Source organism: Pseudomonas solani (assembly GCF_026072635.1).
Lineage (GTDB): Bacteria > Pseudomonadota > Gammaproteobacteria > Pseudomonadales > Pseudomonadaceae > Metapseudomonas > Metapseudomonas solani.
Genome location: NZ_AP023081.1, coordinates 4,947,552 through 5,005,222, shown reverse-complemented (window position 1 = coordinate 5,005,222; position 57,671 = coordinate 4,947,552). Strand labels below are relative to the sequence as shown.

Below are 57,671 nucleotides of genomic sequence, written 5' to 3'. Positions count from 1 at the left end.
CGGGCGCGGTAGTAGTCCAGGCCCACCTGCACCACGCTGATGGCCAGGCCGAGCAGGCAGGCGCACAGCAGGTTGATGCGCACCAGGCTGGAAGACAGGCTGCGGCCGATCCGCGACGGCGCGGATCGCTGGAAGGCCGGGTTCATGAATGGGGCTCGTCCGGGTAGCGCTCGCGGATGGCCAGGAACTCCTCATGATTGGCCAGCAGCAGGTCCACCAGGTGTGGGTCGAAGTGGGCGCCGCGCTCGACGCGGATCAGCTCCAGCACCTGCTCGGGGGTCCAGGGTTCCTTGTAGCTGCGCCGCGACCCCAGGGCATCGAACACATCGGCCAGGGCGACGATGCGCCCGCTCAGGGGAATATCCTCCCCCTCCAGCCCGCGCGGGTAGCCGCGGCCGTCCCAGCGCTCGTGGTGGCTGCCGGCGATCACCGCCCCCACGCGCATCAGCTCGCGGCGCGAACGCTGGAGGATGTCGACGCCGAAGTCGACGTGCTTCTTCATCAGCGCCCATTCGGCCTCGTCGAGCTTGCCGGGCTTGTGCAGGATGGCGTCGGGGATCGCCACCTTGCCGATGTCGTGCAGGGGAGACGCGTGCTGGATCAGCTGCACCTCGCGCTCGGGCAGGCCATGCAGGCGCGCCAGCAGCTCGCTGAACAGCGCCACCCGCTGCACGTGGGCGCCGGTCTCCTTGCTGCGCACCTCCACCGCGTTGGCCAGGGTGTAGACCAGCTCCTTGGAGGTGGCTTGCAGGTCCTCCATCAGGTGGATGTTCTCGAAGGTGATCGCCACGCTGCGCACGTAGATTTCCAGCAGTTGCCGGTCCAGGTCGCTGAGCGGCTCCACATGGGTGACGTAGAGCAGGCTCGCCCCGCCCCGGTCGTTGCGGCGGAACAGCACGTAGGCATCGTCGAAGTGCTGCGAAGCGCCCAGTTGCAGCACCTGGTCGAAACGCTGGACCACCATGGGCGGCAGCGTCTCCAGCGCAGAGTCCGGCTCGTAGTGGACGAACTCTCCGGTGGCCGCCAGGGTGCGGGTCTGCGGCTCGTGGTCGTCGGTGCGGATCAGGCAATAGAGCGCCGAGTCGCCCAGGCACAGCAGCGAGGTGAGCTGCTCCAGCACCGTGGACGAGAACAGCTTGAGGGTGGCGGCGTTCTGCACCTGGGCGCAGGCCTCCAGCACATTGCTCAGGCCCTTGCGCTGGGCGTCGATCACCCCCAGGTCGCGGTAGGCGCGGAGCATGGAATAGAGCAGGGTGCGCAGCTTCTGGGTGGTGAGCTCGGTCTTCTCCTTGTAGTCGTCCACCTCGTATTCGCGGATGACCTGGTCCTCCGGCGCCTGGCCGGCCTGGCCGGTGCGCAGCACCAGGCGCGTCATGCGGTTGTCGCACTCCTCGCGCAGGTAGCGCACCAGGTCCAGCCCGGCGTGCTCGGTCTCCATCACCACGTCCACCAGGGCCAGGGCGATGTCGCCGCGCTGGCGGAAGGTCTCCCGCGCCTCCGCCGCCGAGTAGGCCGACAGCAGCTCCAGCGGCCGCTGTTGGAACTCGAAGCCGCGCAGGGCCAGCCGGGTTACCGCGTGGACCTCCGGGTCGTCGTCGATCACCAGCACGCACCAGGGGGCCAATGACCTGCTAGCGGGTGAAGGGGACGGTGGCGAAGCGGGGGTGGCGAAAAAATCCATTGCTCTTACTCCTCGAACGAGCCCAAAAAGAGCATAGCTGCCGCCGAAAAGTACCAAGGCCCTATCAAGCGGTAACGTCTGAAAATGTTCGATGAAAAGGCTGAATAAGCCGAAATGGAATCATCCGGCTCCGCCGCGCGCCCATCGCTACGGGCCACGCCCGTAGGAGCGAGCTCTGCTCGAGAAGCGCCCATCGGGGCCTGTAGGCGCGAATTTATTGGCGATGGAATGCCCGACAACCCGTAGCCAGGTGCCGACGGTGGGTCTTTCGCGGCTGAAGCCGCTCGCACAGGGAGCAAGCCGAGGCCCACCCAAACCCTGAAGCCGACCGCTGCGTAGGGTGGATGGCGCTCTTTTCATCCACCGGCGGTGCGTCATGGGAGCGCGGAGCCAGGGCACCCCTGCGGGCTGCAGGGCGACTGAAGTCGCCCCTACAGGCATCAGGGATGCCGTGCCGTTGCGGGTCGGGTGCAGACCGTTTTACGGCCGCAGCGTCATGCGCCTGGCGCCATGGCCCTGGAGGGCGCTGGCGGTGGGTTGGCGGATGAGCGCGGCCTGCCACTCGGCGGCGCTGAAGCCGTCGGCCGCCTGCAGCAGGTTGACCTTGCCGGCCACCAGGGTCGCCACCGGCACGCCGTCGCGCAGCAGCAGGCGGTTGCCCACCACGGCGGGCACCTTGGCGCCCGGCAGCAGCGTGCCCAGCAGGTTGAGCGGGTCGCAGGCGGAGAACCCCACCAGCTCGCCCGTCAACGGCCGCTTGCGCACCTCGCGCAGCAGGCCGACCGCATCGGGCAGGGCGAACTGCTCGCCCGCCACGCCGGCGACGAATCGCCCGCCGCGCACCTCTCCCCGCGCCTCCAGGCGGTGATAGACGCGCAGCAGCTCGCGCCAGCTGGGCAGCCAGTCCGCCTCCCGCTCCAGCAGGCGCCAGCAGACCACGCCGTAGCGGCGCAGCAAGGTGCGGGCGACATGCTCCAGGGCCTCGGCGGGCGGTGCGCCACCCTCCTCGCCCCGGCCGCGCAGCAGTGACCAGCGCCCGGCGTCCTGCATGTTCGCCAGCGCCAGGCGCGCACGGCGATCGTTGCGGCTGCGCCGTGCGGCAGGCAGCAGCAGCGAGCGCAGGCCGGCGAAGCTGTCGGCACTGGCCAGCCCCAGGGCCACCAGCTCACCGAGGCAGTCCTCCAGCTCGCTGCGCAGCAGGCGGGTTTCGTCCAGCAATTCATCGAAGAACAACGCGCCCTGCCCGGCCAGCACCTCCCGCACACGGGCCGCGCGGGGCGACGGCTCGGCCACCGGCCCGGCGCCGGCGCAGACCCGCCAGGTGCCCTGGCTCTTGCGTGGCAGCAGCAGGATGGGCGTGCTGCGCAAGGGCCCACTGGAGGCACGCGCCGGCGCGGCCAGGCGGCTCCAGGCGATGCGCCCGGAGCGGCACAGGTCGTCCAGCCAGTTGATGCCGTAGTCGGCCACCCGCGTCGGCAACAGCTCCGCCTCCCAGGCCGCCGCAGCGGCCTGGTAGCCCTCCAGCAAACCCAGCACCCCGCCCAGGGCTTCGGCCCCGCGCAGACGGGTGCCCGCCGAGAGGTGCTGCCAATCGCAAAGAAAGCGCATGAAATCGGCCGGCTCCACCGGTTCGATCTCCCGCCGCAGGCGCTTGACCGTGTAGCGGTGGATGCGCGCCAGCAGGTGGCGCTCGCACCACTCGTCCGCCGCCACACCCGGGCTGAAGCGGCCGCGCAGCACATGCCCCTCGCGCTCCAGGGCGGCCAGGGCGAAGGCGATATCCCCCGGTGCCTGGCACAAGTCGGCGGCCAGGCGTGCCAGGGTCAGCGGGCCGAACCCGCCCAGACGCGAGCGCACCAACTCCACCAGTGCGGCTTCGGCCTGCCAGGGCCGGTCATGGCCCGCCGGGGCGACGATGGCGGGTTTCAACGATCCCAACGGGTGCAGGGCCAATAGCTGTGGCAGGCGCTCGGCGGCGAGCCAGAACGCCGGGCGATCCTCCAGGTGCAGGCAGGCGGCGCGACGGGCCTTGGCCAGTTGCGCCAGCCAGCCCGCCCAGCCGTCGTTGGCCGCAATTTCCTCGGGGGTGATGCAGCCCAACGCCAGCAGCGCCTCGTGCATCTCGTCGGCATCACGCACCCGGGGCCAGGCTTCCTCGGCGACGGCAACGATGGCCTCGGCATCTAGGGCGCCGAGGTCGTCGGCGGATTCCGGGTCGCTCCAGCGGCGGTTCTGTACCGCCTGGGTACGACGCTCTTCCAGTGGCGCGTCGTCGAGAAAGGCGTAGGGCCGCGCACCGAGGATTTCCGCCGCCAGCGCCGAGGGCGCCGGCAGGTCGCGGGCCACCAGTTCGACGGCGCCACTCTCCATGCGCCGCAGCAGGGCCAGCCAGGCTTCGGCGTCCATGGCCTCGTGCAGGCAGTCGTCGAGGGTCTGCGCCACCAGCGGGTGATCGGGCACCTCGCGCTCGCCCACCAGGTTCTCCTGGCAGGCCACCTGGTCGGGGAAGACGCTGGCCAACAGGTCTTCGCTGCGCATGCGCTGCAGCTGCGGCGCCACCTTGCGGCCCCCGGAGGCACGGGGCAGGCCCAGGGCGCAGGTGGCGTTCCAGCGCCAGCGCACGCCGAACAGCGGCGCGTCCAGCAGCGCCTGGATCAGCAGGTGCTCGGCGCTGTTGGAATGCAGGTAGCGCCACACCTCGTCCAGCGGGAAGCTGTGGCTGGTGGACAGCGACAGCACCAGGGCGTCTTCGGTGGCGGCGGCCTGCAGCTCGAAGTTGAAGTTGCGGCAGAAGCGCTTGCGCAGGGCCAGCCCCCAGGCGCGGTTGACCCGGCTGCCGAGGGGCGAATGGATGATCAGCTGCATGCCGCCGGATTCGTCGAAGAAGCGCTCCATCACCAGGCAATCGCGGGTCGGCAAACGGCCCAGGGCGGCACGGGCGCGGGCCAGGTATTCCACCATCTGCCGGGCCGCCGCCGGGCTCAGGCCACGCTCGGCCACCAGCCAGTCGATGACCGGCTGCAGCTCGCCGTCACTCGCCACCAGCTTCTGCTCGATCTCGCCGCGCAGCCGCGCGACCCCGGCGGACAGCTCGTCGCTGCGCCCCGGCGCCTCGCCCAGCCAGAACGGGATGCTCGGCGGCTGCCCGGCGGCGTCCTCCACCCGCACCCGCCCGGCCTCGATGCGCAGGATGCGGTAGGACTGGTTGCCCAGCTGGAACACATCGCCGGCGATGCTCTCCACGGCGAAGTCCTCGTGCACCGTGCCCACCTGCATGCCCTGGGGCTCCAGCAGCACGTTGTAGTCGCCGGCATCGGGGATGGTGCCGCCGGAGGTCAGCGCCACCAGCCGCGCCGAGCGCCGCCCGCGCAGGCGGCGGTTGACCGCATCACGGTGCAGGTAGGCGGCGCGCACGCCGGCGCGGCCGTTGTAGCCCTCGGCGAGCATGGCCAGCACCGCCTCGTAGCTGGCCCGGCTCAGTTGCGCATAGGGCGCGGCGCGGGTCACCAAGGCGAACAGCGCATCCTCGTCCCACTCCTGGCTGGCCACCTCGGCGACGATCTGCTGGGCCAGCACATCCAGCGGCTGCCGGGGGATCACCAGGCTATCCAGCTCGCCGCGGCGCACGCAGTCGAGCAGTGCCGCGCATTCGATCAGGTCGTCCCGCGACTGCGGGAACAGGCGCCCCTTGGGCGTGCCGCCGACGCTGTGGCCGGAACGCCCGACACGCTGCAGGAAGGCGGCGATGCTGCGCGGCGAACCCAGCTGGCAGACCAGCTCGACATCGCCGATATCGATGCCCAGTTCCAGGGAGGCGGTGGCCACTAGCACCCGCAGCTCGCCGCGCTTCAGGCGCTGCTCGGCGTCCAGGCGCAGCTCGCGGGCCAGGCTGCCGTGGTGGGCGGCGACGGCGGCGTTGCCCAGGCGTTCGGAGAGGTGCCGCGCGGCACGCTCGGCCAGGCGCCGCGTGTTGACGAACACCAGCGTGGTGCGGTGCTCGGCCACCAGCAGCGCCAGGCGGTCGTAGACCGTTTCCCAGGCGTCGTTGCTCATCACCGCTTCCAGCGGCAGCGGCGGCACCTCGATGGCCAGGTCGCGCTCGCGGCTGTAGCCGACATCGACGATCAGGCAATCACGGGACGGCGCCGGGGCCTCGCCGCTGGCGGGGTTGCCGCCGAGAAAACGCGCCACCGCCTCGATGGGCTTTTGCGTGGCCGACAGGCCGATGCGCTGCAACGGTCGGCCGCAGAGGCTTTCCAGGCGCTCCAGGCTCAGTGCCAGGTGGCTGCCGCGCTTGCTCCCGGCGATGGCGTGGATCTCGTCGACGATCAGGCTGCGGCAGCTGGCGAGCATGGCCCGCCCGGAGGCGGAACCGAGCAGTACATAGAGGGACTCGGGCGTGGTCACCAGGATGTGCGGCGCGCGCTTGCGCATGGCCTGGCGCTCGCCCTGGGGCGTGTCGCCGGTGCGCACCGCCGTGCGGATCTCCACGTCGCCCAGGCCCTGGCGCTGCAGTTCCTCGCGGATGCCGGCCAGGGGCTCGTCGAGGTTGATGCGGATGTCGTTGGACAGCGCCTTGAGCGGCGACACATAGACCACGAAGCAGGCGTCCGGCAGCCCGCCCTCGGCCAGGCCCTGCTCCACCAGCTCGTCGATGGCGGCGAGAAAGGCCGTGAGGGTCTTGCCGGAACCGGTGGGCGCGGCCACCAGGGTCGAGCGCCCGGCGCGGATGGCCGGCCAGGCTTGGGCCTGGGCCGGGGTGGGCGCGGCGAAACGCCCGGCGAACCAGGCCCGCACGACCGGGTGGAAGTCGGCCAGGGCGCTGGCGGCGGTGGGGGAAGTCGGCTTCATGCCGGCCAATATGCGGCCGGCCGGGCAGCCCCTCAAGGGCCGCCCATCGCAGGCGCGGGCTCAGCCCTGGCCGAAGCGCGCCAGCTGCATCTCGCGCAGGCGGCTGAGGGTGCGGCGGAAGGGGAACTCCAGCCAGCCTTCGGTATAGAGCTGCTCCAGCGGCACCTCGGCCTCGATATAGAGGGGCACGCGGCGGTCGTAGCACTCATCCACCAGGGCGATGAAGCGGCGCACGCCATCGTCCAGGGGCGACAGCTGCGGCAACTGGCGGTCACCGGCCGCCACGCGCTCGGCGCCATCCTCGGTGCCCCGGGCGATGCGCCCCTCACGGCGTGCCGCCCCCAGGCGCGGCACCGCGCCGAGGAGGATGGTGCTGAAGCGGTCGCACAGGGCGATGAAATCCAGCGCGGCCAGGGGCGACTCGCACAGGGCGGCGTAGTCGCACCAGAGCACCTGCGGGCCCTGGCGGTGCACGGGGATGTCGCGGTGGCCCAGGTGCAGCGGCGCGGCATGGCTCGCAGCGCCATCCTCGAGTTCGGCGAACAGCCTGGCCAGCACGCTCGGCTGGCCCGGCTCGCTCACCCAGTAGCGCTGCTGCGCCTTGCCGGGGTGCAGGCGGTGGTCCTGGCCGCCATCCACCCCGACCACCTGCATGTGCCGTTCGATGGCCTCGATGGCCGGGACGAAGCGCTGGCGGTTGAAGCCGTCGGCGTAGAGCTGGGTCGGCGGCTGGTTGGAGGTGGCCACCAGCACCACGCCTTCCTCGAACATCACCTGCAGCAGGCCGCCGAGGATGATGGCGTCGCCGATATCGCTGACGAACAGCTCGTCGAAGCACAGCACCCGCACCTCCCCCGCCAGCTCGCGGGCCAGGGCGCGCAGCGGGTCGGCGGTGCCGGTCAGGGCGAACAGGCGCTGGTGCACCCAGCGCATGAAGTGGTGGAAGTGCAGGCGCCGGGCGGGCACCTGCAGGCCCTGGTGGAAGCGGTCCAGCAGCCAGGTCTTGCCGCGCCCCACCGGGCCCCATAGATAGACGCCGGCGATGCCTTCCTCGCCCTGGTGCAGGGCCCGCTGGCAGGCCTCCAGCAAGGTGGCCGCGTGCAGCTGCGCGGCATCGGGCGCGAACCCCAGGTCATCCACCGCGTGCCGATAGGCCGCCAGTGGCGATAAGCCTTCCATTCCCTCTCCCGCTCCGGTTGCGAATCGGGCGGCAGTCTACAAGGTTGCGGCAAGGGGGCGGCAAAGGGAGGGGCGCGAGCGGCAACTCCTTGCCGCCCGGCCACCGCCATGCCGACGGCAGAAGGCCCTGGAACGGGCGTTCCAGCCCTTGGCACAGGCCTTGCTGCACAGCCGCCCACAAGGACTTCCTATGGATGGATTCAGCATGAGCCTCTTCGGTACCGGCCTCTCCGGCCTCGATCGCTCCAAACTGCAGGACATGACGCACACGCTCAAACTCGTGCGTTATGGCGACGGTCGTCCGGTCCCCCCGCAAACCACACAACCGACCGTCACCCCGCAGCCGACCCAGGCCAAGCCCACGCCCAAGGTCGACCAGGCCGCCGCCCAGCGCGACGCCGCCTACGACGAAGCCTTCGCCCGCATGCGCGTGGGCATGCAGAGCGGCAGCGTGGATGGCAGCACCTCGGCCAGCGGCGCCGACACGCTCACCAACGACGTCTATGCCGATGCCGAAAGCGCCGCCGCCAGCGTGGGCACGCCCGCCCAAAGCGCCGCCGCCCAGGAATTCCATGACTACATGAACAAGTCCGCCGGCGAGAAGATGCGCGACAAGATCCTCAAGGAGCTGGGCCTGACCGAAGAAGAGATCGACGCCATGCCGCCGGAGCAGCAGGAGCAGATCGAGAAGCAGATCGCCCAGCGCATGGCCGAGCTGGCCGCCATCCAGCAGGAAGAAGAGCTGCGCAAACGCGGCGTCGACCTGGTCTCCCTCAACACCGAAGACCCGCGCCTGCGGGCCATGCTCAACCCCTCCACCCGCGCGGGCATGCTCGGCGCCTGACGCCGAGCAATCCGCCCCATCCCAATCCCGTAGGGTGGCGTAGAGCGCAGCGAAACCCACCATCGCGCCCCCGCCAGGCACCGCCGTGCCCCCCCGGTGGGAGCGAGCCCCCGCCCACTCACCGCCCAGTGCCGGCGGCAGGTCTTTCGCGGCTGAAGCCGCTCCCACAAGGGCACGCGCGCCGTAGGGTGGGCCGGGCGGCGTTCCGCTTCAGCCCACCAACTGGCCCACCCATGCGCAAATCCCCCACCCCGCCTCACCAGCCTGACGTACGGCACCCTCAATTCCGCTCTGCAGCTTGGATCGGGCGCCGCACTCTGGAATGCTATGCAGCCTCCGACCCGTCTCCCGCAATGGTTTCAAGGCTCCGAACGTTCCCATGAAGATGCGTTTTACCCTGCTTCTGCTCGCCGCCGTGTTCGCCGCCGGCTGCAGCTCCGACTTCCAGCCGCTCAAATCCAAGCCCGCCGTCATGTCGGGTAATCACCCCCTGCCGCCGGAAGACCCTGTCTATGGCGTGCCCAGCTACGAAGCGCCGCTGGTGTGGGTCGCCGAAGACCCGGACGAGGTGCAAGGCAGCACGCGCAATATCGAGCCGCGCCCGGAGCCGGCCCAGGAAGCGCTGGCCCAGGCCATGGTCGCCGAGCAGATCGGCGACACCGAAACCATGCTGGCGCACCTGCAGGAAGCCGCCGACGCCGGCAACGCCCGCGCCCACTACGAGCTGGCCCGCCACTACCTCAGCGGTGAAGGCGTGCCCACCGACCAGGCCGCGGCCCTCGACCACCTCAGCCAGGCCGATGCCCTGGGCAGCGCCGAGGCCAGCCGCGTGCTGGCCTGGAACTACCTGCGCGGCACCGGCGTGCAGCAGGACGTGGAATACGGCACGCGCCTGATGGAGAAGGCCGCCCGCAGCAGCGACCGTGCCCTGCGTGAAGTCAGCCTGCTCTACCTCAACACCTGCGAGCCCTTCCTCAACAACCCCGAACGCGGCCTGGCCCTGCTCAAGGTGGCCAGCGACGCCGGTGACAGCATCTCCGGCCCGCTCTACCAACTCGCCCTGCGCCAGCAGGAAGGCCAGCCCATCGAAGCCTCGGTGGCCCAGGCCCACGAGCCGCTGCCGTGCCTGGCGTCGAGCATCGCCGCACCGGCCGAGCGCGACGCCACCGCCATCGCCCTGAACGCCGAGCCGGCCGAAAACGAAGCCGCCGCCGAAGCCACCAAGCTCGCCGCCCTCTCCGGCGATCTCGACGCCATGGTCCTCTACGCCGAGAAGCTGCTCAGTGGCGAATACCCCTCGACCCAGCCGGAGCTGGAGTCCTACACCTGGTTCGCCGTGGCCGCCAACCGCGGCAGCGGCCCCGCCGCCGAGCGCATCGCCGGCCTGGCGCCCATCCTGCAGAACGCCGAACAGCAGCAGCCGGGCCTGGTGGGCTCGATGATCGCGGCGCTGGACAATGCCATCCAGCCGCCCCAGCAGCAGGTCCAGTAAGCGCTGCCCTCCCTGAAGGGCGTCGTCCCATTCCCGATGCCCATCACTTTTCCGTAAGACTTCAGCCCCTCGGTGGGAAGCGCCCGACGACAAATGTCGGATTGCTCCGATTCCTACCCAACTGCAGCCGGGGTCCGTTTTCTGCGTCCCTGCCATCCCTACCATGTGCGCCGCCCCCACCCAGCGAGCCCCGGTAGCAGATGCACAGACGTACCCTGATAGTCGACGACCACCCCATCACCCTGATCGGCCTGCGCGCCCTGCTGAGCCGCGAAAGCTCGTTGCAGATCGTCGGCGAAGCCCATAGCGCCGACGGCCTGCTGGACCAGCTCGCCAGCCACCCCTGCGAGCTGCTGGTCACCGACCTGATGATGCCGGACAGCCACCAGGCGGACGGCCTGCGCCTGATCGAGCAACTGCGCCGGCGCTACCCGCAGCTGGCGATCATCGTCGTCACCATGCTCGACAACCCGGCCCTGGCCGCCTCCCTGCTCAAGCTCGGCATCCAGGGCCTGGTGAGCAAGCGCGGGCTGCTCGCCGACCTGCCCCGCGCCCTGGCCGCCAGCGCCACGCGCCCCTTCGTTTCCGCCTCCCTGCGCCGCCTGTTGCAGATAGGCGAAGCCGCCCACGGCAAGCCCCTGGCGCGCTTCGACGAACTCTCCCCCCGCGAGGCGGAAGTGCTGCGCCTGTACGGCAGCGGCCTGGCCATCGGCGAAATCGCCCAGCGCCTGTGCCGCAGCAAGCAGACCATCAGCGCGCAGAAGACCAGCGCCATGCGCAAGCTCGGCCTGGACACCAACGCCGCGCTGTTCCTCTACATCCAGGAAAACGGCCTGGCCTGAGGACCACGACATGCCCACGCTCACCCTGCGCGCCCTGGCCCTGCTCGGCCTGTGCTTCACCGCCCTGTCCAACGCCTGGGCCTACTCGGTCACCTGGCCCCTGGACACCCCCGAGCCCTCACCGCCCCTGCGCCACGAGATGCCGGAGAACCTTGGCCACCTGCTGGTGCTGGTACTGGTGGTGATCATCCTCTCGCTGCTGTGGAACTGGCGCCTGCAACGCCAGGTGCGCCAGCGCCAGGCGGCCCAGGCCCAGCTCAGCGACCAGCTGGCCTTCCAGTTCTCCCTGCTCAACGGCCAGCCCACGCCGCTCTACGTGCGTGACCTGCAAGGCCGCCTGAGCAGCTGCAACCGCGCCTACGAGCAGTTCTTCGCCAGCTCCCAGGAGGAAATGCACGGCACCACGCCGCGCCAGCAGGGCATGTGCCGCGCCCTGGCGGATGCCCTAGAAGGCGGCATGCTGGAGGTGCTGGAAAGCCGCCAGCCACGCTTCTTCGACAGCTGCACCGAGGAGGCCGGCGAGCCGCGCCACCTGTACCAGTGGCAGGTGCCCTTCTACAGCGCCCGGGGCAAGTTGCTCGGCGTGCTCGGCGGCTGGATCGACATCAGCGACCGCAAGGAGCTGGAAACCCGCCTGCGCGACGCCCAGCGCCAGGCCCTGGACGCCAGCGCGGCCAAGGGCCGCTTCCTCGCCACCATGAGCCACGAGCTGCGCACCCCGCTCAACGCCCTGGTGGGCCTGCTGGAGCTGGAAAGCCGCGCCCGCCCAGAGTCGAGCAACCTGCGCATCGCCCGCCAGTCCGCCGACGCGATGATCGACCTGGTGGGCGACATCCTCGACCTCGACCGCATCGAGAACGGCCGCATGCAACTGGCGCCGCGCCCGGTGGAACTGGCCGCGCTGCTGCGGGAGTGCCTGGAACTGTTCGCCGCCCGCGCCCGGGAAAAGGGCCTGGCGCTGCAACTGGACTGCCCCTTGCCGGCCCACCGCCTGTACCGCGTCGACCCCCTGCGCCTGCGCCAGGTGCTGCATAATCTCCTGGCCAACGCCATCAAGTTCACCGGCGCCGGCAGCGTGCGTCTGCAAGGGCACCTGCGGGACACCACCCCGGGCAGCAGCCTGCTCACCCTTTATGTGGTGGACGACGGCATCGGCATTCCCCACAGCGTGCAGGCGCGGATCTTCGAGCCCTACCGCCAGGGCTGCGCCGAAGTCACCCAGCTGCATGGCGGCTCGGGGCTCGGCCTGCACATCTGCCGCCAACTGGTGCAACTGATGGGCGGCCGCATCGGCCTCGACAGCGAACCGGGCCAGGGCTGCCGCATCACCCTCGAACTGCCTCTGGACTGGCGCCCCGCCCCCTCCGGGCAGCATCGCCCGGCGTCCCGACCAGCCGGTGAGCACAGCTCACGGCTGCGGGTGCTGGTGGTGGACGACCTCTCCATCAATGCCCTGGTGCTGCAACAGCAATTGCACAGCCTCGGCCACAGCGCCCAGGTGCTGACCGACGCGCGCGAGGCCCTGGCCACCTGGGCCGCAGACGACTTCGACCTGCTGATCACCGACTGCAACATGCCCGACATGGACGGCTACCAACTGACCCGCGCCGTGCGCGAGCGTGAACGTGAGATCGGCCGCGCGCGCCAGCGGATCATCGGCTACAGCGCCAGCGCCCTGGCCGGCGAGGCCGAACGCTGCCGCGAGGCCGGCATGGACGAACTGCTGGTCAAGCCCGTGACCCTGGCGCGCCTGGAAGCCGCCCTCGCCGGGGCGGCCCAGCTGCCATCAAGGCACAGCCCCCTGCCCCGGCCTTCGACCTCGGCCACCTGGAAGGCCTCGACCCCACGCTCGCCAAACGCCTGCTCGGCGAGCTGGCACGCAACCTCGAAGACGAGCTGCAGCGCCTGGCCACGCCCCTGTCTCCAGAGCGCCAGGACCTTATCGGCCAATGCGTGCACCGCCTCTCCGGGCTCGCCTGCACCGTCGATGCAACGGGGCTCCTGCGTGCCTGCAACGCGCTGCGCCAGGCCGGCGACGACGCCCCGCGCCTGCTGCGCTGCCAGGCGCTGCTGGTGGCCGAACTGCAGCGCATGCTCGGCGAGGTGCGTGAACGCAACGCCGCCTGAACCGCGTCGACTGCGTCGTGCTCCTGACGCGCCGCGATTGCCGCGAGCCGGTGGTTGCGGTAAGAGGTGCTCTTTTCGCAGTCGCCGTCACACACGATGAAAAACTGGATCGCCACCTTCTTCCGCATCGTCAGGGACGACAAGGGCCAGACGCAGGGCTACCCCATTCCCTGGGCCATCGAGCGCCCCAGCCTGTACGCCTTCCTCGCCGCCTATGCCGACAGCCCCGAGGGCCTGCCGGACAGCGAGCTCACCCTGCCCGACGAGGCGCCGCCCGGTGAAGGCAGCGAACTGCGCTGGGCACCCGGTGCCCTCGACGGCGTGCTCGGCCACCATGCCTCGGCCGATGACATGGACACCGCCAACGAGGTGATGGCCGCCCTGCTCGCCACCCTCGACGACCCCACCCGGCACATGGCCCGCCTCTACCAGCTGGTGGCCGACGGCAGCGTGCTCGGCTTCATCGACCAGCTCGTCGAGCGCCTGCAGCAGCGCCCCGGCCTGCCCCGCGCGCGGCTCCACGCCCTGGCCCTGTGGCTGGCGCGCAGCAGCCCGGACCGTGGCGCGGTGAAGTTCGCCCTGGCCCTGCTCGGCGTGCTCGACAGCGGCAGCCAGCGCGAGCTGTTCCTCACCTTCGGCCAGCACGAGGAATTCACCCTCTTCGCCACCATCGCCCTGGGGCACACCCTGGCGCCGCCGGAGCGCGAACGCGCCTGGTGGGCGCTGGCGCGCAAGGTGCGGGGCTGGGGGCGCATCCACCTGGTGGAGCGCCTCGCCGAGAACCCCTCGCCCGCCGTGCAGGACTGGCTGCTGCGCGAGGGCTACCAGAACTCGGTGATGGTGGAATACCTCGCCTACCCCTGCGCCGTGGGCGGCAACCTGCTGGCGGCCCTGAGTGGCCAGGACGTGGACGACTCCCTGCTCGACGGCGCCGTGGAAATGATCGAGGCGCTGATCAACGGCGGCCCCGCGCGGGACATCAACGACTACGCCGACGGCACCGAAGCGGTGCTGCACCTGCTCGACCACCTGGCCCGGCGGCCGCCGCGCCACCTGGGGCACTTCCTCGCGGTGGAAGGCATCCTCGATTTCGTCCGCGACCCCAACCAGGACTGGGACGGCCTCGCCGGCCACGGCTGGGCCCAGGCCAGCCGCGACGACATCGCCCGCCGCGCCGAGGCCATCCGCAACGACCCGCACTGGTCGGCGCTGGTGCACGCCGGCCTGGAGCAGGAAGAGGAACGCGCCTTCTGGCTCGCCGCCCACGCCGGCAAGCGCCTGGACATCGACCCCTGGGACGCCTGGTACGAACGCCAGCGCAGCCAGCGCTCCTCGGCCTGGTACCAACTGATGCAGACCAGCGACCCGCAGCGCATCGCCCGGGTCATCGACCTGGCGCGCCAGCAGCTGGACCTCGGACACATCGCCAGCGGCCCGAGCAACGCCCTCGGCCTGGGCCCCGAGTACCGCCAGCACAGCGCCCTGGACTTCATCCTCCAGGACCTCGGCCGCTTCCCCGTGCAGGGCTGGGACCTGGTCGCCACCGGCCTCGCCAGTCCGGTGGTGCGCAACCGCCACATGGCGCTCAAGACCCTCGCCGCCTGGGGCCGCAACCAATGGCCGGCGGACGCCCTGCAACTGCTGCGGCGCACCCTCGACCGTGAGCCCGAACAAAGCGTGCGTGACCGCATCGCCGAGCTGCTGCAGCCGCAGCTGGTGGAAGCCCCGCCCCGCGACGCCGACTGACGCCCTCCCCGCACCTTGCAAATTGCCAAGGCCCGAAGGGGCCGCTCATGCACTTTGCACGGGTGCCGGCGCTGCGCTTATAGCCAATGGCCTGACGCTACAGGGCTGGCGGCCCGTGCCCGGTTGGCACGGCCGCTGCAACAGGCTGCTCCGCTGACTAAAACAATGGAGGCACAGCCCATGTTCACTGCCATCAAGGAAATCTACGAAGCCTTTCCCGACCACGCCGTCGCCATCACCCCGCGCAGCGACGGCAAGTGGCTGCTGACCCTGAGCAAGGGCGGCGTGCAGGAGCTGAGCCGCGAGTTCGATGGCGAGGCGGCCTTCAGCCAGCGGCGCATCCGCTGCCTGATCCGCGAGGTGGCCGAGGAGATGCTCCTGGTGGCCTGCGTGGATGCCATGTGCAAGCAGCGCAAGCTGGGCGAGCTGCCCGGCTTCATCGGCTCGCCGCTGCAACTGGGCAACGCCGCACGCGGCATGGAACGGCGCGGGCTGTCGCGCTGACCGCCAGCACCAGCGGCGGCACCCAGGCGGGGCCCGCAAGGGCCCGACGCCAGGGTATGGGGTAGCGAACCCGGAGATCAGGGCAACGACGAAGACGGATTGCGGGGCGTAAAGCCGATCCGTATAGTTGCCACTAATTCTCATTCGCGAACGAGCGCATCCCGCGCCGGACACCCCGCTCTCGATGCCGTCGACCAACGCCCCCTTCCACGATTTCTACCTCAGCCATTCCGCCTGGCTGCTGGGTTTTCTGCGCCGTCGCCTGGGCAGCGGCTTCGATGCCGCCGACCTGATGCAGGACACCTTCTTGCGCGTGCTGCTGCGGCCCCGTACCTTCGACGGCGCCACGGGCGAGCGCTCCTACCTGGCCACCATCGCCCGCGGCCTGTGCATCGACCACTGGCGGCGCCGGCAGCTGGAGCAGGACTGGCTCGAGGCCATGGCCGCCCGCCCGGAACCGCTGCAAGCGTCCCCCGAGCAGCAGGCGCTGATCATCGAGACCCTGAATGAAGTCGACGCCATGCTCCTGCGCCTGCCGCACAAGGTGCGCCGCGCCTTCCTCATGGCCCAGCTGGACGACATGCCCTACCGCGAGATCGCCCTGGCGATCGGCGTCTCCGAACGCATGGTGAAGAAGTACCTGGCCCAGGCCTTCCTCCACTGCGCGGTGCTGGAGGCAGAGCTCGACGGCCTGCTGGTGGAGTGAGCGGCATGGCCAGCCCGGAACGCACCCTCAGCCACGCCAGCCTGCAACAGGCCGCCAACTGGTACGTGCTGCTGCACGACGACGCCCCCAGCGCCCAGCTGCGGGCGCAGTGGCAGGCCTGGCTCGACCAGCAACCCGAACACCGCGATGCCTGGCGCTACGTCGAGCGGGTCGGCCAGCGCTTCGCCCCGCTGCAAACCGGCGGCGAACGCGAACTGGCCAGCCGCATGCTCCGTGACGACCCGCGCCGCATCAGCCGCCGCCAGGGCCTCAAGACCCTGCTGGTGGTGGGTGCCGGTTCGCTGCTCGGCTGGGGCACCTGGCGCACCACGCCGCTGCCGCGCCTGGTGGCCGGCTGGTCGGCGGACTTCGTCACCGGCACCGGCGAAACCCGCGAAACCCTGCTGGCCGACGGTAGCCACCTGTGGCTGCGCGCGCAGAGCGCCGTGGACGCCGCCTTCGACACCGAGCAGCGCCTGCTGCGGCTGCGCTTCGGCGAAGTGCTGATCGACACCGCCAAGGATGCGACGCGGCCCTTCCTGCTGGAAAACCAGCACGGCCGCCTGCGCGCCCTCGGCACCCGCTTCGGCGTGCGCCAGGACGACGGCATCACCCGCCTCAGCGTCTACCAGGGCGCGGTGGAAGTGCGCACCGCCGACAGCGGCCAGCTCAGCGTCATCGAGGCCGGCCAGCGGGTCGACTTCGACGGCCTGTCCCTCGGCACCCCGGCCCCGGTGCAACTCGCCGGCGAATCCTGGACCCGCCAGGTGCTGGTGGCCGACGACATGCCCCTGGGCGAGCTGATCACCGCCCTCTCCCGCTACCGCCACGGCCACCTCGGCTGCCACCCGGCGGTCGCCCAACTGCCGGTGATGGGCGCCTTCCCCCTGGGCGACACCGAGCAGGCGCTGGAACTGCTCAGCGCCGCCCTGCCCATCCGCGTGCACCGCCTCACCGACTGGTGGCTCAGCGTCGAGCCCGCCTGAACACCCCGCTGAACCCGTCACGCCGACGCCCCGGAAAATAATTTTCAGCGAGCGGTTCCCTTTTCCATTTCTCGTTCGGTTCAACCAGACAACAACGCCATCCGCCACCGAACATTTCCAGGGGACACCATGCACTTGCTCGCCAACCCGACCCTCCGTTTCGCCCTGCGGCCGCTCGCGCTCGCCATCCCGGTCACCCTGCTCGGCACCGCGCAACTGGCCCTGCCCACCTCGCTGGCCCAGGCCGAAACCACGCAACAGGGCGTCGCCGAGCGTCAGTACGACATCGCCCCGGGCCCCCTGGTCGCCTCGCTCAACGAATTCAGCAGCCAGGCCGGCATCTACCTCGCCGGCCACAACAGCCTGGCCGCCGGCAAGACCAGCGCCGGCCTGCACGGCCGCTACAGCGTCGCCCAGGGCCTCGCCCTGCTACTGCAGGACAGCGGCCTGCGCGCCATCGACCAGGGCAACGGCGGCTACGTCCTGCAGCCGGCCCCCCAGGACGGCGTGATGCAACTGGACCCGACCTCCATCGTCGGCGCCGGCCTCGCCAACGGCCTGGGCCAGGCCGACCGTGGCTACCGCGCCGAAGTCAGCAGCACCGCCGGCAAGACCGCCACCGCCCTGGCCGACACGCCGCGCTCGGTGTCCGTGGTCACCCGCCAGCGCATGGAAGACCAGAAGTCGCAGACCCTCACCGAGGTGCTCGGCTATGTGCCCGGCATCTTCGCGCCGCCCTTCGCCGCCGGTGACGGCCAGGCCGGCGACCTGTTCTTCGTCCGTGGCTTCAACGCCACCGACTGGGGCTACGGCCTGCTCCGCGACGGCCTGCGCGTGCAGGGCAACCGCTACGACACCAGCAGCGAGCCCTACGGCCTGGAGCGGGTCGAGGTGTTCCGCGGCCCGACCTCGATCCTCTACGGCGAGAACGCCCCGGGTGGCGTGGTCAACATGGTCAGCAAGCGCCCCACCGCCAACCCGCGCGGCGAGGTCGAGCTCACCTACGGCAGCAACAACCGCCGCCAACTGGGCATCGACGTCTCCGGCCCGCTGAGCGAAGGCGACAACGTCCTCGGCCGCCTGGTGATGCTCGGCCGCAACGCCGACAGCCAGGTCGACGGCCAGCCGGATGATCGCCTCTACATCGCCCCGTCCATGACCCTCAACCTCAGCGACGCCACCTCGCTGACGCTGCTGTCGACCTACCAGCGCGACCGCACCCTGATGGAGCTGGGCTACCCCGCCGCCGGCACCCTGCTGCACAACCCCAACGGCAAGATCGACAAGGACACCCTGCTCGGCCACCCCGACTGGGACAAGTTCGAGCGTGAAACCTGGACCCTGGGCTACGAGTTCTCCCACCAGCTCAACGACACCTGGCAGTTCCGCCAGAACTCGCGCTACATGCAGTCGCGCATCGACCGCCACGAGATGTGGCCCGGCAGCCTCAACGCCGGCGGCTTCGGCACCACCCTCGCCTACACCGCCTACGACCGCACCAACAAGTCCATCGCCTACTCCCTGGACAACCAGTTCGAAGGCCACTTCGCCAGCGGCGACTTCGACCACACGGTGCTGCTCGGCGCCAGCCTCGACCGCACCTCGTTCAACCAGAACTGGGATGCCGGCGCCGGTGGCCTGATCAACGTCTTCAACCCGGTCTGGACCAGCACCCCGACCACCCCGGTGCACATCCAGAACGCCCAGCTCGACCAGTCGATGTACGCCGCCTACAGCCAGCTGCAGACCCGCTACGACAACTGGGTGCTGCTGCTCGGTGGCCGCCTCGACCGGGTCAACAGCCAGTACCGCAACAAGCCCGGCACAACCAACGCCGCCGCCGACCTCGACTACTGGGACACCGACTTCACCTGGCAGGCCGGCCTGATGTACCAGTTCGACAACGGCCTCTCGCCCTACGTCAGCTACTCCACGGCCTTCGCCCCGACCCAGCAGACCTCCAGCCGCTCCGGCCCCCTGGACCCGACCACCGCCGAGCAGTACGAAGCCGGCATCAAGTACGAGCCCAAGGGCTGGAACACCTCCTTCACCGCCTCCGTCTACGACCTGCGCAAGACCGATGACGTGATCTTCGACAGCGCCGCCAACGACTACCGCCAGGTGGGCGAGAGCCGCGCCAAGGGCGTGGAGCTGGAACTCAACAGCGACGTCACCGAGAACATCAACCTCACCGCCGCCTACACCTACACCGACTCGCGCATCACCAAGGACGCACAGGGCTCGCTGCTCGAAGACCACCAGATGACCGGCGTACCGCGCAACCAGGCCTCGGCCTGGGCCAGCTACCGCTTCCTCGACGGCGCCCTCAAGGGCCTGCGCATCGGCGGTGGCGTGCGCCACTTCGACAGCACCTTCGCCTACACCGCGCCCTCGCTCTACGGCCGCCTGGACACCGGCGACGTGACCCTGCTGGACGCCGCCGTCGGCTACACCATCAACGACAACTGGTCCGCCGAGGTGAACGCCAAGAACCTCCTCGACAAGGAATACGTCGCCGGCTGCAACAACGCCGGGCGCTGCTACTGGGGCGAAGAACGCAGCCTGCTGGGCTCGGTCTCCTTCCACTGGTAAACGGCCGCCCAAACCGCAGTGCCGACCGATACGGGTGGACCACGCTCTTTTCGTCCACCAATCGGTGCCACCAGGGAGCACGAATGCCCGTAGGTTGGGCTGAGGCACGAAGCCCAACGCAACACGGCCGAACCCCGCCCCGTTGGGCCTCGCTGCGCTCGGCGCCAACCTACGGCGCCGCGCCCACCCAAACCACGAAACCGACCGATGCGTAGGGTGGACGACGCTCTTCTCGTCCACCAATCGGTGCCGCCAGGGAGCACGAATGCCCGTAGGTTGGGCTGAGGCACGAAGCCCAACGCAACAAGGCCGAACCACGCCCCGTTGGGCCTCGCTGCGCTCGGCACCAACCTACGGCACCGTGCCCAACCCAAGCCACGGTGCCGACCGATGCGTAGGGTGGACGACGCTCTTTTCGTCCACCAATCGGTGCCACCAGGCAGCACGGGCCTGGCAAGGGCCTCAGCGCCCCAGCGCCTGTTGCCGGGCGGCGGCCGTCACACCCCGCGCGGCACCGCCCAGGCTCAGCGCCAGGATCGCCAGCAGCTGCACGGCGCCAGCACCGATGAACAACGCGCTGGACGCTGCAGCCGCATCGCCCATCGCCAGCAACACGCCGAAGATGGCTGGGGCAAAGGCGTAGCAGCCCTGGGCCATGGCCACGATCAACGCCACCACGCGGGGCACGTCGCCACGCTCGAACTCGCTCTGGGCGATCAGCGGCGGCAAGGACGTGGCATTGCCGATCCCCACCCCGAACAGCGCCACGCCCAGCCACACCAGCGCCACATGGGCATCGGCCATCAGCAACGCCAGGCAACCCAGCAACTGCACCCCATAGCTCATGCAAGCCACCGTGCGCCGGTTGGTGCCGGGGCGGATGCAGGCACCCACCAGGGTGCGCCCGACTATGGCGCACAGGGTCGCCAGGCCCATGGCCAGCCCGGCCTGCTGCTCGCCCAGCCGGGGCACCAGCAGCAGGAACAGGTGGGCGATCAGGCCGATCTGCGCGAACAACCCCAGGGCCATGCCCGCCGCCAGGCTGAGGAAGCGCCGGTCAGTCCAGAGCGCGCGCCCTGCCAGCGTGCGCGCCGGGGCGACCTGGGCGACAGCAGCGCTCGGCGCATCCAGGCCATCGGGTTGCTGGCCGAGGCGTTCCGGCGTGAAGCGGAACACCCGCCAGGCGCAGAAGCCGATCACCAGCAACGCCAGCGCCCCCACCAGCAGCGATGCCGGCGCGAACCCCAGGCGCGCGATCAGGAAGACCCAGGCCGAGGAAAACACCACACCGCCCAGGCTCGCGCCGTTATAGGCCATGGCCAACGCCGCCGGGCGCTTCGCCACGAACCAGGGCGAGATGATCGCGTTCACCGCCGCCGCCCCCAGCGTCACCCAGCCCAAGCCGCTCAGGGTCGCCGCCAGGAACAGCTGCCAGGGCTGCGCCGCCACCGCCCAGCCGAACACCCCCAGCACCAGCGACAGGGTGCCCGTGACGGTGACCCGGGGAACCCCGAAGCGCCCGTAGAGCCGTGGCAGGTTGGCGATCACCAGGGTGCCGGCAAGAAAATGCAGGGTCACCGCCGCCGAGCACAGCTCCACCGACCAGCCGGTGCGCTGGATCACCGCATAGAGGTAGATGGGCGGCCCGTAGAAGCCGATGCCCCAGCCGAACATGGCCAGTACGAAGGTCGCCAGTACCACCCTGGCGCCGAAAAATTCCGAGGTTTTCATGTGCACACTCCATTCCCGTCCAGTGAGTGAATGGCAGTATGCTCAGGCGCAAAAGGGACACTTCGAGGGCCATCGAAACATGGATGCACAGACCGCCGACCACCAGCTCTCCGGCGTCGCCGGGGCCATCGCCGACCCTGCTCGCGCGCGGATGCTCTGCAGCCTTCTCGACGGCCACGCGCGCACCGCCACCGAGCTGGCCGCCGTCGCCGACATCAGCGCCTCCACCGCCAGCAGCCATTTCACCCGCCTGCGTGACAGCGGCCTGGTGGAGATGCTGGTCCAGGGCCGCCACCGCTACTACCGGCTGGCCAACGCCCGGGTGGCCACCGCGCTGGAAGCGCTGCTGATCGTCTCCGACCTGCCCCGCCCCACCTTCAAGCCCTCCACCCCATCCGCCCTGCGCTATGCGCGCACCTGCTACGACCACTGCGCGGGCGAGCTGGCGGTGAAACTGCACGACGTGCTGCTGGGCTCCGGCTGGATCGAAGCCGATGGCCGCGACTACCGCCTCACCGCCAGCGGCGCCGACGCCCTGGCCGAACTGGGCCTGGACCTCGACGCCCTGCACCAGCAACGCCGCCGCCTCGCCTACCCCTGCATGGACTGGAGCCAACGCGCCCCGCACCTGGGCGGCGCCCTCGGCGCGCTGCTGCTGGAACTGATGCTCAAGCGCGGCTGGCTCACCCGCCACCTCGACTCCCGCGCCCTGCGCATCACCCCCAAGGGCAGCGCCCAGCTCCAGCACCGCTTCGGCATCAAGGCCAAGACAATCGACGACGGCCTGCACAGCCAGGCGAGCTGACCTCGCCCCACCCCTGAAGGGAAACGCGGACTCCCGTAGGTTGGGCTGAGGCACGAAGCCCAACGCGACACGGCCGAACCCCGCCCCGTTGGGCCTCGCTGCGCTCGGCGCCAACCTACGGCGCCGTGCCCACCACAACCACAAACCCGACCGATACGTAGATACCGTCTTGATCCCTAGTGAGCAAGGGCCAGTTTTACGTCGTACGGCTGGCCCGATTTCAAGACGCCATAAGCGATGTTCAGCAGCTTACGCATCGCTGCGCAGATGATCTGCATGCCGGTCTTGCCCTTGGCTCTGAGGCGTTCTCTCATCGCTTTGATCGCCCCGTTGTGCTGCAGGGCGCAAACGGCAGGCATGTACAGCCCAGCACGCAGCCGCGATGAGCCCATCTTGGAAATGCGGGTCTGCCCCCGGTACTTACCAGACTCCTGCAAACGCGGATTGAGCCCGGCAAAGGCGGTAATCGCGCGGCTGCTGGTGAAGCGATGAGGGTCGCCCAGCTCCGCCAGGATCAGGGCGGCTGTCTTGTCCGCGATGCCATCGATGCTGGTCAACAGATCACGTTTGCCGCGCAGATCCGGGTCATTGTCGATGTGGTTGTTGATGGCCTTGAGGGTTTCCTCGATCTGTTGCTCGATGTGCCGCAACACTGAGCGGATCGACTCCTGCACGCTGGTATCGGCCACCTCCAGGCGATTGCTCTCCATCTGCTGGATTTCCTGCAGATCCGCCAGGCGCCGCATCAGTGCTTTCAGGCGCCGTATGGCGCGAGGTTCAGGCTGCCAGGGCCGTAGCTCATCTTGGTGGCGCTCGCCGTATTCGGCGATCAGCTTGGCGTCGACCTTGTCAGTTTTCACGCGCTGCAGCTGACTGCGGGCGTAGTGAGCGATTTGCGCTGGGTTGAGGACGCAGACCCGATAGTTCTGCTCCAGCAGCCATTCGGCCAGGGCTTCATGGTGGATGCCGGTGGCTTCCATCACGACCCAGGCACCCGCCTCGCTGTGCTTGTTCAGCCACTCCTGCAGCGTGCGAAAGCCCGCCTCGCTGTTGGCCAACTTGGCCTTGGTGCGGTACTTGCCGTTCGCCTGCAGGGTGGCGATATCAAACGTGTGCTTCGCAATGTCGACACCAATGACACTGGGCATGTGTGCTCCTCCTGATCGTTCCAAATGCGATCATCACTGCACCCGGCCCAACCTTGTGAATGCGAGCTCTGGGCTCAAGATACCGTTCGGGCTGTTCGAGTGAGTGTGGAGGGGCGGAGCACTATCTACGTCGCAGGCTCAGGGCCTAAGGGTGGACACGACTTCCAGCCCCTCCCCCGATGATCAGTCGGGAACTATTACCCCTGAAGGGGTAGTTAGTCGAGATACAAGGGTGGACCACGCTCCACCGGTCCACCAAGCGAGGCCAGGCGTGGCACCCAAGCCCGGCCCCAGCCCCCGATCGTAGGAGCGAATTCATTCGCGAAAAGCAGGCCGACGCCGGGCATCGGTCCGGGGGTCAAGATCAGCGCCGCCCCTGCCCGTCCCCCTTGGCGCAGCCCGCCCGCGAATGCGATTCTGTCGCCCGTCCTGCAGCAGTCATCGGGGGAGAGGCAATGGACGCGGCACGCATCGAAGGTTTCCTGCTGGATCTGGACGGCACCCTGGTGGATACCGAGAGCATCAACCTGGCGAGCACCGTGGCCGCCATCGAGGCCCTGGGCCTGGTGGGTGCCGCCGAGCTGTGCGAGGCGCTGGTGGGCATCGACTGGCCGGCCTACCGCCAGCGCCTGTTCGACCACTACGGCGATGACTTCCCGCTCAAGGACTTCGGCGCCGCCTACTTCGCCCACAAGGCGAAGATCATGGAGAACGGCCTGCCGCTCAAGGCTGGCGTGGTGCCGCTGCTGGAGGCCATGCGCGCCAGCGGCCGGCCCATGGCCATCGCCACCTCCTCCGGCCGCGAGACCGCCGAGGAGCACCTGGAGCTGGGTGGCATCGCCCACTACTTCGATGCCGTCGCCACCCGTGACGACGTGCCCCTGGGCAAGCCCGACCCGGCCCTGTACCTGCTCGCCGCCCGGCATATCGAGCGCCGCCCCGGCCATTGCCTGGCCATCGAGGACTCCATCCCCGGCGTCGCCGCTGCCCACGCCGCCGGCGTGCCGACGCTGATGGTGCCGGACCTGCGCCAGCCGCCCGAGGCGACCCGCGCCCTGTGCCTGGACGTACTGCCGAGCCTGGTGCAGGTGCTGGAATTGCTCAGGCGCCAGGGCGTGGTCTGAGATCACCTGAACAAAGCCCGCGCTACGCCGCTCTCAACAAGGGAAGTGCCGCCGGCCGGTTCCCGGTGGCCACCCACCCGGGAGCGAGCGATGCCTACCCACGACAGCGACCAGGTCACCTGGCTGGTCGAACATTCCATGCTCGAAACCGCGCGCCAGCGCGCGCGCCTCTACGCCGGCCAGCCGCGCCTGTGGCAGCACCCCTATGCGCAGACGCGCCCGCGCAGCGTCACCGCCGTGGCCTCGGTCTGGGTGACCGTCTACCCCGCCTCGATCATCACCGCCGAGGGCGGCTCGGTGCTCCAGGCCCTGGGGGACGAACGCCTTTGGGCGGCCTTCTCCGACCTGGGCATCCAGGGCATCCACACCGGGCCGCTGAAGCGCTCCGGCGGGCTGCGCGGGCGTGACTACACCCCCACCGTGGACGGCAACTTCGACCGCATCGGCCTGGATATCGACCCCAGCTTCGGCACCGACGAACAGCAGGTGCATCTCAGCCGCGTGGCCGCCGCCCACAACGCGGTGACCATCGACGACACCATCCCCGCCCACACCGGCAAGGGCGCCGACTTCCGCCTGGCGGAGATGGCCTACGGCGACTACCCCGGCATCTACCACATGGTGGAGATCCAGGAAGCCGACTGGCCGTTGCTACCGGAGGTGCCCGAGGGGCGCGACGCGGTGAACCTGTCGCCGGAGACGGTGGACGCCCTGCGCGACCGCAACTACCTGGTGGGCCAGTTGCAGCGGGTGATCTTCTTCGAGCCCGGGGTCAAGGAGACCGACTGGAGCGCCACGCTGCCGGTGCAGGGCGTGGACGGCAAGCGGCGGCGCTGGGTGTACCTGCACTACTTCAAGGAGGGTCAGCCGTCGCTGAACTGGCTGGACCCGACCTTCGCCGCGCAGCAGCTGATCATCGGCGATGCCCTGCACTCCATCGACGTGCTCGGCGCCCGTGTGCTGCGCCTGGATGCCAACGGCTTCCTCGGCGTCGAGCGGCGCGCCCAGGGCAACGCCTGGTCGGAGAGCCACCCGCTGTCGGTCACCGGCAACCAGTTGCTCGGCGGCATGATCCGCAAGGCCGGCGGCTTCAGCTTCCAGGAGCTGAACCTGACCCTGGACGACATCGCCGCCATGTCCCAGGGCGGCGCCGACCTCTCCTACGATTTCATCACCCGGCCCGCCTACCAGCACGCGCTGCTCACCGGCGACACCGAGTTCCTGCGCTTGATGCTCAACCAGATGCACGCCTTCGGCATCGACCCGGCCTCGCTGATCCACGCCCTGCAGAACCACGACGAGCTGACCCTGGAGCTGGTGCACTTCTGGACCCTGCACGCCAACGACACCTATGTGTTCAAGGGCCAGAGCCTGCCGGGGTCCATCCTCCGCGAGCACATCCGCAGCGAGATGTACGAGCGCCTGGCCGGCAAGGATGCGCCCTACAACCTGAAGTTCGTCACCAACGGCGTGGCCTGCACCACGGTGAGCATCATCACCGCCGCCCTGGGTATCACCGACCTCGACGCCATCGGCCCGGCGGACATCGCGCGCATCCGCCAGGTGCACCTGTTGCTGCTGATGTTCAACGCCATGCAGCCGGGCATCGTAGCCCTCTCCGGCTGGGACCTGGTGGGCGCCCTGCCCCTGGCGCCCGAGCAGGTGGAGGCATTGCTGGCCGACGGCGACACCCGCTGGATCCACCGCGGCGCCTACGACCTGGCCGACCTCGACCCCAGCGCCGAACGCTCCAGCGAAGGCCTGCCCAAGGCCCGCAGCCTCTACGGCAGCCTGGTGGAGCAGCTGCAGGACCCGGACTCCTTCGCCGCCCAGGCCCGGCGCATGCTGGCGGTGCGCCGCGCCTACGGGGTGGCGTCGAGCCGGCAGATCCTCATCCCCGAGACGCAGCACCCGGCGTTGCTGGTGATGGTCCACGAGCTGCCGGCCGGTCGCGGCATCCAGGTCACCGCGCTGAACTTCGGCGCCGAGCCGCTGAGCGAGGTCATCGTCCTGCCCAACGTCCCACCGGGCCCGGTGGTGGACATGATCAACGAGCGCCTGGAAGGCGACCTCACCGAACAGGGCGAGCTGCGCCTGGAGCTGGATGGCTACGAAGGGCTGGCCCTGCGCGTGGTGACTCATGGGCCATTGGGCATGTAAGGCAGGGCACCGCGCCCGCCCGAGGCTCTGACGTAGGAGCGAGCTCTGCTCGCGAAGCCCTCATCCACCGCCGCTCCCGGGCTGAAGCCCGGGCTACGGGCATACGCGGCTCAATCGTAGGGCGGATATTGCTTGCCGGGCGCGCGGGGCTTGGCGGGCCGGGCGCTGTCGGTGGGGATGCGCGGCGGCGTGGGCGGGTCGATCTGCGGGTCGGCCAGGTCCGGGGAGTCCGGGTCGAAGCCCAGCTCGTCGCCGGCCGAGGGTTGCCCCTGGGCCTTGTCGGTGGCTTTCGGGTAGCCGGGCAGGCCGCGCATGTTTCCCTGCGAGTCATGCCGGGGCCAGTTTCGCGGTTCGGTTTTCGCCTGTTGGGTCATGACGTCTCTCCTCTTGGGCTGTAGAGGGTTCGAGGGGCGATGCCGGGCCGGGTTCGACCTGGCTGACGTGCGGGGCGCGTTTTTTTCGCCGCCATCCATGGCCGCGCACCCGGCGCTGGCATACCCTAGCGGCATTCCGGCCTCGCGCCCTTCCCCTGTTGGAGATCCCCCATGTACCAGGACACCGTCACCCTGACCGTCAGCGCCGAACACCACGGCCGCGAGAACGAGGCGGTGGACAACGCCGCCGTGGATGTCGGCCTGGAGACCGTCACCGCCGGCGTGATGAAGGTGCACTTCAACGGCCAGCTGGCCGCCCCGGACGAGCCCACCCATGTGTGCATCACCCTGAACAACGGCCTGTCCTACTACGGCCCGATCACCGGTGGCGACGCCAATGCCGAAGGCGGCTGGCTGAGCTTCGAATGCGACATGCTCGACCCCGAACTGCTGAAGTGACCACCCCGGCGCGCTGCTCCAAAAAAGGGACGAGCGCGCCGACCCGCCCCGTTATGGTTCAGCCAGGCGCCACTGCAGCGGGCTGAATCCACGCCACCGCCGGCGCCCCTCGCAACGCTGCATTCCTTGCCCCGCAAGGGCTGCATCCCCCTCGCGCACTCGCCGCCCCGGCACCTGGCATGCAACCTGCTTTTGCTACCTCGGCACTGAGGGGGATCCCCCTACAGGAGCCTCCCGGGCGGTCGCCGATGACCCACCCACCGGGACGGAGGGCCAGGGCAACGACGCCCGCGCGGCCCTTCCGCACACCACACGAACACCAGGCAAAGGCGCCTGGAGCCGCTAGACGGTTCCAGGCGTTTTTTTTGCGTTTTTTTCCGCACGCCCCGGCAGCGGCTTCGACAGAGGAAGGCACATGAACGCCATCGTCACCCCGATCAAAAGCGAGATCCTGGTCGTCATCGGCAACGGCATGGTCGGTCACCACTGCGTGGAGCAGTTGATCGAACGCGGTGCCCTGGCGCGCTACCAGGTGCACGTCTACGGCGAGGAGCGCCAGCGCGCCTACGACCGCGTGCACCTCTCCGAATACTTCGCCGGCAAGGATGCCGAAGCCCTGGCCCTGGGCGACGCCGGCCTCTATGCCCGCCACGGCGTGCACCTGCACCTGGGCGAGGCGGTGCTGGAGATCGACCGCGAGCGCCGCGAGGTGGTCACCGCGACGGGCCGCCAGCCCTACGACCGCCTGGTGCTGGCCACCGGCTCCTACCCCTTCGTGCCGCCGATCCCCGGGGCCGAGGGCCGCTCGCGCCTGGTCTACCGCACCCTGGACGACCTGGACGGCATCCGCGAGGCCGCCGCCAGCGCCCGCCGGGGCGTGGTGGTGGGCGGTGGCCTGCTGGGCCTGGAGGCCGCCAACGCGCTGAAGTCCCTGGGCCTGGAGGCCCACGTGGTGGAGTTCGCCCCCCGGCTGATGCCCGTGCAGCTGGATGCCGACGGCGGCGCCGCCCTGCGCGCCCGCATCGAAGCCCTGGGCGTGGGCGTGCACCTGTCGCGCGCCACCCAGGAGATCGTCGTCGGCGAGGAATACGCCTACCGCATGCAGTTCAATGACGGCGAATTCCTCGAAACCGACCTGATCGTCTTCTCTGCCGGCATCCGCCCCCAGGACGCCCTCGGCCGCGCCGCCGGCCTGGAGGTGGCGCCGCGCGGCGGCGTGGTGATCGACAACGACTGCCGCACCAGCGACCCGGCGATCTTCGCCATCGGCGAGTGCGCCTCCTGGAACGGCAGCGTCTTCGGCCTGGTCGCCCCCGGCTACAGCATGGCGCGCAATCTCGCCGCGCTGCTGGCCGGCCAGCCCCACGAGCCCTTCACCGGCGCCGACATGTCCACCAAGCTCAAGCTGCTGGGGGTGGACGTGGGCTCCATCGGCGATGCCCACGCCGCCACCCCGGCGCACGCAGCTACCGCTTCATCGACGAAGCCAGCGCCAGCTACCGGCGCCTGGTGGTCTCCGCCGATGGCCAGCACGTGCTGGGCGCGGTGCTGGTGGGGGACAACAGCTACTACGACACCCTGCTGCAATACGCCCAGAACGGCATCAAGCTGCCGGCGGAGCCCTCGGGCCTGATCCTGCCCCTCGGCGACGCCGCGCCGACCCTGGGCGCCGACGCCCTGCCCGCCAGCGCGACCATCTGCTCGTGCCACAACGTCAGCAAGGGCGCGGTGTGCTGCGCGGTGGACGCCGGCTGCACCGACCTCGGCGAACTCAAGGCGCAGACCAAGGCGGCCACTGGCTGCGGCGGTTGCAGCGCCCTGCTCAAGCAGGTGTTCGAGCACGAGCTGAGCGCCCGGGGCGTGGCCGTGGACAAGAGCCTGTGCGAACACTTCGCCCACACCCGCCAGGAGCTCTACGCACTGGTGCGGGTGGAGGGCATCCAAACCTTCGAGGAGCTGCTGGCCCGCCACGGCCGTGGCCACACCGGCTGCGACACCTGCAAGCCGGCGGTGGGCTCGATCCTCGCGTCCTGCTGGAACCAGTCCATCACCGACCCGGCGCTGGTGCCGCTGCAGGACACCAACGACACCTTCATGGCGAACATGCAGAAGAACGGCACCTACTCCATCGTGCCGCGCATCGCCGGGGGCGAGATCACCCCGGACAAGCTCATCGTCCTCGGCCAGGTGGCGAAGAAGTACGACCTCTACACCAAGATCACCGGCGGCCAGCGCATCGACCTGTTCGGCGCCCAGCTGCACGAGCTGCCGGCTATCTGGGGCGAGCTGATCGCCGCCGGCTTCGAGACCGGCCACGCCTACGGCAAGTCCCTGCGCACGGTGAAGTCCTGCGTCGGCAGCACCTGGTGCCGCTACGGCGTGCAGGACAGCGTAGCCATGGCCCTGCACCTGGAGAACCGCTACAAGGGCCTGCGCTCGCCGCACAAGATCAAGTTCGCCGTCTCCGGCTGCACCCGCGAATGCGCCGAGGCACAGAGCAAGGACATCGGCGTGATCGCCACCGAGAAGGGCTGGAACCTCTACATCTGCGGCAACGGCGGCATGCGCCCGCGCCACGCCGAGCTGTTCGCTACCGACCTCGATGACGAGGGCCTGGTGCGCGCCATCGACCGCGTGCTGATGTTCTACGTGCGCACCGCCGACAAGCTGCAGCGCACCTCGGTGTGGCGCGAGAGCCTGGAAGGCGGGCTGGACTACCTCAAGGCGGTGATCCTCGACGACAGCCTGGGCCTGGGCGCCGAGCTGGAAGCGCAGATGCAGCTGGTGGTGGACCGCTACGAATGCGAATGGGCCAACGCCCTGAAGGACCCGGAGAAGCTCAAGCGCTTCCGCACCTTCGTCAACGACCGGCGCGGCGACCCGGACATCCACTTCGTGCAGGAACGCGGCCAGCGCCGGCCGATCAGCGCACGCGAACTCCACCTGATCCCCTTCACCGAGGAGGCACTCTGATGAGCCCATCCAACGCCCTGCAACTCGACACCTCCACCGCCACCCAGTGGCGCCCGCTGTGCAGCCGCCACGACCTGGTGGCCAACTCCGGCGTGGTCGCCTGGCTCGATGGCGAGCAGGTCGCCCTCTTCCACCTGCCCCAGGCGGACGGCGAGCGCGTCTTCGCCCTCGACAACCGCGACCCGAAATCCGGCGCCAACGTCATCGGCCGCGGCATCGTCGGCCAGCTCAAGGGCGACCTGGTGATCGCCTCGCCGCTGTACAAGCAGCACTTCCGCCTGGAAGACGGCAGCTGCCTGGAATACCCCGAACAACGCCTGCGCACCTGGCCGGTACGGGTCAACGGCGACGCGGTGGAAGTGGCGATAGACACGTTGTAGGGGCGAATTCATTCGCCCAGGGCGTAGGTCGGGTGAAACCCGGCAACCACGGCGCGTTGCCATCCACCTTCGTGGGAGCGAATTCATTCGCGAAAAAGGTGAAGGCCGCTGCGTTGGGCCTCGCTGCGCTCGGCGCCAACCTACGGGCGGGGGCGCATTCGCCCAGATGTAGCCCGGGCTTCAGCCCGGGAGTGGAACGGAGCACGTAGGTCGGGTAAAACCCGGCAATCACGGCACCGCGCCACACGCGGGTTGCACCCGCCCTACGGGGCCACTCCTTGCCTCGACGTGGGAGCGAATTCATTCGCGAAATAGGCGAGCGCCGATGCGTTGGGCCTCGCTGCGCTCGGCGCCAACCTACGGGCGGGAGCGCAGCCGTTCAGGCTGTTCCGCCCTGCTCCTGCCGGGCGTCGGCGTCCAGCCATTGGCCGGCTTCGAAGCGGTTGCGGCCGCCCTGCTTGGCGCGGTAGAGCAGGCGGTCGACGGCTTCGACGAAGGTCAGGGCGCGGTCGTGGTGGGTGGGGATGATGGTGCCGACGCCAAGGCTGATGGTGAGCAGCGAGGCGACGCCGGACTTCTCGTGGGGGATGCAGCGCTCGCGCAGCAGGCGGCGGCAGCGTTCGGCCACCTGGCGGGCGGCGTCGGCGTCGGTTTCCGGGAGGATGAGCACGAATTCCTCACCACCGAAGCGCCCCACCAGGTCCCGTGGGCGGTTGGCGGCGGCGGTGAGCGCCTGGCCGACGCTCTTCAGGCAGTCGTCGCCCTGGATATGGCCGTAGTGGTCGTTGTACTGCTTGAAGTAGTCGATATCGAGGAGGATCAGCGAGAGCGGCTGCTGGGTGCGCTGGGCGTTGGCCCATTCCACGTCGAGGGTCGAGTCGACCATGCGCCGGTTGGCGACGCCGGTGAGGCCGTCCTTGTAGGAGTACTCCTCCAGTTGCTTCTGCAACTCCACCAGCTTCTGCTCGGCGTGCTTGCGCTCGCTGATGTCGAACATGAAGCCGATCAGCGCTTCCACCTCGCCCGCCTCGTCGCGCATCACGTGCACCACGTCGCGTATCCACACGTAGTCGCCGGCGGCGGTCAGGGCGCGGTAGTCGGCTTCATGGTCGGTACCGGCCTGGGATTGGGAGACGCAGAAGGCGACCACCGCGTCGCGGTCCTCGGGGTGCATGCGCTCGGCCCAGTCGTTGACCCCGACCCAGCTCGCCGGGCTCCAGCCCAGCAGGGTTTCGATCTGCGGGCCGATGTAGGCGAAGGTCATGGTCTTCCAATCGATTTTCCAGGGGATCGCCTTGGTGGATTCCAGCAACGTCTTGTAGACCGCGTTGGTGGTTTCGACTTCTTCTCTCATGACGGTTGATCTCGGCGACTGCGTGATGGCCTATCGCCTCTTATACAGGCGTGCAAAGCCCGCCAACAGGGCGTTTGGTCGGTTTTGATCGGCCTATTTGCCGGCGGCGAGGCGGTAGCGCGCCAGGTCGGACGCCGAGAGCACGCGCATCTGCCGGGGGTCGATGCGTTGCATGTCTTCCAGCAGGCTGGGCGGGATGTTCATTTCCTTGAAGTAGGCGGCGGAGTTGTAGCGCACGCCCTTGTACAGCGCCTGGTCGCGGGAGGAGTCGCCGTGGGCGTAGTACGGGCGGTGCAGGCCCACCGAGCCGCGCACCATCTTGCCGCGCCCGGCGGCCAGCAGGTAGACGCAGGTGCCCTGGCACAGGCCGGTGGACGGCACCAGCGCGTCGAAGCCGGTTTCGCGCAGCAGGCGGCCCATGCGGATGGCCTCCGGCACGCTGCCGCCGATGCTGTCGAGGATGACGATCTTGCGCGCGAACTTGCCGGGGTGGCCGAGCACCCCCTTCATCAGTGCGTCGTAGTCGCCGGGGGCGATGTCTTCGGAAACCTTGGCCACCAGCATGGGGCCGCTCTTGTGCTGCACGGCCTCCACCTCGACCCGGGCGAAGGCGGCGGCCGAGCAGAGGGTGGCAATGCCGAGGACGGCGAGCCGAAACGACGAGCTGATCATGGAGCGAAAACCCTGACGAACACCTGGGGAAGGTGCGCACGATACCTGCTGCGAAGAGCGCAGGACAGCTCCCCCGCCACTCAGCCCTGGCCGCCGCCCTGCTGCAGACGCCAGCCGCATTCGCGGGCGCCGTCGAAGTCCAGCTCCTCCACTAGGCGGACGAAGTTGAGGCAGGCATCGCGCAGGGGCGGCGGCGCCTTGTGCAACAGCGGCTCGGTGTGGTCCAGGGCTGCCAGGCTGCCGGTTTCCAGCAGCTCCAGCACCTTGTCCAGAATGGTCTGCCAGTCCGCCATGGCCAGGGCGCCGGCCTGCTCGGCGGGCACCCCGCGCGGCGCGGGCGCGGCACCGATTTCCGGGAAGTGCACGAGCAGCGCGGCGCTGCTGCGGTCGAGCAGGCCCTGCAGTTCGTCGAGCCAGGGCGGCTCGTGGAGGAACGCGGCGGCGCCTTCCGGGGCGACATGTATGCCCTGCTGCTCCAGCTCCCCGGTGCGCGCGCACAGTGCGCTGGCGCCCATGGTGCCGGAGCTGCCCTTGAGGCCGTGCAAGGCGCCGACCACGCTGCGCAGGTCACCGGCGGCGACGGATTCGCGCAGGCGCACCAGTTGCTTCTGCATCTCGGTGTCGAAGCTGGCGAGCACCGAGAGCAACAGCTTCAGGTTGCCGCCGAAGCGCGCCAGGATCGAATCCCGGGACTCCACCACCGCGGCATCGCCCGTGCGCTCGACAGGTGCCGGCTCAGGCCGTGCTACCGCGCCGGGCTCGGTCCAGCGCAGCAAGGTGGCCACCAGCTGGTGGATGTCGATGGGTTTGCCGACGTGGTCGTCCATGCCGGCGTCGAGGCAGTTCTGGCGGTCCTGGGCGGCGGCGTTGGCGGTCATGGCGATGATCGGCAGGGTCGGGTGGCGCCCGTCGGCACGGATGCGCCGGGTGGCTTCCAGGCCGTCGATATCGGGCATCTGGATGTCCATCAGCACCGCGTCGAAACCCTGGGCGTCATCAAGTACGGCCTGCACGCCTTCCAGGCCGCCTTCGGCCAGGCACACGCGGGCACCCTCGCCCGCCAGCAGCTCGGAGGCCACCTGGCGGTTGAGCGGGTTGTCTTCCACCACCAGCAGGCGCAGCCCCTGCAGGCGTTTCTTCGGCCCCTCCAGCGCCACCGGTCGCGGCGCTTCCAGTTGGCCGAGGGCGCGCTGCACGGCACTGGCCAGCTGCATGGGGGTGACCGGCTTGGTGAGGAAGCCGGCGAATGGCGCACCGCCCTGTTGCTGCCGATCGGCCAGGACCTCGCTGCCGTGGGCGGTGATCATGAGGATGCGCGGCACCTCCAGCTCGCCGGCCAGGGCCTGGATCGCCTGGCTGGTGGCGAGGCCGTCGAGGCCGGGCATGCGCCAGTCCATCAGCACCAGGTCGAAGGGCTCCAGGCGCCCCGCCGCTTCGCGCACATGGCCGACGGCAGCTTCGCCCGTGGAGGCGTACTCGGCCTGCCAGCCAAGGGACAGCAAGGTGCGCAGCAGCACTTCACCGGCCGCCGGGTTGTCGTCCACCACCAGCAGGCGCAACGGTGCGTCCACGCCGGGGCAGGCGGCGCGCAACGCGCCGGGCTCGGCCAGCTCCATGGACACGTCGAACCAGAAGCGGCTGCCCTTGCCCGGCTGGCTTTCCACTTGCAGGTGGCCGCCCATCAGCTCGATCAGGCGTTTGCAGATCACCAGCCCCAGCCCGGTGCCGCCGAAGCGCCGCGAGGTGGAGGCTTCGGCCTGGGTGAAGCCGTCGAAGATGCGCTCCAGCTGCTCGGGGCTGATGCCGATGCCGGTGTCGCTGACCGAGACCCGCAGCAGGGTCGAACCCTCGAACAGGCCCAGCAGGCGGAAGCCCACCACCACCTGGCCGACGCTGGTGAACTTGAGGGCGTTGCCGGCGAGGTTGATGAGCACCTGCTGCAGGCGGAAGCTGTCGCCCACCAGGCGCCGTGGCAGGCGTGCGTCGAGGTCGAACATCACTTCCACGTCCTTGTCGCCCTGGTTGCCGGCGAGCACCACGGCGAGGTCGCGCATCAGCGCTTCCAGTTCGAACTCGTGGGGGTCGAGCTGCAACTTGCCGGCTTCGATCTTGGAGTAGTCGAGGATGTCGTTGAGCAGCCCCAGCAGCGAGCGCGCGGCGGTCTGCGCCTTGACCACGTAGTCCAGCTGGCGGCCGTTGAGGTCGGTGCCCTGGACCAGCTGCAGCATGCCCAGCACGGCGTTCATTGGCGTGCGGATCTCGTGGCTCATGTTGGCCAGGAAGAAGCTCTTCGCGGCGCTGGCGGCATCGGCCTTGTCGCGGGCCTCCAGCAGACGTGCTTCCAGTTCGCGCTGGGCGGTGATGTCACGATTGATGCCGGTGACCTTGGTCGGCGCACCCTGGGCATCGCGCTCGATCTGCGCCGCCGCCTGGATGAACAGCACCTGGCCGTTGGGGCGGACGATGCGGAAGATCGGCTCGTAGCGCGCGCTGCCGTCGATGGCGGCGAGCAGTTGCTTGGCCACCCGGTCGATGTCTTCCGGGTGAACACGCGCTTGCCAGTGCTGGAGCAGCAGGCCCTGCTCGTTCTGCTCGGGCGGCATGCCGTAGATCTCGTACATGCGCTCGTTCCACTGCAACGAGTCGTCCGCCAGGTTCCACGACCAGATGCCCAGCTCGGCCACCTCGGCGGCCAGCAGCAACTGGTCACGGGCGGCCAGCAGGCTCTTGCGCTGCTGGTGCTGCTGGGTGAGGTCGGTGATGACGCACACCAGCCGCCGCTCGCCATTGCTGCCCATGGCGGCCAGGGTCAGTTGCATGGGGAAGCTGCTGCCGTCGCCGCGCAGGCCCCAGAGTTCCTGGCCGCTGGGCCCGCCGGCGGTGGCCTGGTCGGTGTAGCTGGCCAGCAGTTTGGCGAAGGCCCCGCGCGAGGCTGGGTCCACCAGCTCTTCCAGGCGACGCCCGGGCATGGTCTCGGGGTCGCAGTCGAAGACCACGCCGCCGGAGGGGTTGAAGGTGTGGATGCAGCCGTCGGTGCCGAAGGTGATGACCGGGTTGACCGCCGTGTCGAGCACGGCGCGGGTGGTGGCGAGGCTTTCCTCCAACTGGTGCTCGGCGGCCTTGCGCTCGGTGATGTCCAGGGCGATGCCCAGGTAGCCGGTGACCTTGCCGCCGGCGTCGCGGATGGCGGTGATCACCAGGGTCACGGGGAAGCGCGTGCCGTCCTTGCGCACGTAGGTCCACTCGCGGGCCTCGACGCCCTCGTGCTCGGGCACATGGACGAAGACGCGGAAGCCGCGGATCGGCTGGTGGTAGCGCTCGCTCAGCTCTTCGCTGCGGGACACCACTTCGGCGGTGTCGTGGAACAGCGCCGGCGACTGGCGCCCCACCAGCTCCGCCGCCGAGTAGCCCAGCAGGCGCTCGGCGCCCCGGTTGAACACGCGGATCAGGCCGTCGGTGTCGGTGGCGATGATGGACACCTCCGACGCCGAGCTGAGCACGCTGTCGAGCAGCACGTTGGTGGCCAGCAGCTCCTTGGTGCGCGCCGCCACCTGCTCTTCCAGCCCGGCATTGAGCTCGAGGATGCGCGCCTCGGCGTACTTCTGCGCGGAGATGTCGCGCACCGTCTTGGAGATGCCCACCACTTGGTGCAGGCGGTCATGGATGGGCGCGATGGACAGGGAGACGTTCACCAGGCTGCCGTCCTTGCGGCGGCGCTGGGTGTCGAACAGGGCGATGCGCTCGCCCTGGCCAACCCGGCGGAGGATGTCGCGCTCCTCGTCGAAGCGCTGCTCGGGAACGATCAGTTCCTTGAGCAACCGGCCGATGGCTTCCTCGGCGCCATAGCCGAAAATCGCCTCGGCGCCCGGGTTCCAGGCCGTCACCGTGCCATCCAGGGCCTGGCCGACGATGCCGTCGGGCGAGCTTTCGACGATGGCCGCCAGGCGCGAGCGCTGCTCGAACACCTGCTGCTTGCGCCAGCCGCTGACGCCGTTGGCCCCCACCAGCGCGGCCAGCAGGCAGGTCAGCGCCAGGCCGCCGCCCCAGGCCAGGCGGGGCGAGAGCAGGTTGAGCTGGGCGGTGAAGGCCGGGTAAGCGGCCAACTCCACCTCCCAATGGCGCCCGTAGAGGCTGCGTTCGACCCGCAGGCTCATCACCTCGGCACTGCCGTCGGGGGTGGCGGCACTTTCGTAGAACGCCTCTGCGAAACCCGGCGCGGTGATGTCACGCAGGCGCAGCTGCAGGGAGTGGACATCCACCTGCAGGCCGTCTAGCACCTCCTCGGTGAGCAGCGGCGCGTAGCTCCAGCCAACGAGCAACCGTTCACGCGCCTCGACGCTCTCGGGGACGGTCACGCCCTGGTAGATGGGCATCAGCATGAGGAAGGACTGCAGCGGCTTGCCGACCGCCTGCACCAGGGTGATGGGCGCGGTGAGGCGCACCTCGCCGCTGCGCATGGAGGCCAGCGCGGCCTCGCGCCGATTGCTTTCCGAGGCGATGTCCAGGCCGATGGCCGCCGAATTGTTGGTCACCGGCTCCAGGTACTGGATGACGAAGCGATCGCCCTCGTGCTGGCTGATCTGGCGGATGGTGAAATCCGGCTTGCCATCGGCGCGGGCGCGGCGAAGGAAGTCGGCTTCATCGGCCTGGGCGACCTTACGGATCAGGCCGAACCCCCGCGCCCCGGGAAACTCGACGGCGATGTCGCGGGAGCGCGCGTAGCGATTGAACAGCTCGCGGCTGATGCCTGCCTCGCCAACGGTCACCAGGGCGCCACGGGCGCCGCGCAGGCCGTATTGGTAGAGACCCAGGCGACGCACCACGGCATCGGCCATGGCGTCGGTGGCCCGCCCCAGCGCCTCGTGGATGCGCTGCTGGTTGTGCTGCTGCAACTGGCTGGCCACCAGCGCGGTGGCCAGTACGCCGACCAGGACCACGGCCAACATGCTGTAGACCGGTGCGGACAGGCGCCGGCTCATTGGCCGGCTCCGTCGTCGGTGTCGAGCCAGCGTTGCGGGTGGGAGGTGTTCTCGGCGAGAAAGCGGCTGGCCTCGGGAAAGGGCACCGGCCGGCCGAACAGGTAACCCTGCATGATCCGGCAGCCCAGCCCGAGCAGCAGCCGCGCCTGCTCGCGGTGCTCGACGCCTTCGGCCACCAGGTCCAGCCCCAGGGCCTGGGCCAGGCGGATCACCGCTTCGATGATCGCCGCGTCGCTGCGGTCGGTGAGCATCTCGCGGACGAAGCTCTGGTCGATCTTCAGCACGTCGATGGGCAGGCGCTTGAGGTAGGCGAGGCTGGAGTAGCCGGTGCCGAAGTCGTCGATGGCGATGCGCACACCCACGTCCTTGAGTTCCAGCAGGGTCTTGCGGGTCTTGTCGATGTCGTGGGCCAGCACCCCTTCGGTGATTTCCAGCTCCAGGTGGCTGGGCGGCAGGCCCGATTCCTGGAGGATGTCCTTGACCATGCCGAGGAAGCTTTCCTCACGGAACTGCACGGCGGAGATGTTCACGCTGAGGCACAGCGGGTAGCCCATTTCCAGCAGGCGCTTGGCGTCGTTGCAGGCCTGCAGCATCACGTACTTGCCGATGGGGATGATCAGCCCGGTTTCCTCGGCCAGGGGGATGAAGTCGGCCGGCGACACCAGCGAGCCGTCGGCGGTGCGCCAGCGGATCAGCGCCTCGATACCCATGGGGCGGCCGTCGGCGGCGTCGATCTTGGCCTGGTAGAACACCTCGAACACCCGCTGCTCCAGGGCCCGGCGCATGTGGCGCTCGAGCATGTGGCGGGCGCGGGTGCTGGCTTCGATCTTCTCGGAGAAGAAGCGGAAGCGATTCCGCCCCTCGACCTTGGCCTGGTACATGGCCGAGTCGGCGTAGCGGTAGAGGGATTCCAGGTTGTCGCAATCGTCCGGGTAGACGCTGATGCCGATGCTGGCCGAGAGGTCGTAGCGGGCGCCGTTGATGGTCAGCGGCAGGGCGATGGTCGTCAGCAGGCGCTCGGCGAAGTCGCTCACCGCTTCGAAGCCCTGGATATCCGGCAGCAGCACCACGAACTCGTCGCCGCCCTGGCGGCTGACGGTGTCGACGGCGCGTGCCGTGCCCGAGAGGCGCAGCGCCACCTCGCGCAGCACCTGGTCCCCGGTGGTGTGGCCGATGGAGTCGTTGATGAACTTGAAGTTGTCCAGGTCGAGCATCAGCATCGCCACCTTGCCTTCGCCGCGCCGCGCCTTCTGCAGCGCCTGGGCGGCACGGTCCTTGAGCAGCGAGCGGTTGGGCAGGCCGGTGAGCGCATCGACGTAGGCCACCCGCTTGGCCTGTTCGCGCAGGCTCAGGTGGGCCTTCACATGGGCGCGCACCACAGGCAGGTTGAGCGGCTTCTGGATAAAGCCCAAGGCGCCGGATTCCAGGGCTTTCAGCTCGTTTTCCGGCTCGCTGTGGGAGGTAACGAAGATGATCGAGGCATCGCACAGCTTGGGGTCGGCCTTGAATGCACGGCAGATCTCGAAGCCGTTCATCTGCGGCATCTCGATATCCAGCAGCACCACGTCCGGGCGGCAGGAACGGGCGATCTCCAGGGTGCCCGGCCCACCGTTGGCGATGTGCACGGCGGCCAGGTCGCGCACCGCTTCGCTGAGCACGCGGATATGGGTCGCCTGGTCGTCGACGATGAGGATCACTGGGTCGTGGCTGAAGAGGTCGTGCATTCCCTGGCTACCCCGATTGACACTATGGTGCTGAGTAACTGACAGCCTAGACGAAGTTATCCGACGCTCAGGTTCCACCTTGCCGTATGGAGAAAGACTCCAACAGGCTAGCCGTTGTGACGGGGGTTGCCGGAGCAACCCTGGAACATGCGGGGCTCACCCACCCTACGGCGCCGACCGATGCGTAGGGTGGATGGCGCTTTTTTCATCCACCAATGGCGGCCCGCCTGGGCTGTGAGGGTGGGCGGCGCTGCGTTCCCTCCATTTCGCGAATGAATTCGCTCCCACAAGTGCGGCGGCGCTACGCGCCGCTTGGCGACTGAAGTCGCCCCTACAGGCGTAGCCTGGGCTTCAGCCCAGGAGCGAGGCTGCCGAAATTCCCGGACTGAAGTCCGGGCTACAGAACGATTAAAAGCATCGCCAATGAATTCGCCCACAAGGGGCGGCAACGGCGTGCCCCGTGTCTTCCCCTACCCCACCCCGCCAGGCGCTTGAGGCGTTCGATCTCGGCCGCAGACTCATTGCCGCATTGGGCAGCGGCGAGGCGCATGACCGCCTGTTCCTGCCGCACCTGGAACTGCGGCAACGCATAGCAGGCGCCGATCAGCTCGCGCAGGGCCATGGGCAGGCCCCAGTGCGCCTTGAGGCGGATGGCCAGGGGTTCGGCGAAGTCGGCGAAGGCCTTCAACAGGGTGTTGTCGTCGATGCTCTGGCGGCTTTGCCGGGCCCACTCCTGAGCCTGGAAGATCACGCACATCTCGCCCAGGCGGTAGAGCAAGGCCGCCGCCTGCAGGGCGCCATGGTCGAGGCCGCACTGGCGCGCGGTGCGCACCACCGTCTCGGCGAGCTGGTCGATCTCGTCGAGGTAGTTCTGCAGGAATATCTTCAGGAAGGGGTCGGTGGTGCTGCCGGCCTGGCGCAGGGCCAGGGCGGTGGCGAGGTTCATGCAGGTGCGTGCGCCCAGGCGCTTGAGCGCGTCGGGCAGGCTGGTGCAGGGCGCCTGGCCGCCGCCGTAGACGGCGCTGTTGGCAGCAGCGATGAGGTAGGCGCAGAGCGCCGGGTCGCGATTCCAGTCCGCGGCCAGCTCCTGGAAGTCCATGGACACGCCGCGACTGGCCTGCTGCAACTTGTCCTTCACATCGGAGAGCAGCGGTACATCCAGCTGCTCCGGGGTGAGGCTGCGCAGGTGCTCTTCGAAGCTGACCTGCCGCGCCTCCGGCTCCGCTGCCGTTACATCGGCGGGCAGCAGGCTTTCCAGGCAGGCAAGTACCTTGGGCACATCGAAGGGCTTGGTGATGTAGGCGCTGATGCCCAAGGGCCGGGCCGCCAGCACGCTTTCGCGGTCGGCGCGGCCGGTCACCACCAGCAGCGGCACGTCCTTGTCCAGCCGGCGGATCTTCTGCATCACGTCCAGCCCGGTGCCGTCCGGCAAGTTCCAGTCGACGATCACCAACTGGTAGCGGTTCGGTTGCCAGGCGTCGATGGCGGCCTGCACCGAGGCGAAGCATTCGATTTCAGCGCCGGAGCGGATGCTCAGGACCAATTGTTCCAGCAGATTGGCAATCCACGGATCGTCGTCAACTATCTGAACCCTCATCTGCAACCCTCGTCGTTGCGCCATCGGGACGATGCCAAGACGTGGCTCCCCAACCCCGGCAAAAGAATAGAACAGCCTCGCCGGCACTGCCCGGCCTCATCCCCGACCAGTTGGTTGGGCGATGCATAAAGGCCTCTGCAACGGCCAGCGTTGCCTATAGTGAGTGCGTATCGACGCGCAACTTGAGCTGCGCCCTCCGTGCCGCGATCCAACCCTGCGGACCGCACCCGGTGGGTGGCGGCCAGGCCGTGCCAGGCGTCGGGCCGGACAACCCCTTAATGAGATGTCGAATGGTGTTAAAGCGAATCGCTACCGCCGACCTGCAGCTTGGCATGTACGTACAGGAATTCTGCGGGTCCTGGATGGACCACCCCTTCTTCCGCGCCAAGTTCGTGGTCAAGACCGAGAAGGACCTGCAACGCATCCGCAGCAGCGAGATCACTGAGGTGTGGATCGACACCAGCAAGGGCAAGGACGTGGCCGAGCACCTGCCCAGCCGCACGGTGGCGGAAGTAGAGGCCGAGATCGACGAGCGCCTGGCCGCCGCCGAGCGCAAGCCACCCCTGCGCCCCACCAGCCTGGAGGACGAGGTGGCGCGTGCCGCCGAGCTTTGCGCACGCTCGAAGGAGGCGGTGGTGTCGATGTTCGGCGATGCGCGCATGGGCAAGGCCATCGACGTCGAAAACGCCCAGGGGCTGGTGGAGGAGATCGCCGATTCGGTGCTGCGCTGTCCCAACGCGCTGATCAGCCTGGCGCGCCTGAAGTCCGCGGACGAATACACCTACATGCACTCGGTGGCGGTCTGTGCGCTGATGATCGCCCTCGCCCGCCAGCTCGGCCTGGCCGAGGCCCAGGTGCGCGAGGCGGGCATGGCCGGGCTGCTGCACGACATCGGCAAGATGGCCGTGCCCATGGATGTACTGAACAAGCCGGGCAAGCTCACCGACAGCGAGTTCGAGCAGGTGCGCAGCCATCCGGAGGCAGGTGCGCAGATACTCCTGCACAGCGGCCAGGTCAGCGCCCTGGTACTGGACGTGTGCCTGCACCACCACGAGAAGGTCGACGGCACGGGCTACCCGCATCGCCTGCAGAGCGACCAGATCAGCCTTTTGGCGAAGATGGGCGCGGTGTGCGACGTGTACGACGCGATCACCTCCGACCGCCCCTACAAGCGCGGCTGGGACCCGGCCGAATCCATCCGCCGCATGGCCGAGTGGAGCCAGTCGCACTTCGACGAGGCGGTGTTCCAGGCCTTCGTCAAATCCATCGGCATCTACCCCACCGGCTCGCTGGTGCGCCTGGACAGCGGGCGCCTGGGCGTGGTGCTGGAGCAGCATCCGAAATCCCTGACCATGCCGCGGGTCAAGGTGTTCTATTCCGTGCGCATGAAGGCGGCCATCCCGGTGGAGGTGATCGACCTGGCCAAGCTCGCCGGGCGCGACAAGATCGTCGCGCGGGAGTCCTCCGCCGACTGGCCGTTCAAGAACCTCGACGAGCTCTGGTCGGGCATCGCCGACGTGCGCCGTACCCGCGCCGGGGAGGGGCAACGCTGACACGGTGCTTGTACGGACGGCGGCGCTGCTGTTCCATGTGCGCTCCCGAACCTGCAAGGACGACCCCATGTACCGCCTGGACTGGCTGCGCAACCACATGCAGCACAGCGACACCTATGCCCGCTGGCTGCACCAGCAATTCGCCTATGAGTTCGCCGACCAGCCGCTGGACGCCTGGCAGCGCGAGTTCGCCGAGGGCCAGCGCAGCGGCGAATGGCAGTGCCTGGTGGCGCTGGACGGCGAGCACCTGCTCGGCGGCGCGGCCCTGGCCGAGGACGACCTGCCCGGCCGCGACGACCTGGGCCCCTGGCTGGCCTGCGTGTTCACCACCCCCGAGGCGCGTGGCCAGGGTATCGCCGAACGCCTGATCGAAGGCATCTGCGGACAGGCCCGCAGCCAGGGCCATGGGCGCCTCTACCTGCACACCCAGGACCGCGCCGACTACTACGCCCGCCGGGGCTGGGTGCCGCTGGAGCGCTTCCAGGCCTGGGGCGCCGAGCACACCCTGATGTGGCGTGCCCTGCAACCCGGTGCCCTGGACGGTGCCGCCTAAGCCGGTGAACCCTGCCCGCGAAAAAGAGTCAGAGCGGCTCCATGGTGCCCGGCGCAATGGCCGGGCAGAATGCCGCCCCCGTGATCAATGGAGTGTTCCAATGCGTTTCCTCGCCAGCCTCGCGCTGCCCCTGTTCGCCGCCAACCTGGCGCTCGCCGCCCCCAAGCCCCTGCCGCAGCTGGAGGCCTATGAAGGGCTGCAAGCCTGGCTGGTGCCGGTGGAACCGCTGCGCATCAGCGACCACGTCTGGCAGATCGGCACCGCCAGCATCAGTGCCCTGCTGGTGAAGACCGACGCCGGCGCGGTGCTCATCGACGGCGGCATGCCCCAGGTGGCCGACCACCTGCTGGCCAATATGAAGAAGCTCGGCGTGCAGCCCCAGGACCTGCGCCTGATCCTCCACAGCCATGCCCACATCGACCACGTCGGCCCACTGGCGGCGATCAAGCGCGCCACCGGTGCCGTGCTGGTGAGCAACGCCGAATCCGCCGTGCTGCTGCAACGCGGCGGCGCCGACGACATCCACTTCGGCAGCGGCATGCTCTTCGCCCCGCTGACGCCCGAGCGCCTGGTGCAGGACGGCGAGACGGTGACCCTGGGCGACACCACCTTCACCGTGCATTTCACCCCGGGCCACACCCCGGGCAGCATGAGCTGGACCTGGACCGACACCCAGGACGGCAAGCCCCTGCGCATCGCCTACGCCGACAGCCTCAGCGCGCCGGGCTACCAACTGCGCGACAACGCCCGCTACCCCCACCTGATCGACGCCTTCCGTGCCAGCTTCGCCGCCGTCCGCGCCCTGCCCTGCGACCTGCTGCTGACACCCCACGCCGAAGGCAGCGGCTGGGACTACACCAACGCCGAAAAGCCGCACCCGGCCCCGGTGAGCTGCAAGGCCTATGCGGACAAAGCCGAGCAGAAGCTCGACCAGATGCTCGCCGAGCAGGCAAAGTCGCGCTGACAGCCAACCCACTGGGAGCCCGGACATGGCCAGCAAAGACGAGATCGCCCGCTTCATCGGCGACGCCTTCCCGCAGACGCGCGTGGTGATCGAGGCCGTGGGCCCGATGAGTGCCACCGTGTCGCTGCAAGTGGACGACAGCGACCTGCGCCCCGGCGGCACCGTATCCGGCCCCACCCTCATGGCCGTGGCCGATGTCGCGCTCTATGTCGCCGTGCTGGGGCAAATCGGCATCGTGCCGCTGGCGGTCACCACCAGCCTGACCATCAACTTCCTGCGCCGCCCGGAAGGCGGCCGCCGGGTGATCGGCGAATGCCGGCTGATGAAGCTGGGCAAGACCCTGGCCATGGGCGAGGTCTCCCTCTACTCCGAAGGCCTCGACGACCCGGTGGCCCATGTGGTCGGCACCTATGCCATCCCGCCGGAACATCTGCGCTAGCCCCGAACAGTAGGTTGGCGCCGAGCGCAGCGAGGCCCAACGGTGCAAGGCAGACCTCCGCTGCGTTGGGCCTCGTACCTCGGCCCAACCTACAGCCCGGAGAATTCATTCGCGCCGATGAACCGGCACCTTGGTCGCATTGACCGTCGCCGCGTGGCCGCGCTTGTATGGGCGACATAACAACGACCACCCGACGCTACGGGACCTGCCCATGACTGCACCCGCCACCGGCCTTGCCACCACCCGAGGCTCCACGCTGCTGCTCACCGCCCTGGCCATGCTCGCCTTCGCCGGCAACTCGGTGCTGTGCCGCCTCGCCCTCAAGCACACCGGCATCGATGCCCCCAGCTTCACCGTGCTGCGCATCGCCAGCGGCGCGCTGATGCTGTGGTTCCTGCTCAAGTGGCGCAACGCCGGCAAACCCATGGCGGGCAGCTGGCCCGGGGCCCTGGCGCTGGTGGTGTACGCGGCGGGGTTTTCCCTGGCCTATATCCACCTGGACACCGGCACCGGCGCCCTGCTGCTGTTCGGCGCGGTGCAGCTGAGCATGCTGCTGTACGGCTTCGTGCGTGGCGAACGCCTGGGCCTGCAGGGTGTGGCCGGCCTGCTGCTGGCCATCGCCGGGCTGCTGGTGCTGCTGTTGCCGGGCGCCAGCGCGCCGCCCCTGGGCAGCGCGCTGCTGATGCTGATGGCGGGGTTCGCATGGGCGGTGTATTCGCTGCTGGGCAAGGGCTCCGGTGACCCGCTGGCGGCCACCACCGGCAACTTCGTGCGCGGCATCCCCCTGGCCCTGGCCTGCGCCCTGCCCTTTCTCCAGGGCCTGCATTTCGACCCCGCTGGCGCCGGCTTCGCTCTGCTTTCCGGCGCCGTCGCCTCGGGCATGGGCTACGCCATCTGGTATGCGGCGGTAGCACGGCTGGCATCGATCCAGGCCGCCACGGTGCAACTCAGCGTGCCGATCCTCGCGGCGGCGGCGGGCATCCTGTTTCTCGGCGAGGCGCTGACCCTGCCCCTGGCGATCGCCTCTCTGGCAGTACTCGGGGGTGTGGGGCTGGTATTGAGCAGCAAGATGAAGCACTGACCGCCGTTGCAGCTTTCAGTGGCCTGTCAGTGGTTTGCCGTCTCGCTATAGCGAAAGGCTTACAAGAGGCGGATGGATTCTCCTCTTTTGGGCTTTGTCTGACAGCCCTATCCTACACATATGACTGAAGCGCAGGACGCGCTAGGTCAGGGAAGATCGACCAACGCCAGGATGGCAGCCGACAGGATGTCGGACGGTCTGGAAAAAGCCCGCTTCGGCGGGCTTTTTGCTTTTCTGCGTTTCGGTTTTCAGGCGTGCCGCAGCCGACCACTCCGCCGACCTTGGCCGGGCTGGAAGGATGCGCCGCCGAAGGGGATCATGGGCACCTTTCCCCGCAGCCTGGAGCCTTTCGATGAGCTGGTCCGCCGCGCAATACCGGAAGTTCGAAGACGAGCGCAACCGCCCCATCCACGACCTGCTGGCGCAGGTGCCCGAGCGCCCCGTGGCCCGGGCGGTCGACCTGGGCTGCGGCCCGGGCAACTCCACTGAGTTCCTGCTGCAACGCTTCCCCGAGGCGCAGGTGACCGGCCTGGACAGCTCCGACGACATGATCGAGGCCGCGCGCAAACGCCTGCCGGGCGTGGACTTCCAGGTGGGTGACATCGCCAGCTGGAGCGGCGTCGAGCCGGTGGACCTGATCCTCGCCAACGCTTCGCTGCAGTGGGTGCCGGACCACGCGCACCTGCTCCCGGCCCTGCTGGAAAAGCTCGCCCCCGGCGGCAGCCTGGCCGTGCAGATGCCCGACAACCTGGACGAACCGGCCCACCGGCTGATGCGCGAGATCGCCGCCGAAGGCCCCTGGGCCGAGCGCCTGGCGGAAGCCCACCGCGCCCGCGGCAGCCGCCAGCCGGCGCAGTGGTATTTCAGCGTGCTGCGGGACGCGGGCGCGCAGGTGAACCTGTGGCGCACCGTCTACCACCATCAGCTGGCAGGCGGCCCGAGGGCCATCGTCGAATGGTTCAAGGGCAGCGGCCTGCGCCCCTTCCTGGCGCCGCTGTCGGCAACGGAGCAAGAGGAATACCTGGCGCGTTACGAGGCTGCGCTGGCCGGGGCCTACCCGGGCTATGCCGACGGCACCGTGCTGCTGCCCTTCCCCCGGCTGTTCTTCGTCGCCACGCGATAAGTCGCAGGTAGGAGCGAATTCATTCGCGATGGAGCATCCGACACCCCGCAGCCCGGTGCCGGCGGTGAGTCTTTCGCGGCTGAAGCCGCTCCCACAGGGAATGCCTGCAGCTCTGCGACATCAACGAGCGCTGTGCTTCCGGCGAGTCCTGAGGCATCGCTGTGTTGGGCCTCGCTGCGCTCGGCGCCAACCTACGGGCACCGGGGCACGCCCCCGTAGGAGCGAGCTCTGCTCGCGAAGCTCTCGCTGGTATCGGTAGGAGCAAATTCATTCGCGATGGCGCATCCGACACCCCGCAGCCCGGTGGCGGCGGTGAGCCTTTCGCGGCTGAAGCCGCTCCCACAGGGAATGCCCGCAGCTCCGCGACATCGAAAACTGGCGATAGAGCCCGTGTGCAGAAACCCCCAAAACGTCGCCGAGGCAGGCAGTTTTTTCAGGGGATCATCGCGAAGCCGACGCCGAATCGGTTCCAGGCATTGATGGTGGCGATGGCCAGGGTCAGGTTGGCGACCTCGGCGTCGCTGAAGTGCTCGCGCAGGGCTTCGTACTGGTGTTGCGGAGCGTGGTGGATGGAGAGCTGGGTGAGGCTTTCCGTCCAGGCCATGGCGGCGCGTTCGCGTTCGGTGAAGAAGCGGGTTTCCTCCCACACGCTGAGGGTCTGCAGGCGGGCTTCGGTTTCGCCGGCCTTGCGCGCGTCGTTGGCATGCTTGTTCACACAGTAGGCGCAGCCGTTGAGTTGCGAGGCGCGCAGGCGCACCAGTTCCAACAGCGAGTCTTCCAGACCCGTGCTGGCCATGGCCTGCTCCAGGGCGACCATCGCCTTGTAGGCGTCGGGGGAGGCCTTGGCCCATTCGATGCGGTTGTTCATGTCGATCTCCAATCCAGTGGCGTAGCGGGAATGGGCGCTAGGTTAGCCGTGCGTCGGCGATGGCCCGATAGCCAATTGCGGGAGATTTGCGGTGACCAATCGAAGGGGGTGGTGAAACGACGGAGGGAGAAAGCAAACGCCGCCCGATGCGCCCGCGAGCTGGGCGTCGAGCGGCGTAGCGCAGCAGCTCAACCGGCCACGGCGTGGCGGCTGCCACCGTCGCGGCGGATGGCGCGGCGGGCGAACAGGGTCTTGGCGGCGGTGACCTGGATCGGGCCGCCGGTGAAGGTCGGCAGCTCGCCACGGACCCACTGGTTGCCCTCGCCCTTCCAGCTGACTTCACCAGCGGCCAGTTTGATGTCGCGGGTGAGTTCGCGAATCAGGCAGCGCACCCGTTGCTGGCAGAACACCGCATCGCTGTCGATGGCCTTGCGCAGTGTGGGGCGGTCCTTGCGGTCCAGGCTCAGCAGGAGCTTGCCGTCCGGGCGCGGTTTGATGGAAACGGTGTAGCCGGGAAAGGCGTCGAAGAATTCTTTGATGGCGATCTGCATTGTTGTCACTCCAGTACGGTTCATTGCCGCAACGACAATTGCACCGGGCATGCCAGCTTTCCAGATTGTAAAAACTCCTTTTTATTCAATGAGTTGAAAAACATTGATATCAGGCTGTCATTTGCAGGATGCACGGGCGGCCCGGAACCGCGCGGCATTCTGCAAGCCCTCAGCCATCACGCAGGCAGCGGGCGAAGAGCTGCTGGATAGGCAGGTTGCGCTGCCCGTGGCGGGTGAGCAGGAGGATGCGCCGCTGGAAGGTCAGCTCGCCCAGGCGGATGACGCGGATGGCCGCCTCGCGCTCCAGCCACAGCCCCGCTTCGGGGATCAGCGACACCCCCAGCCCCGCCTCGACCATGCGCACGATGGCGTCGAGTTCGTCCAGCTCCAGCGCCACCTGCACCTCCAGGCGCTGCCGGCGCAGGAAGCGGGTGACCTGCCGGCCGCCGAACGAGGTGCGGTCGTAACGCACCAGCGGCTGGCTGGCGAGTATCTGCAGCGGGTCATCGCCTTCCAGGCCACGGGGCACGATGAGCACGAAATCCTCCTCGCGCAGCACCTCGGCGTGCAGTTCCTTGGGCAGCTCGAACGGCGGCTCGATGAGGATCGCCAGGTCCAGCTCGCCGGCATCCACCTGATTCAGCAGGTTCAGCGAGACGCCGGGAATCAGCTTGGGCTCGACCCGGGGTGCCGCCTCGCGCAGGCGCAACAGCGCGGCGGCCAGCAGGCCGGTCTGCACCGTGGCGATGGCGCCGATGCGCAGCTCTCCGCTGAACTGCTCGGCCGCCTCGGGGGTGGCCATGCGCGCGAAGATGTCCAGCATCTCCCGCGCCATGGGCAGCGCGCGGTGGCCGGCAGCGTTGAGGATGGCCTGGCGCCCGGTGCGGTCGAACAGACGCACGCCCAGGGCGTTTTCGAGGTTGCGAATCTGCGCGCTGACCGCCGACTGGGTCAGGCCGATGTGCATCCCGGCGGCGGCAAAGGTGCCGTGGCGGGCGACGGCGATGAAGGTACGGAGTTCGCGCAACATGGCGTGGCCTCTGATCGAAATTATTCGTGCTCGGCACAAATTATCCCGACTTTCCATCGACAATCCCATCTCTAGAATGGGCCGGAAACCACCACGAGGCAGCGCGCCATGAGTCTTTCCCCCTTCCACCTGGCCATTCCCGTCTACGACCTGGCCGCCGCCCGGCACTTCTACGGCGAGGTGTTCGGCCTCGCCGAGGGCCGCTCCAGCGAGCATTGGGTGGATTTCGACTTTTTCGGCCACCAACTGGTGATCCACGAACACCCGAAGACCGCCAGCCAGGAAGCCGCCCACACCAATGCGGTGGACGGCCACGATGTGCCGGTGCCGCACTTCGGCGTGGTGCTGGGCTGGGTTGAATGGGAGGCGCTGGCCGAACGCCTGCGCGGGCTGGGCACGACGTTCGTGATCGAACCCTACGTGCGCTTCAAGGGCCAGGTGGGCGAGCAGGCCACCCTGTTCCTCTTCGACCCCTGCGGCAATGCGCTGGAGTTCAAGGCGTTCAAGGACATGGGGCAGCTGTTCGCCAAGTGATGGGGCGGGCGGCGCTACAGCATGGGTTTCGCTCCGCTCGCGGAACGCCGCCCGACCCATCCTACGGATTGGCTGCAGCGCCGTCGGGCAGCTCGCGGGAGAGCAGCGCCTTGATGGTGTTGGCGTGGCGCTGTTCGTCCTGCAGCACCGCCTGGAAGCGGCGCAGCCAGGTGTCGTCGCCACTGGCGGCCATCAGGGTCACCAGGGTTTCCCAGGCGGCCTGTTCCCCCAGTTCGTAGATGAGCATGGCGTGCAGGCACTGCGACATGCTGTTGTGCGGCTGGGCCAGCACCTGGGCCACACGCTGGGCCGCAATGCCCCAGTTGCGCGGGTGCTCGGCAAGGGCGGTGCGGGCACGCACGCCGACCCGCTCCAGCGCTTCGATCAGGGTCCAGACGTGGGCGAGTTCTTCGTCGCGGATCTGCCGGAAGGTGGCCACCAGCTCGGCGCGGTAGCCGTCGTGGTGCATGGCGCGCTCCAGCAGCATGTCGTAGAGCTGCACGCAGATGCTTTCGGAGAGCACCGCCTCCTCCAGCTTGGCGATGAACAACCGCGAGTCGCTGCGGACCATGGCTTCGAAGGCTTGCTCGCCCCGGCTGCGCCAGCCGTCCTCGATTTGCAGGTCCAGCTGCTGGGGGCTCTGGCCGATGATGCCGGCCTGGGTGAGTTCGCTGGGGGTGGCGCGTCCTGACATGACACTGGGCATTGTTATTCTCCTCTCGTGACCCGGCCGGTACTTGCCTGATTACCGGCCTTGGTCATGGGAAAATCTGCCCTGCGGGAGGTTCAAGGAGTTTTCACCCGGGATGACGGGATGGCGTACACCTCAGCGCGCCATGCAGCGCCGGTAGCGCTCATCCACGCGCTGGGCGAACCAGGCGGTGGTGAGCTTGCGGGTGATCTTCGGGCTCTGCAGGGTGATGCCCGGCAGCACCGCGCGGGGCAGCGTGCGCCCGGCGCTCTTCTCGGCCAGGGCGTAGACCTTCTCGTACAACTCGCTTTCGGCGAAGTCCGGCCCGTCGCCCTGCTCCAGCGCGCGGCGGATGGCACCGTCGCCCATGTCCAGGCGCCGCCCCAAGGTGCGCACCGCCTTCTCCGTGGCGCCGGCATCGCGGCTGCCGTGGATGATCAGGTCGCCATCCAGCGCCAGGGGGATGCCGCTGGCCAGGCTCACCGCCTGCTGGAAGGCGGCGTTGCGGCTGGCGTACCAACCGGCGTTGAAGTCGGCGAAGCGGTACAGCGGCTCGGGGTAATCCGCCTCGTAGCCCAGCAGGTGGGCGATGCCGAAGTACAGGCCACCGCGGCGGGTGAACACCTCGTCGCGCACGCTGCCGGTGGTCGTATACGGGTAGTTCTCGGCGTGCTGCTGGGCGAAGGCGATGCTGACCTGCATGGGGCCGCCGGTGTGCACCGGGTTGAAGGTGCCGAACAGCTGGCGGCCGAGGGGCACCATGCCGATGAAGTCATCGAAGATCACGCTCAGCTGGCGCTCGGTGCGCACGGCGGCGAGGCGCTGGGCGTAGGTCTTGCCGGTGGGCGAGCGGATGTCCAGCGCCGAATCCACCAGGAAGCCCGGCAGGTGCAGGCGCGCGGCGCGGCGGTCGATCTCCTGGCGGGCGATCTTCGCCAGGCCCGGCACCGGCGGGTCGGCCTGGTAGGTGGACTCCTGCTCGGTCACCGCCAGCACCGCGCAGAAGTTGCCCTTCACCGTGGCCAGCTCCTGGGCGGTGAAGGCCACCTGGATGTCGGTGGCCCAGCCCTGGCGGTCCACCACGTTGCTGGGAATCAGCCGTGCCACCTGGGCACGCACTTCGGCCGGGGTGAGCTGCGGGCCTTCCTGGCTGCGCTGGCTGCCGCAACCGGCCAGCAACAGCGCGGCGAACAGAATGAGACTGGCGGGGGCGAGATTCATGGAGGCTCCGGCGGCGGTAAACGAAACGGCATGGCGCAACTTCGACAGGCGTGCAGTGAAGCTGTTCAACCGACATGCCGGCAACCCGTGCGCGAAGGCGCGCGCCTCTGTAGAGTCGCCTCATCCACGCAAGGAGCTGCTGCATGACTGACGATTGGGATTTCTATTTCGCACAGGTCGACGACCGCCCCGCTTCCATCTACGTCGACCTCGGCGCGGTGCGCGAAGTGCCGCTGGAGCACCTGCCGTTCATGGCTTACGTGCGCCTGCACATGCGCACGCCACGGGACGACGGGCTTTCCAGCCAGGAGGAGTTCGACCGGCTGATCGAGATCGAGGACCAGTTGACCGCGCGCCTGCTCAATGAAGGCTGCGCCTACCTGGGCCGCTACACCGGCAACGGCCTGCGCGATTTCTTCTTCTACGTGGGCGACGAGACGCTCTGGAACGAGCGGGTCGCCGCCGTGCTGGAGGCCTTCCCGGAATACGAGTACGAATCCGGTACCCAGGAAGACCCGGAATGGTCGACCTACTTCGACTTCCTCTTCCCGCCCGCCGAGGACCAGCAGCGCATCAGCAACCGCCGCCTGTGCGCGGTGCTGGAAAGCAACGGCGACACGCTGGAAACTCCGCGCGAGATCGACCACTGGTTCTACCTGCCCGACGAGGCCCGGGGCGAAGCGCTGATCGCCGAAGCGGCCACCCTCGGCTTCACCCTGCGCGATTGCGGCTGGACCGAGGACGAGGAGGCCTACCGGGTGCAGCTGTGGCGCGAGGACATCCCCCAGCCGGGCACCATCGATGAGCTGACCCTGGCGCTGCTGGCCCTGGCCCTGTCCTTCGACGGCGATTACGACGGTTGGGAGACGGTGCTGGTGACGGACGAGCCGACGACCTTGCATTGAGCTGGTAATGGGGCCGCTACGCGGCCCTTTTCGCGAATGAATTCGCTCCCACAAGCATCGCGCGCGTAAACAGCCACATCCTTAGGACGTGGCTGTGCTTTTTGCCCCTGGAAGGGGGCGCAATCGGACCTCGGAGCATGCAGCCGCCGCTCACTCCGCACGTAGGGTGTGCTGCGCGCACCTGGGGCTCGCCGGAAGCACCGTGCGGCGGTGCGCGGCACACCCTAAGGCACGCGTTCATCCTGTCGAATCATCGCGCGAATGAATTGGCTCTGTCTGCGTTAAGTGTTTGCTAGAGGATTTGAGTCCAGCTGATTGCCGAGCTCTGATGATGTTTCTGGTTTCGCCCCCCCCGGGCGAGTCTCTTTTGGCAGTCGCCCTGTATAGACCGGAGACATGGTGGACACATGTGCGGGGACATGGTTGACACATTATGGTCCGTAGTCAGGGTTGTTCAGGTCGATAGTTCGTAGAAATTGATGGCAGAAGTACACGTCGTACAACACCTCGCTTTCAGGCCTGGGACGTATAGCGATCAGGTGCCCAGCAAGCCCCTTGGCGATGCGGAAGTAGTGTTTTCTAAAGCGGAATCGGCTGTGATAAACCTTTGTCACTTCGTCATCCAGGGCATATTCGAAGTCCTCCAGTTTTTCTGGAAATGGCCAGGGGCTTGTGCGGTATCGCTCCATGGGAACCTGATAGCCCAGCGCTTCGTGGGGCCGTTGAAGGTTGTAGATCTCCCTCCATTGATCGAAAGCAGCCTGGGCTTCGATCAAGTCGTGAAAGTGCTTTCCCTTGAGTACTTCAGCTTTGAGCGCGCGATGAAAGCGCTCGTTTTTGCCATTGGTTTGTGGATGGTAAGGCCGGCTGAAGCTCAGGCGAATGCCCAGCCGGACCAGCCAAACACCCAGCTCGGATAGTTCACCCGGATTACGTGGCGAGCCCCAAGGGGAGCCGTTATCGGTGTTGATTCGGGCAGGCAAACCATAGCGGCGGAAGACTTCGCTCAGCTTTTCCTGAACCGTTTCCTTGCGCTCATTGGCGCAGGCCTGGATCGCCAGGTTGAAGCGGGAATGGTCATCCACAACCGTCAACGGATGACACTGGCCTTGCTGGGTCGGAAAGTAGCCCTTGAAATCCATCTGCCAGAGGTCATTGGGGGCCTCGTGCTCGAAGCGCTGCCAGGGCTTCTTGGCTTCCTTTTCAGGCGGCAGGATCAGCAGATGGCGGTGCAGGACGTTAGTCACAGTGCTGGGGGCAATACCGCAGTTAAGGACATGGCTGATCTTGCGTCCGCCCCACGCAGGATGCGCCTGACGCAACGCAACCACCTCCGTTTCCAGCGCGGGAGGGGTCCGCTTGGGGCTATTGAGCGGCCGGCGGGATTTCTCGTGCAGGCCATCTCTCCCGCTCTGTTCGTATCGCTTAAGCCACTTGTAAGCCGTTTGCGGGCTGATACCGAAGCGTCGGCACAGTTCTCGCCTGTTGCTGTCAGGCTGTAAGGCCAACGCAATGAATTCCTCTTTCAAGCTCATGGCGTCTCTCGTGTTCCAAGGCATGGTATGGATCCCCGGCAAGGCAGCTCGCCGGAAAGTGTCAACCATGTCTCCGTACACCTGTCAGCTATGTCCTCGGTCTATACACAATCGTTGAAAAGGAACCAAAAAACTTGCCCCATCATCCGGCCCGACTGCGTCGGGTTCCCTCACTCCATCGCCGCTCTGGGGGCCGGCGCGATGGGCCATCCATGGCCTGGCGCGCCTCTCGCGGCATCCATGCCGCTCGTCCCCCGGCGCAACGACTGCGTTCGGCCTCCTGGAGGGGCGTTGGCGGCTGCTCCAACTTTCTTCGTCCAGCGCATCGCCATGTGGTGCGCACGGGCTTTCGTAGGATGGTGTAGAGCGAAGCGAAACCCATCCGGTGGAGGTGGCACAAACCCTCAAGCGCCCGGAAAGGTCCGTGCTTGAGCGCCTGCATTAAAACCACAACAGCTAACGCAGACAGAGCCAATGAATTCGCCCCTACAGGCTCCCGATCTCCTCGATGCTGATTTCGCGCATGCGGAATTTCTGGATCTTGCCGGTGACGGTCATGGGGAATTCGCTGACGAAGCGGAAGTGCCGCGGGACCTTGAAGTGGGCGATGCGGGCGCGGGCCCAGTCGCGCAGTGCTTCCGCCGTGGCGTCGTGGCCGGGGTGCAGCTGGACCCAGGCCACCAGTTCCTCGCCGTAGCGGCTGCAGGGGATGCCGATCACCTGGACGTCGGCCACCGCCGGGTGGGTGAAGAAGAATTCCTCCACCTCGCGCGGATAGATGTTCTCGCCGCCGCGAATGATCATGTCCTTGCTGCGCCCGACGATGCGCACATAGCCCTCCTCGTCCATGGCCGCCAGGTCGCCGGTGTGCATCCAGCGCCCGGGGTCGATGGCGTCCGTCGTCGCCAGCGGGTTGTTCCAGTAGCCGAGCATCACGCTGTAGCCCCGGGTGCACAGCTCGCCGATCTGCCCACGGGGGACGACGCGGCCGTCGGCGTCGACGATCTTGCTTTCCAGTTGCGGCTGGGTGCGGCCGACGGTGGTGACGCGCAACTCGAGGCCGTCATCGGGGCCGGTTTGCAGGGAGACCGGGCTGGTCTCGGTCATGCCGTAGGCGATCTGCACCTCGGCCATGTGCATCTCGTCGATCACCCGGCGCATCACTTCGATGGGGCAGGTGGCGCCGGCCATGATCCCGGTGCGCAGGCTGGAGAGGTCGAATTCGTGCCGGCGGGGGTGATCCAGCTCGGCGATGAACATGGTGGGCACGCCGTAGAGCGCGGTGGCCTTTTCCTCGGCCACGGCGGCCAGGGTGGCCAGCGGGTCGAAGGCATCGCCCGGGTAGATCATGGTGCTGCCGTGGGTCAGGCAACCGAGGTTGCCCATGACCATGCCGAAGCAGTGGTAGAGCGGCACCGGGATCACCAGGCGGTCGTGCTCGGTGAGGCCCAGGCTCTCGCCGACCATGTAGCCGTTGTTGAGGATGTTGTAGTGGCTGAGGGTGGCGCCCTTGGGGAAGCCAGTGGTGCCGGAGGTGTACTGGATGTTGATCGGCTCGTCGAACTGCAGCTGGGCCTCGCGTTTGGCCAGGGCCTCGACGCTCACCGCCCCCGCCAATTGCTGCAACACGGCCCAGGGCAGGAAGCCGACCGGTGGCTCGGCGGCCAGGCTGACCACGCCGCGCAGCTCCGGCAGCCGGTCGCTGGCCAAGGTGCCCGGCTCGCCGTCGGCCAGGGCCGGGACCAGCTCCAGCAGCATCGCGTGGTAGTCGGAGGTCTTGAAGGCGTCGGCGCAGATCACCCAGCGGCAGCCGGACTGCTTGAGGGCGTATTCCAGCTCGCTGCTGCGGTAGGCGGGGTTGATGTTGACCAGGATGGCGCCGACCTTGGCGCTGGCGAACTGGGTGATGGTCCATTCGGCGCAGTTGGGCGCCCAGATGCCGAGGCGATCGCCCGCTTCCAGGCCGATGGCCATGAGCGCGCGGGCGTGGCGTTCCACTTCCGCCGCCAGTTGCGCCCAGGTCAGGCGCAGGCCCTGGTGGCGCACCACCAGCGCTTCGCGCTCGGGGAAACGCGCCACGGTGGCATCGAAGGCGGCGCCCAGGGTCATGGCCAGCAATGGCTTGTCCTGGCGCCCTCGGGTGTAGCTGGGGTGATTCATGGCTTGCCCTTCTTGTGCTTATTGGGACAGACGCAGAACCGACTGCCGCTGCCAGGCAGGCAACGCGGGGTGCCGGTCATATTTAACCTTTACGTAAACGTTAAGCCAGGGTCGGGGATGGCTCCGTTGGTCGTAGAGGCGTTGCGCCATGTCGGCCGCAACGCCCTGCCCTCTCACCCTAGGGTCTGTACCAAAAGTCGTCGAGCGACGGTCAGGCGAGGCAAAAACGGGTGAGGAAGCGGAGTTTACGAGCTGTAAATGAGCATTCCGAACCCGCTTTTAACGAAGCATCACCGAGCGTAGACACTTTTCGTACAGAGCCTAGCGGACGAACACCTGCGTCGTGGTAATGGCCATGTCGCCGCCGGGCAGCTTGATGTTCTTCACCTTCTCGAGGCTGTCCGGGTCGAACACGGCGATGTCGTTGAAGGTGCCGGCGAGGTAGAGCTTGCTGCCGGCCTTGTTGAACGCCACGCAGTAGTAGGTGTGTTCGAGGTTGGCGGCCTTGATCAGCTTCTGCTGCTTGATGTCGTACTTGGCCAGGCGGTTGAGCACGCCGAACATCAGGTTCGGGTCCTTGGGCGAGCGCATGCCGGTGAAGTACAGCTCGGTGAGCGGGGCGAAGTCCTGCACCGTGCTCTTGCCGGTCTTCAGGTCGACGCTGACGAAGCCGTAGATGAAATCGGCGGTGGCCAGGTCCTGCTTGTCGTCCTTGAACTTCGCCGTGGTGTAGAGCATGGAGAAGTCGTGCAGCGCGCTCTGGTGCGGCCAGAAGTACAGCACGTCCGGCGCGCTGTAGTTGGGCCGTTGCCAGTTGCGCCCGGGCACCGCCACTGTGTACTGGCCGGTGTGCACGTCCATCTTGTAGATGTCCGGCCCCGCCACGAACAGGCTGCCGTCGTCGGCGGCACGCATCAGGTAGACCTGGCGCGGCATGGGGAAGCTGCGCACGGGCTTGGCATCGAGGCCGTCGGCGGTACGGAACACCTCCAGGCGCGGCGGCTTGACCACGTAGTGGTCGCTCATCATCTGGGTCGGGTTGACCGTGGTGTAGAGCTCCTTGCCGTCCGGGCTGAGGGCGAAGGAGAACATCGAGCGCACCTTCTCCCCCGGGTTGCGCGAGAGCCGGGCGTGGAACACGGTCTTGCAGTCATCCAGGTCGACGCCGTAGAGGTCGCCGAAGTGGTTGTTGAGCAGGTAGGCGGTCTTGTTGTCCGGCGCCATCATCGCGGTGCCGGGGCCGAAGGCGTCGGGCAGGCGGCAGGTCTTGTAGAGGCTGTCGCTGGCCAGGTCGACCACGTGGAGGTTGTTGGGGTAGTTGGTGGCGATCAGGTATTCGCTGCCGGGCTTGAGGGCCGGGCCGGCGTTGTCGGCGGCCCAGGCGCCGGTGCCCAGGGCGAGCCCGGCGACGGCGGTGGCCAGGCGGGCGATGA

Annotated in this window: 42 protein-coding genes and 2 pseudogenes (2 of these 44 cut by a window edge); 24 read left to right on the top strand and 20 right to left on the bottom strand. The window is 68.4% G+C overall.

Going from position 1 to position 57,671, the window contains the following annotated elements:
* From PSm6_RS22880 to zapE, 4 genes are all read right to left on the bottom strand, one after another.
* Positions 1-146: the beginning of a CHASE sensor domain-containing protein gene (locus PSm6_RS22880; protein ID WP_265168348.1), read on the bottom strand. Its footprint begins 361 nt before the window's first position; only the first 146 of its 507 coding nucleotides appear in the window; the start codon lies at positions 144-146; its stop codon lies beyond the left edge, outside the window.
* Positions 143-1,603 (bottom strand): DUF3369 domain-containing protein, encoded by a 1,461-nt coding sequence (locus PSm6_RS22875; RefSeq protein WP_201769975.1) that lies wholly within the window; start codon positions 1,601-1,603, stop codon positions 143-145. The genes PSm6_RS22880 and PSm6_RS22875 overlap by 4 nt, the downstream gene beginning before the upstream one ends.
* A gap of 558 nt (positions 1,604-2,161) precedes the next feature.
* Complete coding sequence (locus PSm6_RS22870) at positions 2,162-6,532, bottom strand: DEAD/DEAH box helicase (protein ID WP_265168347.1); 4,371 nt, start codon at positions 6,530-6,532, stop codon at positions 2,162-2,164.
* A gap of 60 nt (positions 6,533-6,592) precedes the next feature.
* Positions 6,593-7,711, bottom strand: coding sequence for a cell division protein ZapE (zapE, locus tag PSm6_RS22865; RefSeq protein ID WP_265168346.1), 1,119 nt, complete (start codon positions 7,709-7,711; stop codon positions 6,593-6,595).
* Positions 7,712-7,916: 205 nt separating this feature from the next.
* Here zapE and PSm6_RS22860 point away from each other — a divergent pair, with 205 nt between their 5' ends.
* The 10 genes and pseudogenes from PSm6_RS22860 (at position 7,917) to PSm6_RS22815 (ending at position 19,550) form a co-directional block, all read left to right on the top strand.
* Positions 7,917-8,555, top strand: a complete 639-nt coding sequence (locus PSm6_RS22860) for a hypothetical protein (protein WP_265168345.1) — start codon at positions 7,917-7,919, stop codon at positions 8,553-8,555.
* A gap of 379 nt (positions 8,556-8,934) precedes the next feature.
* Positions 8,935-10,047, top strand: coding sequence for a tetratricopeptide repeat protein (locus tag PSm6_RS22855; protein ID WP_265168344.1), 1,113 nt, complete (start codon positions 8,935-8,937; stop codon positions 10,045-10,047).
* Between the two features lie 200 nt (positions 10,048-10,247).
* Positions 10,248-10,889 (top strand): response regulator, encoded by a 642-nt coding sequence (locus PSm6_RS22850; RefSeq protein WP_021220942.1) that lies wholly within the window; start codon positions 10,248-10,250, stop codon positions 10,887-10,889.
* Between the two features lie 10 nt (positions 10,890-10,899).
* A pseudogene (locus PSm6_RS22845) lies at positions 10,900-12,594 on the top strand (ATP-binding protein); the annotation flags it as partial.
* The gene (locus PSm6_RS30370; RefSeq protein WP_307735146.1) at positions 12,585-13,016 is read left to right on the top strand and encodes an Hpt domain-containing protein; all 432 of its coding nucleotides are present in this window, start codon (positions 12,585-12,587) and stop codon (positions 13,014-13,016) included. The pseudogene PSm6_RS22845 and the gene PSm6_RS30370, both read left to right, overlap by 10 nt.
* A gap of 96 nt (positions 13,017-13,112) precedes the next feature.
* The gene (locus tag PSm6_RS22835) at positions 13,113-14,762 is read left to right on the top strand and encodes a hypothetical protein (protein ID WP_265168343.1); all 1,650 of its coding nucleotides are present in this window, start codon (positions 13,113-13,115) and stop codon (positions 14,760-14,762) included.
* Positions 14,763-14,942: 180 nt separating this feature from the next.
* Positions 14,943-15,266 (top strand): hypothetical protein, encoded by a 324-nt coding sequence (locus PSm6_RS22830; protein WP_043245918.1) that lies wholly within the window; start codon positions 14,943-14,945, stop codon positions 15,264-15,266.
* 184 nt (positions 15,267-15,450) lie between these two features.
* Positions 15,451-15,972, top strand: a complete 522-nt coding sequence (locus PSm6_RS22825) for a sigma-70 family RNA polymerase sigma factor (protein ID WP_265168342.1) — start codon at positions 15,451-15,453, stop codon at positions 15,970-15,972.
* 5 nt (positions 15,973-15,977) lie between these two features.
* Complete coding sequence (locus PSm6_RS22820) at positions 15,978-16,958, top strand: FecR domain-containing protein (RefSeq protein WP_265168341.1); 981 nt, start codon at positions 15,978-15,980, stop codon at positions 16,956-16,958.
* Positions 16,959-17,087: 129 nt separating this feature from the next.
* Positions 17,088-19,550, top strand: a complete 2,463-nt coding sequence (locus PSm6_RS22815; protein WP_265168340.1) for a TonB-dependent siderophore receptor — start codon at positions 17,088-17,090, stop codon at positions 19,548-19,550.
* A 462-nt stretch (positions 19,551-20,012) separates the two neighbouring features.
* Here PSm6_RS22815 and PSm6_RS22810 read toward each other — a convergent pair whose 3' ends face one another.
* Entirely contained in the window at positions 20,013-21,281 is a 1,269-nt protein-coding gene (locus tag PSm6_RS22810) for an MFS transporter (RefSeq protein WP_265168339.1), read from the bottom strand.
* 79 nt (positions 21,282-21,360) lie between these two features.
* On the opposite strand from PSm6_RS22810, the gene PSm6_RS22805 reads away from it, so the two are divergent.
* Positions 21,361-22,086, top strand: a complete 726-nt coding sequence (locus PSm6_RS22805; RefSeq protein WP_265168338.1) for a metalloregulator ArsR/SmtB family transcription factor — start codon at positions 21,361-21,363, stop codon at positions 22,084-22,086.
* A 176-nt stretch (positions 22,087-22,262) separates the two neighbouring features.
* On the opposite strand, the gene PSm6_RS22800 is transcribed toward PSm6_RS22805, so the two are convergent.
* Positions 22,263-23,234, bottom strand: coding sequence for an IS110 family RNA-guided transposase (locus tag PSm6_RS22800; protein WP_265167663.1), 972 nt, complete (start codon positions 23,232-23,234; stop codon positions 22,263-22,265).
* 455 nt (positions 23,235-23,689) lie between these two features.
* On the opposite strand from PSm6_RS22800, the gene PSm6_RS22795 reads away from it, so the two are divergent.
* The gene (locus PSm6_RS22795; protein ID WP_021222889.1) at positions 23,690-24,358 is read left to right on the top strand and encodes an HAD family hydrolase; all 669 of its coding nucleotides are present in this window, start codon (positions 23,690-23,692) and stop codon (positions 24,356-24,358) included.
* A gap of 90 nt (positions 24,359-24,448) precedes the next feature.
* Positions 24,449-26,518, top strand: coding sequence for a maltose alpha-D-glucosyltransferase (gene treS, locus PSm6_RS22790; protein ID WP_265168337.1), 2,070 nt, complete (start codon positions 24,449-24,451; stop codon positions 26,516-26,518).
* Positions 26,519-26,628: 110 nt separating this feature from the next.
* Here the strand turns inward: treS and PSm6_RS22785 are convergent, their stop codons facing one another.
* On the bottom strand, positions 26,629-26,832 hold the full coding sequence (locus PSm6_RS22785; RefSeq protein ID WP_265168336.1) for a DUF6021 family protein: 204 nt from the start codon (positions 26,830-26,832) through the stop codon (positions 26,629-26,631).
* Positions 26,833-27,063: 231 nt separating this feature from the next.
* On the opposite strand from PSm6_RS22785, the gene PSm6_RS22780 reads away from it, so the two are divergent.
* The 3 genes and pseudogenes from PSm6_RS22780 (at position 27,064) to nirD (ending at position 30,704) form a co-directional block, all read left to right on the top strand.
* On the top strand, positions 27,064-27,351 hold the full coding sequence (locus PSm6_RS22780) for a hypothetical protein (RefSeq protein WP_265168335.1): 288 nt from the start codon (positions 27,064-27,066) through the stop codon (positions 27,349-27,351).
* Positions 27,352-27,766: 415 nt separating this feature from the next.
* Positions 27,767-30,324: pseudogene (gene nirB / locus PSm6_RS22775) on the top strand (nitrite reductase large subunit NirB).
* Positions 30,324-30,704 (top strand): nitrite reductase small subunit NirD, encoded by a 381-nt coding sequence (gene nirD, locus PSm6_RS22770; protein WP_043246736.1) that lies wholly within the window; start codon positions 30,324-30,326, stop codon positions 30,702-30,704. The pseudogene nirB and the gene nirD overlap by 1 nt, the downstream one beginning before the upstream one ends.
* Positions 30,705-31,083: 379 nt before the next feature.
* Here nirD and PSm6_RS22765 read toward each other — a convergent pair whose 3' ends face one another.
* The 5 genes from PSm6_RS22765 to PSm6_RS22745 form a co-directional block, all read right to left on the bottom strand.
* Complete coding sequence (locus PSm6_RS22765; protein WP_265168334.1) at positions 31,084-32,058, bottom strand: sensor domain-containing diguanylate cyclase; 975 nt, start codon at positions 32,056-32,058, stop codon at positions 31,084-31,086.
* Between the two features lie 93 nt (positions 32,059-32,151).
* Positions 32,152-32,730: a COG3904 family protein gene (locus PSm6_RS22760; RefSeq protein ID WP_043246738.1), complete on the bottom strand. Its 579-nt coding sequence runs from the start codon at positions 32,728-32,730 to the stop codon at positions 32,152-32,154.
* 80 nt (positions 32,731-32,810) lie between these two features.
* Entirely contained in the window at positions 32,811-37,709 is a 4,899-nt protein-coding gene (locus PSm6_RS22755; RefSeq protein ID WP_265168333.1) for a PAS domain S-box protein, read from the bottom strand.
* A complete protein-coding gene (locus tag PSm6_RS22750; protein ID WP_265168332.1) occupies positions 37,706-39,433 on the bottom strand; it encodes a two-component system response regulator in 1,728 nt (575 codons plus the stop codon). Before PSm6_RS22750 ends, PSm6_RS22755 begins: the two co-directional genes overlap by 4 nt.
* 397 nt (positions 39,434-39,830) lie before the next feature.
* A complete protein-coding gene (locus PSm6_RS22745) occupies positions 39,831-41,030 on the bottom strand; it encodes a response regulator (protein WP_265168331.1) in 1,200 nt (399 codons plus the stop codon).
* A 293-nt stretch (positions 41,031-41,323) separates the two neighbouring features.
* Here PSm6_RS22745 and PSm6_RS22740 point away from each other — a divergent pair, with 293 nt between their 5' ends.
* The 6 genes from PSm6_RS22740 to tam all read left to right on the top strand — a co-directional run bounded on the left by PSm6_RS22740 (position 41,324) and on the right by tam (position 46,743).
* On the top strand, positions 41,324-42,583 hold the full coding sequence (locus PSm6_RS22740) for an HD-GYP domain-containing protein (RefSeq protein WP_265170558.1): 1,260 nt from the start codon (positions 41,324-41,326) through the stop codon (positions 42,581-42,583).
* A gap of 67 nt (positions 42,584-42,650) precedes the next feature.
* On the top strand, positions 42,651-43,136 hold the full coding sequence (locus tag PSm6_RS22735; protein WP_265168330.1) for a GNAT family N-acetyltransferase: 486 nt from the start codon (positions 42,651-42,653) through the stop codon (positions 43,134-43,136).
* Positions 43,137-43,236: 100 nt separating this feature from the next.
* Complete coding sequence (gene blaPAM, locus PSm6_RS22730) at positions 43,237-44,100, top strand: PAM family subclass B3 metallo-beta-lactamase (protein ID WP_021218095.1); 864 nt, start codon at positions 43,237-43,239, stop codon at positions 44,098-44,100.
* A gap of 25 nt (positions 44,101-44,125) precedes the next feature.
* Positions 44,126-44,539 (top strand): PaaI family thioesterase, encoded by a 414-nt coding sequence (locus tag PSm6_RS22725; RefSeq protein ID WP_021218096.1) that lies wholly within the window; start codon positions 44,126-44,128, stop codon positions 44,537-44,539.
* 211 nt (positions 44,540-44,750) lie between these two features.
* Complete coding sequence (locus tag PSm6_RS22720; protein ID WP_021218097.1) at positions 44,751-45,620, top strand: DMT family transporter; 870 nt, start codon at positions 44,751-44,753, stop codon at positions 45,618-45,620.
* A 352-nt stretch (positions 45,621-45,972) separates the two neighbouring features.
* The gene (tam, locus tag PSm6_RS22715) at positions 45,973-46,743 is read left to right on the top strand and encodes a trans-aconitate 2-methyltransferase (RefSeq protein ID WP_265168329.1); all 771 of its coding nucleotides are present in this window, start codon (positions 45,973-45,975) and stop codon (positions 46,741-46,743) included.
* 433 nt (positions 46,744-47,176) lie between these two features.
* Here the strand turns inward: tam and PSm6_RS22710 are convergent, their stop codons facing one another.
* The 3 genes from PSm6_RS22710 to PSm6_RS22700 form a co-directional block, all read right to left on the bottom strand.
* Entirely contained in the window at positions 47,177-47,611 is a 435-nt protein-coding gene (locus PSm6_RS22710) for a carboxymuconolactone decarboxylase family protein (RefSeq protein WP_263404153.1), read from the bottom strand.
* A gap of 188 nt (positions 47,612-47,799) precedes the next feature.
* Entirely contained in the window at positions 47,800-48,162 is a 363-nt protein-coding gene (locus PSm6_RS22705) for a DUF3509 domain-containing protein (protein ID WP_043245722.1), read from the bottom strand.
* Positions 48,163-48,331: 169 nt separating this feature from the next.
* Entirely contained in the window at positions 48,332-49,192 is an 861-nt protein-coding gene (locus PSm6_RS22700) for a LysR family transcriptional regulator (RefSeq protein ID WP_021218101.1), read from the bottom strand.
* A 108-nt stretch (positions 49,193-49,300) separates the two neighbouring features.
* Between PSm6_RS22700 and PSm6_RS22695 the strand changes: the two genes are divergently transcribed.
* Positions 49,301-49,726, top strand: a complete 426-nt coding sequence (locus tag PSm6_RS22695) for a VOC family protein (protein WP_265168328.1) — start codon at positions 49,301-49,303, stop codon at positions 49,724-49,726.
* Positions 49,727-49,787: 61 nt separating this feature from the next.
* On the opposite strand, the gene PSm6_RS22690 is transcribed toward PSm6_RS22695, so the two are convergent.
* Both PSm6_RS22690 and PSm6_RS22685 read right to left on the bottom strand, forming a co-directional pair.
* On the bottom strand, positions 49,788-50,432 hold the full coding sequence (locus PSm6_RS22690) for a ferritin-like domain-containing protein (RefSeq protein WP_265168327.1): 645 nt from the start codon (positions 50,430-50,432) through the stop codon (positions 49,788-49,790).
* Between the two features lie 120 nt (positions 50,433-50,552).
* A complete protein-coding gene (locus PSm6_RS22685; RefSeq protein WP_265168325.1) occupies positions 50,553-51,638 on the bottom strand; it encodes a DUF1615 domain-containing protein in 1,086 nt (361 codons plus the stop codon).
* Positions 51,639-51,781: 143 nt separating this feature from the next.
* Here PSm6_RS22685 and PSm6_RS22680 point away from each other — a divergent pair, with 143 nt between their 5' ends.
* Entirely contained in the window at positions 51,782-52,543 is a 762-nt protein-coding gene (locus PSm6_RS22680) for a DUF695 domain-containing protein (RefSeq protein WP_265168324.1), read from the top strand.
* 431 nt (positions 52,544-52,974) lie between these two features.
* On the opposite strand, the gene PSm6_RS22675 is transcribed toward PSm6_RS22680, so the two are convergent.
* From PSm6_RS22675 to peaD, 3 genes are all read right to left on the bottom strand, one after another.
* Entirely contained in the window at positions 52,975-54,102 is a 1,128-nt protein-coding gene (locus tag PSm6_RS22675; RefSeq protein WP_265170506.1) for an IS481 family transposase, read from the bottom strand.
* 462 nt (positions 54,103-54,564) lie between these two features.
* On the bottom strand, positions 54,565-56,238 hold the full coding sequence (locus tag PSm6_RS22670; protein ID WP_265168323.1) for an AMP-binding protein: 1,674 nt from the start codon (positions 56,236-56,238) through the stop codon (positions 54,565-54,567).
* Positions 56,239-56,559: 321 nt separating this feature from the next.
* Positions 56,560-57,671, bottom strand: partial view of a quinohemoprotein amine dehydrogenase subunit beta gene (gene peaD / locus PSm6_RS22665; protein ID WP_043245717.1) — the 3' portion only. It continues 13 nt past the right edge of the window; the window shows 1,112 of its 1,125 coding nt (coding positions 14-1,125); its start codon lies off the right edge, out of view; its stop codon occupies positions 56,560-56,562.

Bases quoted from the DNA above. Each gene is read 5' to 3' on its own strand.
- PSm6_RS22800 (WP_265167663.1), bottom strand. From the start codon at position 23,234: ATGCCCAGTGTCATTGGTGTCGACATTGCGAAGCACACGTTTGATATC.
- PSm6_RS22780 (WP_265168335.1), top strand. From the start codon at position 27,064: ATGTACCAGGACACCGTCACCCTGACCGTCAGCGCCGAACACCACGGC.
- tam (WP_265168329.1), top strand. From the start codon at position 45,973: ATGAGCTGGTCCGCCGCGCAATACCGGAAGTTCGAAGACGAGCGCAAC.
- PSm6_RS22850 (WP_021220942.1), top strand. From the start codon at position 10,248: ATGCACAGACGTACCCTGATAGTCGACGACCACCCCATCACCCTGATC.
- PSm6_RS22675 (WP_265170506.1), bottom strand. From the start codon at position 54,102: ATGCCTTGGAACACGAGAGACGCCATGAGCTTGAAAGAGGAATTCATT.
- PSm6_RS22680 (WP_265168324.1), top strand. From the start codon at position 51,782: ATGACTGACGATTGGGATTTCTATTTCGCACAGGTCGACGACCGCCCC.
- PSm6_RS22710 (WP_263404153.1), bottom strand. From the start codon at position 47,611: ATGAACAACCGCATCGAATGGGCCAAGGCCTCCCCCGACGCCTACAAG.
- PSm6_RS22805 (WP_265168338.1), top strand. From the start codon at position 21,361: ATGGATGCACAGACCGCCGACCACCAGCTCTCCGGCGTCGCCGGGGCC.
- PSm6_RS22705 (WP_043245722.1), bottom strand. From the start codon at position 48,162: ATGCAGATCGCCATCAAAGAATTCTTCGACGCCTTTCCCGGCTACACC.
- PSm6_RS22750 (WP_265168332.1), bottom strand. From the start codon at position 39,433: ATGCACGACCTCTTCAGCCACGACCCAGTGATCCTCATCGTCGACGAC.
- PSm6_RS22745 (WP_265168331.1), bottom strand. From the start codon at position 41,030: ATGAGGGTTCAGATAGTTGACGACGATCCGTGGATTGCCAATCTGCTG.
- PSm6_RS22760 (WP_043246738.1), bottom strand. From the start codon at position 32,730: ATGATCAGCTCGTCGTTTCGGCTCGCCGTCCTCGGCATTGCCACCCTC.
- PSm6_RS22795 (WP_021222889.1), top strand. From the start codon at position 23,690: ATGGACGCGGCACGCATCGAAGGTTTCCTGCTGGATCTGGACGGCACC.
- PSm6_RS22815 (WP_265168340.1), top strand. From the start codon at position 17,088: ATGCACTTGCTCGCCAACCCGACCCTCCGTTTCGCCCTGCGGCCGCTC.
- PSm6_RS22700 (WP_021218101.1), bottom strand. From the start codon at position 49,192: ATGTTGCGCGAACTCCGTACCTTCATCGCCGTCGCCCGCCACGGCACC.
- blaPAM (WP_021218095.1), top strand. From the start codon at position 43,237: ATGCGTTTCCTCGCCAGCCTCGCGCTGCCCCTGTTCGCCGCCAACCTG.
- PSm6_RS22765 (WP_265168334.1), bottom strand. From the start codon at position 32,058: ATGAGAGAAGAAGTCGAAACCACCAACGCGGTCTACAAGACGTTGCTG.
- PSm6_RS22860 (WP_265168345.1), top strand. From the start codon at position 7,917: ATGAGCCTCTTCGGTACCGGCCTCTCCGGCCTCGATCGCTCCAAACTG.
- PSm6_RS22855 (WP_265168344.1), top strand. From the start codon at position 8,935: ATGAAGATGCGTTTTACCCTGCTTCTGCTCGCCGCCGTGTTCGCCGCC.
- PSm6_RS22695 (WP_265168328.1), top strand. From the start codon at position 49,301: ATGAGTCTTTCCCCCTTCCACCTGGCCATTCCCGTCTACGACCTGGCC.
- PSm6_RS22725 (WP_021218096.1), top strand. From the start codon at position 44,126: ATGGCCAGCAAAGACGAGATCGCCCGCTTCATCGGCGACGCCTTCCCG.
- treS (WP_265168337.1), top strand. From the start codon at position 24,449: ATGCCTACCCACGACAGCGACCAGGTCACCTGGCTGGTCGAACATTCC.
- PSm6_RS22810 (WP_265168339.1), bottom strand. From the start codon at position 21,281: ATGAAAACCTCGGAATTTTTCGGCGCCAGGGTGGTACTGGCGACCTTC.
- PSm6_RS22870 (WP_265168347.1), bottom strand. From the start codon at position 6,532: ATGAAGCCGACTTCCCCCACCGCCGCCAGCGCCCTGGCCGACTTCCAC.
- PSm6_RS22755 (WP_265168333.1), bottom strand. From the start codon at position 37,709: ATGAGCCGGCGCCTGTCCGCACCGGTCTACAGCATGTTGGCCGTGGTC.
- nirD (WP_043246736.1), top strand. From the start codon at position 30,324: ATGAGCCCATCCAACGCCCTGCAACTCGACACCTCCACCGCCACCCAG.
- PSm6_RS22720 (WP_021218097.1), top strand. From the start codon at position 44,751: ATGACTGCACCCGCCACCGGCCTTGCCACCACCCGAGGCTCCACGCTG.
- PSm6_RS22690 (WP_265168327.1), bottom strand. From the start codon at position 50,432: ATGCCCAGTGTCATGTCAGGACGCGCCACCCCCAGCGAACTCACCCAG.
- PSm6_RS22785 (WP_265168336.1), bottom strand. From the start codon at position 26,832: ATGCGCGGCCTGCCCGGCTACCCGAAAGCCACCGACAAGGCCCAGGGG.
- PSm6_RS22685 (WP_265168325.1), bottom strand. From the start codon at position 51,638: ATGAATCTCGCCCCCGCCAGTCTCATTCTGTTCGCCGCGCTGTTGCTG.
- PSm6_RS22830 (WP_043245918.1), top strand. From the start codon at position 14,943: ATGTTCACTGCCATCAAGGAAATCTACGAAGCCTTTCCCGACCACGCC.
- PSm6_RS22735 (WP_265168330.1), top strand. From the start codon at position 42,651: ATGTACCGCCTGGACTGGCTGCGCAACCACATGCAGCACAGCGACACC.
- PSm6_RS22670 (WP_265168323.1), bottom strand. From the start codon at position 56,238: ATGAATCACCCCAGCTACACCCGAGGGCGCCAGGACAAGCCATTGCTG.
- PSm6_RS22835 (WP_265168343.1), top strand. From the start codon at position 13,113: ATGAAAAACTGGATCGCCACCTTCTTCCGCATCGTCAGGGACGACAAG.
- PSm6_RS22825 (WP_265168342.1), top strand. From the start codon at position 15,451: ATGCCGTCGACCAACGCCCCCTTCCACGATTTCTACCTCAGCCATTCC.
- PSm6_RS22820 (WP_265168341.1), top strand. From the start codon at position 15,978: ATGGCCAGCCCGGAACGCACCCTCAGCCACGCCAGCCTGCAACAGGCC.
- zapE (WP_265168346.1), bottom strand. From the start codon at position 7,711: ATGGAAGGCTTATCGCCACTGGCGGCCTATCGGCACGCGGTGGATGAC.